This window comes from Polyangium sp. 15x6 (genome assembly GCF_029960785.1).
In the GTDB taxonomy this organism is placed as follows: Bacteria; Myxococcota_A; Polyangia; order Polyangiales; family Polyangiaceae; genus Polyangium.
In genome coordinates, this window is sequence record NZ_JASBQE010000079.1 from 1 (window position 1) to 55,594 (window position 55,594).

The 55,594-nt window shown below is 68.1% G+C and carries 51 protein-coding genes and 2 pseudogenes; 23 read left to right on the forward strand and 30 right to left on the reverse strand.

Annotation, left to right across the window (positions count from 1 at the left end; genetic code table 11):
- Window positions 1-345 (reverse strand): annotated as a pseudogene (locus tag QHF83_RS38630) (hypothetical protein); the annotation flags it as partial.
- Window positions 346-682: 337 nt separating this feature from the next.
- On the opposite strand from QHF83_RS38630, the gene QHF83_RS38635 reads away from it, so the two are divergent.
- The 4 genes from QHF83_RS38635 (at window position 683) to metG (ending at window position 5,518) form a co-directional block, all read left to right on the forward strand.
- The gene (locus QHF83_RS38635; RefSeq protein WP_282423079.1) at window positions 683-1,255 is read left to right on the forward strand and encodes a hypothetical protein; all 573 of its coding nucleotides are present in this window, start codon (window positions 683-685) and stop codon (window positions 1,253-1,255) included.
- Window positions 1,256-1,292: 37 nt separating this feature from the next.
- On the forward strand, window positions 1,293-2,504 hold the full coding sequence (locus QHF83_RS38640; RefSeq protein WP_282423080.1) for a heparan-alpha-glucosaminide N-acetyltransferase domain-containing protein: 1,212 nt from the start codon (window positions 1,293-1,295) through the stop codon (window positions 2,502-2,504).
- Between the two features lie 21 nt (window positions 2,505-2,525).
- The gene (locus QHF83_RS38645) at window positions 2,526-3,362 is read left to right on the forward strand and encodes a lysophospholipid acyltransferase family protein (RefSeq protein WP_282423081.1); all 837 of its coding nucleotides are present in this window, start codon (window positions 2,526-2,528) and stop codon (window positions 3,360-3,362) included.
- Between the two features lie 86 nt (window positions 3,363-3,448).
- Complete coding sequence (gene metG / locus QHF83_RS38650) at window positions 3,449-5,518, forward strand: methionine--tRNA ligase (protein ID WP_282423082.1); 2,070 nt, start codon at window positions 3,449-3,451, stop codon at window positions 5,516-5,518.
- A gap of 36 nt (window positions 5,519-5,554) precedes the next feature.
- Here metG and QHF83_RS38655 read toward each other — a convergent pair whose 3' ends face one another.
- From QHF83_RS38655 to QHF83_RS38675, 5 genes are all read right to left on the reverse strand, one after another.
- The gene (locus tag QHF83_RS38655; RefSeq protein ID WP_282423083.1) at window positions 5,555-6,073 is read right to left on the reverse strand and encodes an HIT family protein; all 519 of its coding nucleotides are present in this window, start codon (window positions 6,071-6,073) and stop codon (window positions 5,555-5,557) included.
- A gap of 8 nt (window positions 6,074-6,081) precedes the next feature.
- Window positions 6,082-7,227, reverse strand: coding sequence for a hypothetical protein (locus tag QHF83_RS38660; RefSeq protein ID WP_282423084.1), 1,146 nt, complete (start codon window positions 7,225-7,227; stop codon window positions 6,082-6,084).
- Between the two features lie 46 nt (window positions 7,228-7,273).
- Window positions 7,274-9,088, reverse strand: coding sequence for an IgGFc-binding protein (locus QHF83_RS38665; RefSeq protein WP_282423085.1), 1,815 nt, complete (start codon window positions 9,086-9,088; stop codon window positions 7,274-7,276).
- Between the two features lie 100 nt (window positions 9,089-9,188).
- Complete coding sequence (locus tag QHF83_RS38670; protein ID WP_282423086.1) at window positions 9,189-9,824, reverse strand: YkgJ family cysteine cluster protein; 636 nt, start codon at window positions 9,822-9,824, stop codon at window positions 9,189-9,191.
- Window positions 9,825-9,991: 167 nt separating this feature from the next.
- Window positions 9,992-10,396: a zinc ribbon domain-containing protein gene (locus QHF83_RS38675; RefSeq protein ID WP_282423087.1), complete on the reverse strand. Its 405-nt coding sequence runs from the start codon at window positions 10,394-10,396 to the stop codon at window positions 9,992-9,994.
- 78 nt (window positions 10,397-10,474) lie between these two features.
- On the opposite strand from QHF83_RS38675, the gene QHF83_RS38680 reads away from it, so the two are divergent.
- From QHF83_RS38680 to QHF83_RS38700, 5 genes are all read left to right on the forward strand, one after another.
- Window positions 10,475-10,882 (forward strand): MerR family transcriptional regulator, encoded by a 408-nt coding sequence (locus QHF83_RS38680; RefSeq protein ID WP_282423088.1) that lies wholly within the window; start codon window positions 10,475-10,477, stop codon window positions 10,880-10,882.
- A 99-nt stretch (window positions 10,883-10,981) separates the two neighbouring features.
- Window positions 10,982-11,272 (forward strand): hypothetical protein, encoded by a 291-nt coding sequence (locus QHF83_RS38685; RefSeq protein WP_282423089.1) that lies wholly within the window; start codon window positions 10,982-10,984, stop codon window positions 11,270-11,272.
- On the forward strand, window positions 11,269-12,213 hold the full coding sequence (locus tag QHF83_RS38690) for a phytochelatin synthase family protein (RefSeq protein WP_282423090.1): 945 nt from the start codon (window positions 11,269-11,271) through the stop codon (window positions 12,211-12,213). The genes QHF83_RS38685 and QHF83_RS38690 overlap by 4 nt, the downstream gene beginning before the upstream one ends.
- Window positions 12,214-12,325: 112 nt before the next feature.
- The gene (locus tag QHF83_RS38695) at window positions 12,326-12,544 is read left to right on the forward strand and encodes a heavy-metal-associated domain-containing protein (RefSeq protein ID WP_282423091.1); all 219 of its coding nucleotides are present in this window, start codon (window positions 12,326-12,328) and stop codon (window positions 12,542-12,544) included.
- A gap of 217 nt (window positions 12,545-12,761) precedes the next feature.
- Complete coding sequence (locus tag QHF83_RS38700; RefSeq protein ID WP_282423092.1) at window positions 12,762-13,592, forward strand: class I SAM-dependent methyltransferase; 831 nt, start codon at window positions 12,762-12,764, stop codon at window positions 13,590-13,592.
- Between the two features lie 173 nt (window positions 13,593-13,765).
- Here QHF83_RS38700 and QHF83_RS38705 read toward each other — a convergent pair whose 3' ends face one another.
- The 6 genes from QHF83_RS38705 to QHF83_RS38730 all read right to left on the reverse strand — a co-directional run bounded on the left by QHF83_RS38705 (window position 13,766) and on the right by QHF83_RS38730 (window position 20,284).
- The gene (locus QHF83_RS38705; RefSeq protein ID WP_282423093.1) at window positions 13,766-15,214 is read right to left on the reverse strand and encodes a multicopper oxidase family protein; all 1,449 of its coding nucleotides are present in this window, start codon (window positions 15,212-15,214) and stop codon (window positions 13,766-13,768) included.
- Window positions 15,211-15,636: a hypothetical protein gene (locus QHF83_RS38710; protein WP_282423094.1), complete on the reverse strand. Its 426-nt coding sequence runs from the start codon at window positions 15,634-15,636 to the stop codon at window positions 15,211-15,213. Before QHF83_RS38710 ends, QHF83_RS38705 begins: the two co-directional genes overlap by 4 nt.
- 96 nt (window positions 15,637-15,732) lie before the next feature.
- Window positions 15,733-16,644, reverse strand: coding sequence for a multicopper oxidase domain-containing protein (locus QHF83_RS38715; RefSeq protein ID WP_282423095.1), 912 nt, complete (start codon window positions 16,642-16,644; stop codon window positions 15,733-15,735).
- Entirely contained in the window at window positions 16,641-17,111 is a 471-nt protein-coding gene (locus QHF83_RS38720) for a hypothetical protein (protein WP_282423096.1), read from the reverse strand. The genes QHF83_RS38715 and QHF83_RS38720 overlap by 4 nt, the downstream gene beginning before the upstream one ends.
- Window positions 17,112-17,290: 179 nt before the next feature.
- Window positions 17,291-17,530: a hypothetical protein gene (locus QHF83_RS38725; RefSeq protein WP_282423097.1), complete on the reverse strand. Its 240-nt coding sequence runs from the start codon at window positions 17,528-17,530 to the stop codon at window positions 17,291-17,293.
- A gap of 579 nt (window positions 17,531-18,109) precedes the next feature.
- Entirely contained in the window at window positions 18,110-20,284 is a 2,175-nt protein-coding gene (locus tag QHF83_RS38730; protein ID WP_282423098.1) for a M4 family metallopeptidase, read from the reverse strand.
- A 271-nt stretch (window positions 20,285-20,555) separates the two neighbouring features.
- Here QHF83_RS38730 and QHF83_RS38735 point away from each other — a divergent pair, with 271 nt between their 5' ends.
- From QHF83_RS38735 to QHF83_RS38750, 4 genes are read left to right on the forward strand one after another with little or no spacing between them, the layout of a single operon-like run.
- Window positions 20,556-21,653 (forward strand): hypothetical protein, encoded by a 1,098-nt coding sequence (locus tag QHF83_RS38735; RefSeq protein ID WP_282423099.1) that lies wholly within the window; start codon window positions 20,556-20,558, stop codon window positions 21,651-21,653.
- 48 nt (window positions 21,654-21,701) lie between these two features.
- A complete protein-coding gene (locus tag QHF83_RS38740) occupies window positions 21,702-24,071 on the forward strand; it encodes a VCBS repeat-containing protein (RefSeq protein ID WP_282423100.1) in 2,370 nt (789 codons plus the stop codon).
- Between the two features lie 49 nt (window positions 24,072-24,120).
- A complete protein-coding gene (locus QHF83_RS38745; RefSeq protein WP_282423101.1) occupies window positions 24,121-24,885 on the forward strand; it encodes a DUF6065 family protein in 765 nt (254 codons plus the stop codon).
- The gene (locus tag QHF83_RS38750; RefSeq protein WP_282423102.1) at window positions 24,882-25,157 is read left to right on the forward strand and encodes a hypothetical protein; all 276 of its coding nucleotides are present in this window, start codon (window positions 24,882-24,884) and stop codon (window positions 25,155-25,157) included. The genes QHF83_RS38745 and QHF83_RS38750 overlap by 4 nt, the downstream gene beginning before the upstream one ends.
- Before the next feature lie 395 nt (window positions 25,158-25,552).
- Here QHF83_RS38750 and QHF83_RS38755 read toward each other — a convergent pair whose 3' ends face one another.
- Together QHF83_RS38755 and QHF83_RS38760 are read right to left on the reverse strand one after the other, a co-directional pair.
- Window positions 25,553-26,563 carry a hypothetical protein gene (locus tag QHF83_RS38755; RefSeq protein ID WP_282423103.1) on the reverse strand — a complete coding sequence of 337 codons (1,011 nt, stop codon included), beginning with the start codon at window positions 26,561-26,563 and terminating at the stop codon, window positions 25,553-25,555.
- Window positions 26,560-27,012 carry a hypothetical protein gene (locus QHF83_RS38760; RefSeq protein ID WP_282423104.1) on the reverse strand — a complete coding sequence of 151 codons (453 nt, stop codon included), beginning with the start codon at window positions 27,010-27,012 and terminating at the stop codon, window positions 26,560-26,562. Before QHF83_RS38760 ends, QHF83_RS38755 begins: the two co-directional genes overlap by 4 nt.
- A 187-nt stretch (window positions 27,013-27,199) precedes the next feature.
- Here QHF83_RS38760 and QHF83_RS38765 point away from each other — a divergent pair, with 187 nt between their 5' ends.
- The gene (locus tag QHF83_RS38765) at window positions 27,200-30,184 is read left to right on the forward strand and encodes a hypothetical protein (protein WP_282423105.1); all 2,985 of its coding nucleotides are present in this window, start codon (window positions 27,200-27,202) and stop codon (window positions 30,182-30,184) included.
- Between the two features lie 71 nt (window positions 30,185-30,255).
- Window positions 30,256-31,359 carry a sterol desaturase family protein gene (locus tag QHF83_RS38770; protein ID WP_282423106.1) on the forward strand — a complete coding sequence of 368 codons (1,104 nt, stop codon included), beginning with the start codon at window positions 30,256-30,258 and terminating at the stop codon, window positions 31,357-31,359.
- Between the two features lie 100 nt (window positions 31,360-31,459).
- On the opposite strand, the gene QHF83_RS38775 is transcribed toward QHF83_RS38770, so the two are convergent.
- Window positions 31,460-31,801, reverse strand: coding sequence for a hypothetical protein (locus QHF83_RS38775; RefSeq protein WP_282423107.1), 342 nt, complete (start codon window positions 31,799-31,801; stop codon window positions 31,460-31,462).
- A 312-nt stretch (window positions 31,802-32,113) separates the two neighbouring features.
- On the opposite strand from QHF83_RS38775, the gene QHF83_RS38780 reads away from it, so the two are divergent.
- The 3 genes from QHF83_RS38780 to QHF83_RS38790 all read left to right on the forward strand — a co-directional run bounded on the left by QHF83_RS38780 (window position 32,114) and on the right by QHF83_RS38790 (window position 36,963).
- The gene (locus QHF83_RS38780; protein ID WP_282423108.1) at window positions 32,114-33,799 is read left to right on the forward strand and encodes a serine/threonine-protein kinase; all 1,686 of its coding nucleotides are present in this window, start codon (window positions 32,114-32,116) and stop codon (window positions 33,797-33,799) included.
- Window positions 33,800-34,168: 369 nt separating this feature from the next.
- Window positions 34,169-36,637 (forward strand): sodium-translocating pyrophosphatase, encoded by a 2,469-nt coding sequence (locus QHF83_RS38785; RefSeq protein WP_282423109.1) that lies wholly within the window; start codon window positions 34,169-34,171, stop codon window positions 36,635-36,637.
- A gap of 119 nt (window positions 36,638-36,756) precedes the next feature.
- Window positions 36,757-36,963, forward strand: coding sequence for a hypothetical protein (locus QHF83_RS38790; protein WP_282423110.1), 207 nt, complete (start codon window positions 36,757-36,759; stop codon window positions 36,961-36,963).
- 116 nt (window positions 36,964-37,079) lie between these two features.
- Here the strand turns inward: QHF83_RS38790 and QHF83_RS38795 are convergent, their stop codons facing one another.
- Both QHF83_RS38795 and QHF83_RS38800 read right to left on the reverse strand, forming a co-directional pair.
- A complete protein-coding gene (locus QHF83_RS38795; protein ID WP_282423111.1) occupies window positions 37,080-37,868 on the reverse strand; it encodes an AgmX/PglI C-terminal domain-containing protein in 789 nt (262 codons plus the stop codon).
- Between the two features lie 58 nt (window positions 37,869-37,926).
- The gene (locus QHF83_RS38800; RefSeq protein ID WP_282423112.1) at window positions 37,927-39,747 is read right to left on the reverse strand and encodes a long-chain fatty acid--CoA ligase; all 1,821 of its coding nucleotides are present in this window, start codon (window positions 39,745-39,747) and stop codon (window positions 37,927-37,929) included.
- A 214-nt stretch (window positions 39,748-39,961) separates the two neighbouring features.
- On the opposite strand from QHF83_RS38800, the gene miaB reads away from it, so the two are divergent.
- The 3 genes from miaB (at window position 39,962) to QHF83_RS38815 (ending at window position 43,652) form a co-directional block, all read left to right on the forward strand.
- Window positions 39,962-41,494: a tRNA (N6-isopentenyl adenosine(37)-C2)-methylthiotransferase MiaB gene (gene miaB, locus QHF83_RS38805; RefSeq protein ID WP_282423113.1), complete on the forward strand. Its 1,533-nt coding sequence runs from the start codon at window positions 39,962-39,964 to the stop codon at window positions 41,492-41,494.
- Between the two features lie 4 nt (window positions 41,495-41,498).
- Entirely contained in the window at window positions 41,499-42,053 is a 555-nt protein-coding gene (locus QHF83_RS38810) for a gamma carbonic anhydrase family protein (RefSeq protein WP_282423114.1), read from the forward strand.
- 144 nt (window positions 42,054-42,197) lie between these two features.
- Window positions 42,198-43,652, forward strand: a complete 1,455-nt coding sequence (locus QHF83_RS38815; protein WP_282423115.1) for a VanW family protein — start codon at window positions 42,198-42,200, stop codon at window positions 43,650-43,652.
- Here the strand turns inward: QHF83_RS38815 and QHF83_RS38820 are convergent.
- The gene (locus QHF83_RS38820) at window positions 43,585-44,403 is read right to left on the reverse strand and encodes an SUMF1/EgtB/PvdO family nonheme iron enzyme (RefSeq protein WP_282423116.1); all 819 of its coding nucleotides are present in this window, start codon (window positions 44,401-44,403) and stop codon (window positions 43,585-43,587) included. The two genes, QHF83_RS38815 and QHF83_RS38820, sit on opposite strands and share 68 nt — an antisense overlap.
- 125 nt (window positions 44,404-44,528) lie before the next feature.
- Here QHF83_RS38820 and QHF83_RS38825 point away from each other — a divergent pair, with 125 nt between their 5' ends.
- Window positions 44,529-45,146, forward strand: coding sequence for a hypothetical protein (locus QHF83_RS38825; RefSeq protein WP_282423117.1), 618 nt, complete (start codon window positions 44,529-44,531; stop codon window positions 45,144-45,146).
- On the opposite strand, the gene QHF83_RS38830 is transcribed toward QHF83_RS38825, so the two are convergent.
- The 10 genes from QHF83_RS38830 to QHF83_RS38875 form a co-directional block, all read right to left on the reverse strand.
- Entirely contained in the window at window positions 45,140-46,126 is a 987-nt protein-coding gene (locus tag QHF83_RS38830) for a hypothetical protein (RefSeq protein ID WP_282423118.1), read from the reverse strand. The genes QHF83_RS38825 and QHF83_RS38830 overlap by 7 nt on opposite strands.
- Window positions 46,127-46,132: 6 nt before the next feature.
- The gene (locus tag QHF83_RS38835) at window positions 46,133-46,411 is read right to left on the reverse strand and encodes a PqqD family protein (RefSeq protein ID WP_282423119.1); all 279 of its coding nucleotides are present in this window, start codon (window positions 46,409-46,411) and stop codon (window positions 46,133-46,135) included.
- Window positions 46,408-46,926: a lasso peptide biosynthesis B2 protein gene (locus QHF83_RS38840; protein WP_282423120.1), complete on the reverse strand. Its 519-nt coding sequence runs from the start codon at window positions 46,924-46,926 to the stop codon at window positions 46,408-46,410. The genes QHF83_RS38835 and QHF83_RS38840 overlap by 4 nt, the downstream gene beginning before the upstream one ends.
- Window positions 46,927-46,946: 20 nt before the next feature.
- Entirely contained in the window at window positions 46,947-48,002 is a 1,056-nt protein-coding gene (locus tag QHF83_RS38845) for a radical SAM protein (protein WP_282423121.1), read from the reverse strand.
- Window positions 48,003-48,040: 38 nt separating this feature from the next.
- Window positions 48,041-48,220, reverse strand: coding sequence for a hypothetical protein (locus QHF83_RS38850; RefSeq protein WP_282423122.1), 180 nt, complete (start codon window positions 48,218-48,220; stop codon window positions 48,041-48,043).
- Window positions 48,221-48,350: 130 nt separating this feature from the next.
- The gene (locus QHF83_RS38855; RefSeq protein WP_282423123.1) at window positions 48,351-49,205 is read right to left on the reverse strand and encodes a class I SAM-dependent methyltransferase; all 855 of its coding nucleotides are present in this window, start codon (window positions 49,203-49,205) and stop codon (window positions 48,351-48,353) included.
- A 507-nt stretch (window positions 49,206-49,712) separates the two neighbouring features.
- Entirely contained in the window at window positions 49,713-50,414 is a 702-nt protein-coding gene (locus QHF83_RS38860; RefSeq protein WP_282423124.1) for a hypothetical protein, read from the reverse strand.
- A 192-nt stretch (window positions 50,415-50,606) separates the two neighbouring features.
- Window positions 50,607-52,193, reverse strand: a complete 1,587-nt coding sequence (locus QHF83_RS38865) for a hypothetical protein (protein WP_282423125.1) — start codon at window positions 52,191-52,193, stop codon at window positions 50,607-50,609.
- 62 nt (window positions 52,194-52,255) lie between these two features.
- Entirely contained in the window at window positions 52,256-53,053 is a 798-nt protein-coding gene (locus QHF83_RS38870; RefSeq protein ID WP_282423126.1) for a hypothetical protein, read from the reverse strand.
- Between the two features lie 270 nt (window positions 53,054-53,323).
- Window positions 53,324-53,500 carry a hypothetical protein gene (locus QHF83_RS38875; RefSeq protein ID WP_282423127.1) on the reverse strand — a complete coding sequence of 59 codons (177 nt, stop codon included), beginning with the start codon at window positions 53,498-53,500 and terminating at the stop codon, window positions 53,324-53,326.
- A gap of 188 nt (window positions 53,501-53,688) precedes the next feature.
- Between QHF83_RS38875 and QHF83_RS38880 the strand changes: the two genes are divergently transcribed.
- On the forward strand, window positions 53,689-54,012 hold the full coding sequence (locus tag QHF83_RS38880; RefSeq protein WP_282423128.1) for a four helix bundle protein: 324 nt from the start codon (window positions 53,689-53,691) through the stop codon (window positions 54,010-54,012).
- Window positions 54,013-54,074: 62 nt separating this feature from the next.
- On the opposite strand, the gene QHF83_RS38885 is transcribed toward QHF83_RS38880, so the two are convergent.
- Entirely contained in the window at window positions 54,075-54,614 is a 540-nt protein-coding gene (locus QHF83_RS38885; protein ID WP_282423129.1) for an RNA polymerase sigma factor, read from the reverse strand.
- A 556-nt stretch (window positions 54,615-55,170) separates the two neighbouring features.
- A pseudogene (locus QHF83_RS38890) lies at window positions 55,171-55,594 on the reverse strand (hypothetical protein); the annotation flags it as partial.

Here is a 55,594-nt window from a genome sequence, read left to right on the forward strand (position 1 = left end):
GATGGCGCCGCCGCCCGGGCCGACGAAGGCGCCGCCGCCGCCCGGGCCGACGATGGCGGCCCCACCGCGCGGGCCGACGAAGGCGCCGCCGCCGTAGGGGCCGACGATGGCGCCGCCGCCGCAGCCGCCGCCCCAGCCGCAGCCGGGACCCCCCGCCGAGAGCGCGTCTTCACTCTCGGCCGTGGTCTCGTCCGCGCTCACGGCGAGCTCCGCGCTGTTGTTCGCCTCGTCCGCGAGGGCCAGCTCGGACGCGGGATCCTCGACCTCGGCCGCGCAGCCGGCGCCCACGAGCGCCACGGACGCGGACAGACCGAGCAGCGCGAAAAACTTCGAGAACTGATTCATTGTTGGCCTCCCAAAATGTTCCGTTCGTCGATGGTCGTCTCCGCAACGGCAATCACGGCGAGCCGCGCTCACCGGAGCACATCTGACCACCGCGCTTTTTCTTTGGCCTGGGCGAGCCCTCGTCGAGCGGGGCGGCCACGCGCTCGCCGATAAACATTGGAAGTTCTGCCAAGGACGGGCAGAAAGCGACTGGGCCGCGAACATCCGTGCCGGGCGGCGCTTCCGCTCCCGCGCGGGCGGTCTCATGGGAAGGGGGCGACGAAGCGGGCGCGGGCCTGCCTTCGTCCGTCGAGACGGGCCGCGCGGGAGCCGCGCGTGCAAGAAGGAGGAATGCGCCATGGGACGAACGATTCGAATCGTCATGCTCGCCGCGCTCGCGGCCGCGCCGCTCCTCGCGGCGTCACCTGCGGATGCGCAGCGCCGCGATCAAAACCCCGTGTTCCGGAACGTCACGGTCGACATCAATCGCAAGGGCGAACTCGACGTCGATTTTCGTGAGTTTGGCCTGGCACGAAGGGAGTCCGTCGAGGTTCGCCTCCGGGCCGAGGCCCGCGCCGTGTATCGCTGCGCGACCCGGGCCGGCGTCGTCACGGGGGGCCAGGGCGATAGAAGGATCGTTCGCCAGTACGTCGCCCAGCGGATCGCGCTCCGCGCGGATCGCGAGGGCCGCATCGTCGGCTCGATCGGCCTCGAGGCCCCGGATGGGGTCGCGTTTTGCGGCCGCGAGCGTTTCCCGGTGCTCGTCCGCGTCACCTACGACGACGTCACGCTGAGGGACGCGACGAACGGCGTGGTGGTGCGGCTCGAGGGCCGCTACAGCGAGCGCATCGGCAATCGGTTCAACCCGTTCACCGTGTTCGACCGGCGCGACGACGACGGCCGCCACGGCGATCGGTTCCGCATCCAGTGATCCGCCTTCGCGCCTGATCCCTGGTAGGCTCGCGCCCGTGACGTCCCTGTCTCTCGAAGAAGGCGGCGCGATCGCGGCCGAAATCCCCACGAAACCCGCGGCACATGCGCGTCTCGACGCGGTCGACGTGCTCCGGGGCCTCGTCATGATCTTGATGGCGATCGACCACGCGCGGGACTTCGTGGGCCCGCCCGTCGACTTTCGCATCGACCTCACGAAGACCAGCGCCGCGCTCTTCTTCACGCGGTGGATCACGCACTTTTGCGCCCCCGTCTTCGTCCTGCTCGCGGGCACGAGCGCGTACTTGCAGGCCGCGCGTGGCAAGAGCCGGGGCGAGCTCTCCCGGTTTCTCCTCACGCGGGGCGCCTGGCTCGTTCTCCTGGAAATCACGGTGATCCGGCTCGGCTGGACCTTCGACCTCGGCTACCACGTCACGCCGCTCCAGGTGATCTGGGCGATCGGCTGGAGCATGATCGCGCTCGCGGGGCTCGTGCATCTGCCCGTGCGTGTCGTCGCGGCGATCGGCGTCGCCATGATCGCCGGGCACAACCTCCTCGACGGCGTCTCCTTCGCCAGAGGCAGCGCGCTCGACGTCGTCTGGTCGATCCTCCACACGTCCAGACCTTTCGAGCCCGTGCCGGGTCACTACGTGTTCATCGCGTACCCGCTCGTGCCGTGGATCGGCGTCATGGCCGCGGGATATGGCCTCGGCGTGCTCTTCGAGGCGACGCCGGGCGAACGCCGCGCGTGGCTCTACAAGCTCGGCGCGACGCTCACGCTTTCGTTCGTGGTCGTCCGGGGGCTCAACGTCTACGGCGATCCGTTGCCTTGGACCTCGCAGGAGAGCGCGCTCGCGACGACGCTCTCGTTCCTCAATTGCCGCAAGTACCCGCCGTCGCTCTCGTACCTGCTCATGACGCTCGGGCCCGCGCTCCTCGCGCTCGGCGCGCTCGAGGGGCGAAAGCTCCCGGGCCAGAGCATCCTGCTCGCGTTCGGCCGGGCGCCGCTCTTTTATTACATCCTCCACCTCTTCCTGATCCATGCCTCCGCCGGGATCGTGCACTACGCGATCCACGGCGACGAGGTCTTCACCTGGCAGCACATGGGTTTGCCCGCGAAGGCCCAGCATGGTTTGCCCTTCGTCTACGGATACACGCTCGCCGTGGTGGCGGCGCTCTACCCGCTCTGCCGCAGGTTCGCGGAGCTCAAGCGCAGGCGGCGGGATCTCGCATTTCTCAGTTATCTTTGACGTCGGAAGGGGAAACGCACGATGACCGCGCTGGATGGCCTGTTCGAGGAGCTGGATCGACGGATACCCCGGGAGCTTTCGGAGATCGTGGACACGGTCTCGCCCGCCGTGAACGCGCTCGGGTACGACAAATGGGGCTTCTCCACGGCGGCGGCGAAGCGCACGCTCTACGTGGCGGCCTGGTTTTACCGGCATTATTTCCGGGTCGAGGTCCACGGAATCGATCGCGTGCCGGAGGGGCGGGGCCTGCTCATCGGCAACCACTCGTCGCAGCTCGCCTACGACGGCATGATGGTGGCGACCGCGATGATGCTCGACGCGCGCCCGCCGCGGGCGGTGAAGGCGATGATCGAGAAGGTCTTCCAGCGCCTGCCGCTCGTGAACGTGTGGCTGACGCGGGCCGGCCAGGTCACGGGCCTGCCCGAGAACTGCGAGCGCCTGCTCGCGGACGACGAGCTCATCATGGTCTTCCCGGAAGGCGCGCGTGGCAGCGGCAAGCTCTGGAAGGACAGGTACAAGCTCGTCGACTTCGGCACGGGCTTCGTGCGCCTCGCGATGAAGACGCGCTCGCCGATCACGCCGTTCGCGTTCGTCGGCGGCGAGGAGGCGTGCCCGGCGTTCTTCGACATCAAGCCGCTCGCCCGCGCCTTCAACATCCCGTACTTCCCGATCACGCCGACGGTCCTGCCCTTGCCCTTGCCGGCGCGCTGCTCGATCTGGTTCGGCGAGCCGATGTGGTTCGAGGGCACGGGCAACGAGGAGGACGCCGAGGTGATCCCCAAGGTGGAGGCCGTGAAGGCGCGGATCGCGGAGCTGCTCGACGAAGGACGAGCGGCGCGTACGAGCCTCTACCTCTGACCTCTGACGCGGACGGACGGACGAACGGCACGTTTGCAGGTCGGGGCTTGGCATTTGTCCGCGTGATGGTGCACATTGCGCCCGCCATGAAGCCTCTCCTGGTCACTAGCGCGCTTCCCTACGCCAACGGCCACATTCACCTCGGCCACATGCTCGAGTACACGCAGACGGACATCTTCGTGCGGTACCAGCGCATGACCGGGCGCCGCGCCATCTACATCTGCGCGGACGACACGCACGGCACGTCGATCATGATCCGCGCGCGCAAGGAGGGGCGCTCGGAGGAGGCGGTGATCGCGGACATGAGCGCCGCGCATCAGCGCGACTTCGCCGAGTTCATGATCCAGTTCGATCACTACGGCAGCACGAACTCGGCCGCGACGCGCGAGGTCTGCAACGAGATCTGGGCCTCGCTGCAGAAGAACGGGCGGGTCGCGAAGCGCGACGTGACGCAGCTCTTCGATCCGCAGGCGGGCACGTTCCTCGCCGACCGGTTCGTCAAGGGCACGTGCCCGCGCTGCGGCGCGTCCGATCAGTACGGCGACAACTGCGACAAGTGCGGCTCGACGTACAGCGCCACCGAGCTCGTGGACCCGAAGAGTACGCTCTCCGGCGCGCGGCCGGAGCTCAAGAGCGCCGAGCACCTGTTCGTCTCGATCGAGCCCGACCACGCGTTCTTCACCGAATGGACGGCGGCCGAGGGCCGCATGCCGAAGGAGATCGCGAACTACCTCGCGGGCCATTTCCTCGCCGAGCCCTTGCGCGACTGGGACGTCTCGCGCCCCGCGCCGTACTTCGGCTTCGAGATCCCCGAAGCGCCGGGGCAATACTGGTACGTCTGGTTCGACGCGCCGATCGGATACATCGGCTCGACGCGCGAGTGGTGCGACAAGCACGGCGAGCGCATGGACGACTGGTGGCGCTCGGACAAGACCGACATCGTGCACGTCATCGGCAAGGACATCGTTTATTTCCACACGCTGTTCTGGCCCTCGATGCTGAAGAGCGCGGGGTATTCGCTGCCCTCCCGGGTGCAGGTGCACGGCTTCTTGACGGTGAACGGCGAGAAGATGTCGAAGACGAAGGGCACGTTCGTCATGGCGCGGACGTACCTCGACCACCTCGATCCCTCGTACCTCCGTTATTACTACGCGAGCAAGCTCGGCGCGCGCGTCGAGGATTTCGATCTCAACGTCGACGAGTTCGTGCAGAAGGTGAACGCGGAGCTCGTGAACAAGATCGTGAACCTCGCGAGCCGCTCGTCGCGCTTCGTGGCGAAGACGGGCCTTTCGGCGAGCTATCCGGACGACGGCGGGCTCTTCGAGGCGGCGGCGAAGGCGGGCGCGGAGATCGGCGAGGCGTACGCGGCGTTCGATTTCGCGCGGGCGATCCGGATCATCGTGGGTCTCGCGGACCGGGCGAACGAATACGTGGATCGCGTGGCCCCGTGGGCGCTCAACAAGCAGCCGGGCAAGGAGCAGGAGGTGCAGAATGCGTGCACGGTCGCGCTGAACCTGTTCCGGCAGATCGTGCTTTACCTGGCCCCCGTCTTGCCGAAGCTCGCGGCGGAGTCGGGCGTGCTCCTGAATTGCCCGATGGATCGATTCGAGCTCGCGCAGAAGCCGCTCGTGGGCACACCCGTCGCGCCGTACCAGCATTTGATGAAGCGAATGGAGATCGAAGCCGTGCAGAAGATGATCGAAGCGAGCCGCGCGGGCGAGCCGGGCGAGGCGCCGAAGGCCGCGGCGGCCCCGGAGACGGGCGCGGGGGAAGCGACCCCGGCGACGTGGGAGGATGCGGGCGACGCGCTCGCCAAGGAGCCGCTCGCGCCGCAGTGTACGATCGACGATTTCACGAAGGTCGACATGCGCGTCGCGCGGATCGTCGCGGCCGAGGGCGTGCCGGGGGCGAAAAAGCTCCTCAAGCTCACGGTCTCGCTCGGCGGCGACACGACGCGGCAGGTGTTCGCGGGGATCAAGGCGTATTACGATCCGAAGGATCTCCTCGGCCGGCTGGTGATCGTGTGCGCGAACCTGGCGCCGCGGCAGATGAAGTTCGGGATGAGCGAAGGCATGGTGCTCGCGGCGGGCGACGGGGAGAGCGTGTTCGTCCTGTCGGCCGATAGCGGGGCGAAACCCGGGATGCGGGTGCATTGATGGGGTTCTTGGGGGTGGTCTCGAACGACCGCCCCTTCATTCCCTCGCCGGCCAGCTCGCCCTGAGCGCATCTCCGAGCGCCTTCGCTTCTCCCTCCTCGTACACGTGGACGCCGAGCTCCCAGGTGAGCACCTGCGCGGGTCTGTCCTGCGTGTCCGCCGCGTCGATCGGGATCACGTGCACGTGGTGATGCGGGAACGAATTGACCCGCGCCGTCGCCGCGCCGAGCGCCGCCACGAAGGTTCGGCGCGGCGAAAGGACACGCTCCAGCGCGCGCGTCGTTTCCCACGCGAGCCGTTGCACCTCGGCGTATTCGTCCCACGACAGCGCCGCGATCGACTCCACGTGACGCCGCAGCACGACGAGCACGTGGCCTCGCCGCGCCGCGAATCGATCCAGTACGGCCACGGCGCGCGGACTCTCGGCAAGCTGCACCGCGTCCGCCGGAAAACCCCGGGCGAGCGCGCACATCGTGCACCCCTCGTACGACGCGGGTAAACGCGCCCGCTCCGCCTCCACGAGCGCGAGCGCCTCGGTTTTTCCGATCCGGGGCATGGCCCGCGTCAATGCCTCTCGTACCACGGGACGACCCGCGGCGGCGGCGACGGCTTCCTTTCGGACGGGGGCGGGAACTTCGCCGTTGGCGTGTGCGTGAGCGGCGAGCCTTTTTGTTGCTCCTCGTATTCCTCGATCCGGGCGGCCACGATGTTCAGGCGATTGGATTCCGGCTCGTACACGCCGGAGGGAAATGCGAGCGACGCTTCGTACATACCGAAGAGCGTCGGCACCGGCTCGGCGAGGGGAAACGTCTCTTTCACTACCTGCACGTTCCACCGGACGCCCGTGAATCTCCGCTCCGGCGGGTGCAAGAACAAGAATCGGGCGAGCGCGCGGAGCGCCGCCGCGCCGTCGAGGAGCTCCTTCCGGATCTCGGGCGTCCGGATCGACCACGATTCGATCATCGACTCGTTGCAGAGCACGTACTCGCGATAACCGACGCGCTCCTCCGGTCCGGCCATCGACGCGGCATACCCCGTCACGGGCGTGTCGTGCGCGAAATACACCGCCGCGATGCGCTCCGGGTGGGCGAGCGCGTCGGCGATCGGCACCGGTTTGCCCGCGAGATCCCTGACTTCGAGGTTCTTCTTCGAGGTCATGAGCACGGCAACCCACGCGTCTTGCTTCAGCGTGACCCGAAGGAGCCGATCGCCGTAGGATTCGCCGCCGAGGCCAAACGTCGTCGCCCAGGGTGCGGTCCAGGCATATCGCGCGCGGGCAAACGGCGTTGTGCGGAGCACCTCCGCGAGCGGATCCTTGGCGACGGCGCGAGCGTGGAGCATTTGATCGAAATACGACGCGCCATGCTCGGGCGATTCGGTGCGCGTGAGGAGCACGCGGTCTTTTTCGAGCGCCGCGATCTGCTCGCGCGTGGTCCACGTGTAGAGCACGCGGCGCGCGATCGAGCCGTCCGTGACCGCATAGGGCGCGAATTTCTGCAGGATCTCCTCTTCGCCCTGGTTCGGGCTGGTCCACACGGGCGCGGACGCGGATGGCGCGGGCGCGGCGGCGTGGGTGGGGGCGGAGGAAGCGGGCGCGGCGGGCGCGGGGTTGCAGGCGATCTCGGAGAGCGCGATCGAGAGCCATGCACCCTTTTCCAGCGTGGCCTTGGCCCGTCGTCGATACCCCGCGCGGCCGTCGTCTCGTCCCATGGAGCGCGAGGATATCAGCTTCCTCGCGGGCGTGCTGGGATTCCTCTCACTTGAGCGGAGGCGGCTCGTACACGCGCTTCACGTCCGCGCCACCCGCGAACGCATACGATCCCGCGCTCCCGTAGCCGTACCCGATGATCCCGAAAGGTTTGTCCCCGGTGAGTTTGTGCACGCCGGGCTCCAGCGGGCATTTGCGGGAATGGTACGCCTTGCCCTCGACCATGCCCGCGGGCTCGATCTGGCAGAGGTTCGTCGTGAAGCCGTCGAGCATGACCTCCGAGCCGACTTCGGCCGCGACCACGACCCAGTTCTGCGTCCACGAGGGCGGCGTCGGAATGACGTATTCGGTGCGGAACTGCTCGATCGGCGGGAAGACGGTGAGCGAAGGGTCGCCGATCGCGGGGCCGTCGACGTACCCGTTCGAGACCTGGAGCTGCCCCACCATGACCGGCTTCGTCGCGCCGACCACGAAATTGTCCTGCGCCCACGTGGTCTTCACCTCGCCTGCTTTGAGCACGAACGAATCGAAGGGCGCGGGCAGGTTCGTCGTGACGGTCGCGTCCTCGGCGACGCCGAGGAATCGAATGATGTCGGGCTCGCGGTAGCCCGACGTGGAGCGCACGGGGCTGCGCGTGATCACATAACGCGAGCCGACCGATTCCACGGGGAACATCTGCTCTTCGAGGTGATCGAGGCAGCAGGTGCTGTCGCTCGTCCAGCCCCCGTACGTCGGGATCTCGAGGACGCCGCCGGGCGCGCTCGTGGTCTCGACGCCCGAGAAGACCGCGACCGGGAGCGTCGACGTGACGATCGTGGACGAGAGATCGGCCACCGTCTTCGGGTCGTCCTGGAACGTGGCGTCGTCGGTCTCCAGGTTCAAGACGTCGAAGGGATTGAGCGTGACCTTGATTTCGCCGCCGGGCAGCGTCGCGGCAATGGGCGGGTTACCCTTGATGCGCCAGCTCGGCTTGACCGTGACGACGGTGTTCGGCTTCGTGCCGATGACGGTCACGTACGAGCGATCGATGATCTTGCCGATGCCCGGGAAATCGAGCGGGACCGGGTGCCCGGCCGGCCAGTTGATGATGCGGTAGATCTTGCCGAGGCCGGTCGTGGGCAGGAGGAGCGACGCGTCGTTCGAGTACGCATTCTCGAAGACGTTGAACTGATACACGACGATCGGCGCGGACGAGGTGATGCGGAACGCGTTCGAGGACAAACACGTGCCGGGGGAGAGGTAATCGTTCGGCTTGACGCCGCAATCGAGCTCGCGCGTCGGGAGCTTCGCCGTGAAGAGCTCGCCGGGCTGCACGTCGACCGCGAGCACGAGCTTCGGCGTCGCGGGCATTCCGAGCGGCGCGTCGTTCTGCTCGATCACGACCTTCGCCACGGCCTCTCCGGTATTCGAGAGGACGACGCCCCAGGGCGCGCTCGCCGGATCGTTCAAGCCGTCCTGTTGATCGAGATCGACGGCCCAGAACTCGCAACCGACGTTGGAAGGCTGATCGGCGGCGACGTCACAAGCGCCGGTGCATTTGCCATTGGAGCAGCCGAACCCCGCGGCCGCGTCGCAGACTTCGACGACCTCGCTCGCGTCCTTGCCGTCCTCGGAGCAGCGGCGAACCTCGTTCCCCACGCAGGTGAGGGAGCCGGGCTGGCATTCGACGCAGCCCACGTTCGGCGCGCACACGCCGCTCGGACACGTGATCGGCGCGCCGGGCGTGCCGTCGGGATTGCAGGGCGTGTAGACGGCCCCGAAGCATTGGCCGCAGCCGTTGCCGTCGCTGCCGCCGCCGGTCCCGCCGGCGCCGGCGCTCGTGGCGGTGTGATCGCCGCTGGCCGAGCAAGCGAAGGGGAGCACGAAACATGGGAGGAGAAAGAGAGCTAGCAGAGTGCGCATGCGCCGGAGAATGCCACGGTTTTGCGCGTTTGAGATCGCCGGATCTCGGGCCTCTCCAGAATTACGGCGCCGTACGTTCGAGCACGCGGAGCAGCGCGCTCTCCAGCCGATGACCCGAAGCGTCAATCCCCGCGGCGAGGAGCGCGCGATCGTAGCCCGCCTCGACGGCGTCCGCGGCGCGCGCGAGGAGCGCCGCGCGGGGAGGCAGCGCGTCGGTGCGGCCCTCGAAGGCGTCCCGACAATCGTCGGCCGAGCAGGAATGAAAGGCCCGGCAGCGCAGCGGCCGCGCCTCGTGCACCGAGCAGTAGCCGCGTTCGTCGAGCAGCGCGCAAGGGATCCGCGCGGCCCAGCGCTCCTCGTCGGAGAGCGGCTCGACGTCCGCCACGTGCCGCGCGAGCCGCTCCTTCAGCGCGAAGAGCGCCTCCGGGGCGAGCGAGCGGCGGAGCCACGCGGCGACGGCGAGGATCTCGGGGAGGGTCGCGTGCGCGTGCACGTGACAGCAATACGAGCAGCCGGCCGAGCAGGCCGGGGCGCGCGCGCCCGTGCCTCGAGCGCGCGTGGTCTCCCGCTCCATCGCCGCGTGGGCCGCGAGGGCGAGCGATTCGAGGTTGCCCTCGCCGAGGCGGTCTTCGACGTCCCGCGCGACGCGCGCGCGGATGGCTTCGTCTCTTTGCTGCAGGACGCGGAGGGCACGCACGGCCCGAAAATTACGCCCTGGGCCGCGCCGGTCAACCGCAGGCTGCCGATAAACTTGCGGCTCGCCCTGGATCGTCGGTCGTCGTCCTCGGAATACTGGAGTATTCCTGCGTCCTCCTGCCTGGCTCCAGGGAGCCCGTGAACACGGACCCCTCGTGCGGACCCTTGCTACCTCACGAAGGCCGGCGACGACAGCACTTCGTGCAGCCAGTCCCAGACGGCCTTCTGCAACTCGTTCGCGGCGATGCTCGGGAACGAACAGATGTCGCTCCCGCCGAGGTGGCGACGTGCGCACATGTAGTACCGGCGCTCCGAGCTACCCGAAATCTTCCCCAGGATCCGATCGCCACGCTGAGGGCAGCGAAGAATACCCGTCAACGAAAACGGTTCAGTTGGCTTTAATCGCACGAAGATCGCCGCGTCTTTACGATAGCGAAACGACGACCCATCCTCCCCCTCCGTGGTCTCCTCGATCGCGCGGGCCAGCTCCTCGCGCAACTCCCTGGAACGAGCCCTCTCCTCGACGGTCAACGCGCTGGGGACGCAGGCGATCGGCAGACTGCCCTCTTGCATATGATCGGTCCTCCTCTGCGGCCATGAGTCTAGACCCTTGACCTGGCTCCAGAGTCACGGCCAGAATCCTCGCCCATCATGACTGCGCTGAAGATCGGCGAGGTGGCCAGGCAAGCAGGAGTCGGTGTGGACACCGTTCGTTACTATGAGCGCCGTGGGGTGTTGCCGGCCGCGCCGCGCCGCGCTTCGGGCTACCGCGCCTTCACTCCCGCGACGGTCGAACGGATTCGGTTTGCGAAAGAGCTGCAAGAGCTCGGCTTCACCCTCGACGAAGTGATGGAGCCCCTGCACGCGGCGGATACGGGCACGGCGAGCTGCGCAAGCGAACAACCGCGGTTCGAGGCCGTGCTCGCTCGTGTGGCCCAGAAGATCGTGGCCCTGCGCGCGGTCCGCAGACGCCAGATGCAGACGCTCCGACGCTGCCGGGCTCACGAGTGCACCCTGCTCGACGAACCGTTGAGAGCCATCTCCGCGGTGCGTTCATGAAGGCGTGGCTCGCCGTGCTCGGGCTGTTCCGCGTTGTCTGCAATCGACGTCCGAGCTGAGAACAATGCGGTCCCTGCGGTCCCTTCCAATGCACCCTCCGTGACCAATCTCTCAGCCGTGGCAAGACCGGAGACCGGCAAGGTCTCGGCCACTGACATCCACGAGAGCGACAACATGGTCGCGCGGATGATGCGCCTTGGCCCCGGCGCTTCGAGCAAGGAACATCATCATCCGTTTTTCGACGAGACCATCTTCGTGCATTCCGGCACTCCAGCAGAGCGAAGCATTTGGCGTAGCAGAAGTGACGGAGGCTCGTTCTACATGCGTTTCGAGGTGAAATGGCTCGTTGACCCACGAACGGAAATATGCCATTCGAGCGCAGGCTCATGAAAACCGTGCCCAAGGCCCAGCCGTCGTTCTACAAGCGCCCCCTGCCCGAGGGCTGCATATCGTTCTCCTCCGCGGATGGGCGCGCGATCTTTCGCGAAGCTCTCTCCGGAGGGACGATGGAGGGCTTCTTTTCGCTCATCGAGCAGTTCCACACCCAGGCCGAGCCTGCGTTTTGCGGACTTGGTACGCTCGTCATGGTGTTGAACGCGCTGGCGATCGATCCTGGCCGCGCGTGGAAGGGGCCATGGCGCTGGTACGCGGAAGAGCACCTGGACTGCTGTCGCCCCCTCGATGCGGTCGCTCGGGACGGGATTACGCTGACGCAATTCGCATGCCTCGCCCGGTGCAACGGCACCCGGACCAACGCGCACTTCGCGGAGTCCTCATCCGTCGAGGTGTTTCGCAAGGCTATTCGGGATGCCACGTCTCGCCCAGGCGAGACCCATTTCGTCGTCGCCTACGACCGCGCGACGCTGGGCCAGACCGGGAGCGGCCACTTCTCGCCGATCGGCGGTATGCACGCGGACCGGGATCTCGCGCTCCTGCTCGACGTGGCACGCTTCAAATACCCGCCGCATTGGGTCCCGATCGAGACGCTCTTTCGCGCCATGCTCCCGATCGACCAAGTCTCGGGGCGGTCCCGCGGGTTCATGACCATCGAGCGCGAGCACCCGGTGGCACCCGTGACGGCCCTCCGCGACGACGCCGACTGGACCGAAATCGAGCATTTCCTTCGTGATCTCGACGGCACGGACGTCCTCGTCCTGGCCGGTTGTCTCCAGGCAGGCGTCTCGCCCGCGCCGCGCTTGCTCGAGATCCTGCGCGGTTCGGGCGACGTGCCCGCGAGCCTCCAGGCGCAGGTGGAGCGACTCCGCGCGCAGGTCTCCGCCCTCCAGGATGCCTCTCGCCCCCCATCGGGCGTCACTGCCAGAGACGATTGATCGCCGCCGGGTCGGCTCGTCCGGCGGAAGCCACGAGCAGGTGTAATGAAGCCTGGCGGCTGCGTCTTCGAGGCATGGGCGGCGAGAAGGCCGCTCCCGAAAGGAAGACGCCATGAAGGAAACCCTGCTGCAGGTCGACGGGATGAGCTGCCCGTCCTGCATCCGCCACATCGACAGCGCGCTCGGCCAGCTCGCGGGGGTCGAGAAGGTCGAGGTCAAGTTGCGCGAGGGCACCGTCCTCGTGCGCCACGATGCGTCCTCCGCACCGCTCTCGGCCCTCGTCGATGCGTTGCATGACGCCGGCTACGAGTCGCGCCCCCACGCCGCCTGAAGCGGTCCCTCGCGCCGTGAGCTCCGGTGCCCTGCTTTTTGGAGGTCGTCATGATCGTGCTCGTTCATCGAGGCGGCGGCGCCGCTCGACCAGGACGCGTTGTTGCGTGGTCCGTACGTGGCCGCGGCCTGAAACGACGAGGGAGTGTAATGGCGGACCGCGGTCTGCGTCGGCTCGGCCGTACGATCTTGTGCACCCATTTTCCCGGTGAAAGGCCATGAACCAACTCGCCCCCGCCAAAGCCCTCATCGCTGCTACATACTCCGCCGCGGCAGGACATTTCGATGATCCGCCCCTCGCGTTCTGGTCGCGTATCGGCAAAGGCACGGTCGCGCGTGTCCCTCTCCGGCCCGGCGACCGTGTCCTCGACGTCTGTTCCGGCAGTGGCGCGTCCGCGATCCCCGCGGCTCAGGCCGTCGGGTCGCGGGGCTCCGTGCTCGCCGTGGACATCGCCGACGCCCTGCTCGACCGAGGCCGCGCCAAAGCCCGAACGCTCGGGCTCCCGAACATCGACTTCCGCTGCGCCGACTTCGAGGTCATGGACATCCCTGCCGAGCACTTCGACGCCGTCGTCTGCGTCTTCGGGATCTTCTTCGTCGCCGATATGCCGGCCGCCGTGCGGCGGCTCTGGCGGTCGGTCAAACCGGGCGGCACCCTCGCCATCACGACCTGGGGCCCCGACGTCCTCGAACCGGGCAATACCGCATTCTGGGAGGCCATCCGCGACCATCGCCCGGACCTCTATCGGTCGTTCAGGCCCTGGGAGCGCATCAACACGTCCGATAGCCTGCGGGAGATGCTCGCGCAGTCCGGCGTGACTGCCCCTTCGGTGGACGCGGAGCATTCGTATCAGACGCTCGATTCCCCGGACGATTGGTGGATCATCGCCCTCGGCTCGGGCTACCGCGGTACGATCGACCAGCTCGCTCCTGGCACGCTCCAGGCCGTCAAACGCGACACCCTCGGCTCGCTCCGTGCTCGCAATGCCCTCACCGCGCAGACGCATGCGCTCTATGCGGTCGCGACGAAGCCCTCGACCCAAAGGTGAAAGAAACCAGACGGGTCACTCCATTGTGACTTGAAGGATCACTGTCCCTTCCCGCCGCCGCAGTTCGTCACACTCCTGCCAGGCCGAGAGCTGCAAGAGCCGGTCGTAGAGCGGCAGGTTGGGCAACGGATCGACCGGAAAAAGCAACATTCACCCGCCTGGATCGAGCGCAATCAATGCTTCGTGTGTCCGGGTGTCGCTCCGTTGGCGGACCCCACCTCGAGCATTGTCATCATGCCCGCCTCGGCGTGCTCCAGGATGTGGCAGTGGAGCATCCAGCTCCCTTCGTCCACAGGAACGACACCGACATCCACCGTCTCGCGCGGGTGAACCAGGACGGTATCGCGGAAGAACGGCTCCTCCACCGCACGACCGTTCCGGGTGAGCACACGGAAAAACATCCCGTGCAGGTGGATCGGGTGCAGTCGAGCCGAGTGGTTGGCGAACCGGAGATGATTGAATTGGCCCTGCACGAGCGGAATGCCGGTGTGGCCCGTGGCGCTCTCGTGGCCCTGGAACGCCACGCCGTTGATGGTCCATTCGATCCCGAAGGGCCCGCCTCGCCGCGCATCGAGCGCGAGCTCGGCATGCACGGGCACCTCGCTACCCGCCGTCCACGCGGGGACGGTCCTGCGCGTCGGCGGCTCGAAACGGGGGGTCTCTACGGGATCGCCAGCGACACGAATCTCGGCGAGGCGTCGCGGGCGGGACCGCAGGAACCGATCCTCGATGGATACCGCGGCGCCCGCAGAACCGGCCATCAAATCCACGTCAATCCGGTTGCCGGGCGCGAGCTCGAAGCCACTCGCGTCGAACGATGTCCGCACGTACAGGCCGTCCACGGCGACGATCTTCGCCGCGAGCCCGCCAAAATCGGGGGCGAACACGCGCCCGTTCGCCACGTTCACGATCCGCAGACGGATCCGTTCTCCAGGCCGGAGGGCGAGCACCTCGTTCGTCCGGCCATTGACCGTGACGTGATTCCCCCAGCGCCCGTCGTGCGCGAGGTCGTGGCGCGTATTGAAGGCCGGCACGATTTGCCCATCCTGCCCGAGGAGCCAGTCGTCGACGACCCAGACGACATCGCGGCTGTAGGCGGGGGGCGCCGGGTCCTCCACGATGAGCACACCAAAAAGCCCTCGCTCGACCTGCTCGCTGCTGCGGATGTGCGGGTGGAACCAGAACGTCCCCGCGTCCTTGGGGGTGAATTCGTAGACGAACGATTCCCCGGGTTTGATGGCGGGGCGGCTCTGCGTCGGGACGCCATCCATGTCGTTGGGCACGCGCACGCCGTGCCAGTGGATCGTCGTGGGCTGTGGCAGGCGATTCGTGAATCGGACACGCACCGTCTCGCCGAGACGGACGCGCAGCTCCGGGCCGGGCACCTGACCATTATAGGTCCACACGCGCAGGGGTTTGCCGTCGAGGAGGGGCAATTCGACCTCCGCGGCGGTGATGTCGAAGCTGCGGACGATACCGTTCGGGTTCGATGCCGTCGGATACGCCTCGGCAAACTCCGCGAGGAGCCGCTGCTCGAGCAGCGGCTCTTGCTTCGTCGCGCACGAAGGCAGGAGCGAGAGAAGCACGGCAAGGGCTGCCCGCGTGATTGCCTCGTGCTTCATCCGCAGGACCCTTCGCCGCAGCTCATCTGCGCGCCGTGCTTGTGCGCGGCCGTCGCGGTTGCCGTGGGGGTGGGCGCGGGCTTCTCGGCGGGCGGAGGCGGGGTCGCGGTCACCGGCGAGGGGGCGGGGGGCGCGGGGGCTTCCTTCGCGGCGGGCGGCGCCGTGGTCGCGCGAGGCGGGACTACCGCGGTGGCCTTCGGCGGAGCCTCGGGGGGCGGGGCTGCCGCGCTCGTGGCGACCGGGAGGGGTTCGCCCGTGGGCGCGGTCGGCGCAGCCTTGACCGGGCTCGGGCTCGCGGCGGGAACCTCGGCGACAGGCTTCACCTCCGATTCGCCCGTCGGCGCGGGAGACGTCGTGCAGCCTGCGATCATCATTCCCGCCCCGAGGGCGGCCAGCGTCTCGTAGATACTCTTCGCGTTCATGCAACGCTCCTTGAATCAGCCGAACTTCGCGTCCGGTGCAGGGGCTTACGCCGCCGCTCCCCCGAGGGCGGCCGCGCGGGCACGTCCGAGTCAGCCTCAAGGCGTGACGACATAGTCAGCGATCATCCCGCCTTCCATGTGCTCGCCAACGTGGCAATGCACGAGCCAGGTGCCGGGGTTGTCTTCCATGAATTCGAACGTCGTGTACATCCCCGGGCCGAGCTGCACGTTGTCCGTTAGCTGGCCGCTCGCATCGAGCCAGCGGTGGCCGTGGATGTGCCAGGTGTGGAACTCGTTGCCGATGCTCACGACCCGAAAGCGTTGGAGCTCGCCGACCTTGCCTTTGAAAGCCGGGATCGCGTCCTCATAGCCCTTGCCGTTGATCGTGTGCATGTACTGGTGACCGCCGTGATAGACGCCCGCGTCTGGGAATTCGCCCGTCTCGGGATCGGCGACGCCGGGAAGCGAGTCGTATTCGCTTTGATCGAAGTCGGCGAGCACGACGACGTGCTCGTTCGCTTTGGCCTCCCCCGGCGGGTGCACGATGAGGGCGCCGAAGAGACCGCGCTTCGTCCCTTCGGCCTCGTCGCCGTGATCGTGGTACGGGAAGGTCCCTGCATACACGGCGTCCCATTCGATGGTCTTCGTCTCGCCAGGCGCGACGACCGAATTGTGCGTCCCGTCGTTGGTGTAGGTGAACTTCACGACATGGGTATGGACCGAGTGCGGTTTTGCGGCGTTGTTGGTTACGCGGAGGACGACGTGATCCCCCGCGTCGACCTCGATCGGCGGGCCCGGGATCACGCCATTGTAGGCGATCGCGTTGTAAATTGCCCCCGGCCCGACCTCCCACTGGGTCTCGTCGATCGTGAGCTCGAATTCGCGGGTGACGCCCGTCGGCGGATAAGGCGCGAGGGGGTCACGCGCGGCTGTTTTCTGGCCTTCCTCGCTGGAGCAACCGGCCATGACGAGGAAGGCCCCGAAGAGCACGAATCGATTGTTTTTCATGGCGTACCGCACTTCTCGTTGGAGTCGGACGACGTCTCGGCGCCCTTGATGCAGCGCGCTTTGTAGCAGTACGTTCCCGGCGGGATCGCCGACGTGTCGTGTTGCGACGTCGCCGCGCCGACGAGCGTGTACGCCTTGGCATACGCGCCGCCGTCCTTGTTCCAGTCGAGCTCGATCTTCTCGCAATCCGGCGTCACGTTTTCCCACTCCACGTGCAAGGCACCCTGCATCGGGGCCACGGACTTCATGATCGGGGCCTGCGGCGGGCCCGAAGAGCCGCCGCCTGCGCCGCCCCAACCGCCTGCGCCACCTGCGCCTCCAGTCCCGCCCGCGCCGCCCGTGCCGCCTCCCGCGCCGCCGTGGCCTCCGTCGTGACCGGCGGCGCCCGAGCCGTCTCCCTCGTGGCCCCCGCAGCCGACCCAGACCAACGAAAGACCAAGCAAAAGGACAAGCGAACGCACTGTCATGATGGACCGACCTCCTCGAAAACGTTTCCTCAGGGACGCAGCACCGCAGCACGGTTCGTGCCAGGCGTATGCTTCTCGTTTTCCCCAGCGATCGTGCGCTCTTGGGGGAAGCAAGTGACCGAACCGGTCACAGGTTCGTGACCCGTACGGACACGTGCCATCCCTCCGTCGATAGGGGGTCACCCCAGCCGGATCGGCCGCACGTGAATGGGGGCATCCACATCCCCGCGCCCGTACGGCTCGACGTAGATCAAACGTCGCAACGAAAACCCAGGACCATGCGGCTGCATCTTCCAGTGCCCCGCGACGAGCGTCTGCACGCTCGGGTTGCGCTGTCGTCCTTCGAGATAATCACGTACCGCCGGCCGGAAGTCCTTCTCGAGCGGCTTGCCCACCCGAAAGAGCATCGTTCGCGGCACCTCACCTCCTCGCCGCGCATGTGCCTTCCTTCTCGGGCCTCGCGGGCGGATGATGCTGCTGGTGCGCGCACGCGTGCGGGATCGCTCATCGCGTTCGGTCATCGTCATCGGGAAGATCGACACGCGAGCTTGCGCCGGCGAGCTGCGACGAGGCGCGCAAGCTGGGCGGCTACGGCGATGATGTGGAGTTTTTCGAGAAGTACCGACGCTTCGCGTACCTCGACGCGCCATCCGCGGCGTGCGAGTGCACGTGCCCGGCCTCGGAGGGGTCGTGCACCAACCTCCCCGAGGCGGGGAGCCGACGGGCGCGGCCTCGGAAGACCCCACGGACGCCGTCACGTTCTGCTGCCTCGCGCCGTTCGAGTCTCCCGAATAAAACCCGGTTACCGTTCGCCGGGTCCGGGCAAGAACGCAGGTGAGGGGGCGATGTGACACGTCGCTCTCGAATACGGTTCTTCCGATAAACGACCCGCAGCAGAGGGCGATGGGGGCCCTTCGGCCCGTAGATCATCGACCCGCGTCGAGGGGTCCGTGTTCACGGGCTGGAGGGCGCTCGCGGCGTTTCTCGACAGCCTGCTGTCACTTCAGTTCGGCGGTGTCGACCCGGAACGTCGTGATGGCCGAGCTGTCGTTCGTCGTGCGGAACTGGATCCGGACGGTCTGGCCGCCGTATCCCGCGAGCGAGAGGCTCTTCTGCACGTAGGCCCCGGCCGTCCCCTTGTTCAGGTTGCTGTAGGTCGCGAGCGTCTTCAGCAGGGTGCCAGCCGTGCTCCGGAGCTCGACGAAGAGCTGGTCGTATTGCGTCGTCGTCGTGGACTCGGCCGAGGTCACGTTGAGCTGGAACGTGAGCGTCGGCGAGGCGCCCGCGGGGATCGTGATCTGCTGGTACATCGAGCCCGAGACGCTGACGGTGTTGCCGAAATATGGATACCCGGTGCCCGAATGCGGGTAATTGCCGTTGTTCGTGTAGAGCGCGCCCGTGCCGCTCAGCACCCAGGGGCTCACGCTGCCCTCGAACGTGCCGTTCGTGAGCAGGTTCGTCCCGCTGCCGCCGCCGCCGCCCGCGGGGCATTCGCCGACGCCGACGGCGCACCAGGCAGCTTGCGTCGAGGTGTATTGCGCGCTCGACGCGCCGAAGATCGCGCTCGCCGCGCTCAGCGTGGCCTGGCGGGCGCCCGCGAAGTTCGTGCTCGCGGTCATGTAATCGGCGAGGGCCTTGTACCAGATCTTGCCTGCGTCGTCGGCGCCGATGCCCGTGACCCTGACGCCGCTCAGGTGGTGCGTGCCGCCCTTCGCGAGCAGGTAGAACGCGTGGTTCGGGATGCCCGAGTTGATGTGGACGCCGCCGTTGTCCTCGGTGCCCGTGTACCGCTCGCTGTAATGGTCGGGATCGTCGTTCGACGTGAAACCGTTGTCGTTCGCATTGTGGGGGTTGTCCATGTAGCGGAGCGCGTCGCCCGTGGTGCCCGGGGTGTAGCAGTCCTCGCCGATCTTCCAGGTATCGGCGCTCTCGCCGTAGACGTATCGCTCGACGAGCGCGCCGAACACGTCCGACCACGACTCGTTCAGCGCGCCGGATTCGTTTTCGTACGTGAGGTTTGCCTCGTACTCGGTCACGCCGTGGGTCATTTCGTGCGCGGCGATGTCGAGCGAGACGAGCGGCGAGAACATCGTGCCGTCGCCGTCGCCGTACGTCATCTGGCTGCCGTCCCAGAACGCGTTGTTGTAGAATGTGCTGTACCGGACGATGGAGCTGATGAGCCCCGCGCCGCCGTTCGCCGCCGCGTACGCCACGGGGCCGCCCGCGCCGTCGATGCCATTGCGGCCGTGAACGGTCTTGTAATAGTCGTACACCATCGACGCGCCGAAATGGGCGTCGACCACGATCCGCTGATCGGTGCCGTTCCAGACGTCGTCCGTGTCCGAGATGCGATAGACGGTGCTCGTGCCATTGGCGTAGCTGAACGTGCCGACCTTGCGGGTGAGATCCTCGGGGTAATACTTGCCGCTCGAGCTGCTCGTGCCGATGGTCACCGTGCCGTTGTAGAGGGACGTGCCCTGCGCGGTCTGGAGATTGTCGTAGCGGTGGATCTCCTCGCCGCTGTGCGCGTCGATGAAGAGGACGGGCATCGCGGTGTCGTGCGTGCTGTCGATGCGGCGGAGCGCCACGCGATAGGCGAGATGATCCTCGCCCCCGTGGCGCATCACGAGCAGATTGACCGCGGGAGCCGCGGTCAGGCACGATTCGCAGACGTATCGAGCGAGTGCGGCGCGGATCGCCTGCTTTTCGGTGAGCGTGGGCGAAACCGAGAGGTCGCGGCGAATGCGTTTCACGAATCCATCCGTGACGTCGCGTAGATGGCCATTGCGATCGAGGTGCACGATCGCCTCGCCCTCGAAGACGGGCAACCCCTTGAACTTCTGCTGAATTCGCGTGTGGGCGAGCGACAGCTCGTCGATGCGCACGCGCTTCACCTCGATGTCGTCCTCGCCATCGAGGCCGAGCGTCTCGAGGTTCACCGCGATGTGCGCGCGGCTGATCGTCTCGGCCAGCGTGCGTTGATCGGCGTCGCCGGCCGGCGTGAAGATCGGCCTCGATCCCTGCGCCGCGGCCTCCTCCATGCCCCCTTCGGGGAGGTTCTCCTCCGGCATCTCGGACGCCGCGCAACCAGCGGCCAGCACGAGCGAGAGGCCTCCCAAGGTTTTTCCAAAACGACGCGCGCCAAGCATGGAGTTCGGGTGCTTCTTCGACATGACCTTCTTCCGCGAACAGGTGCAGGTTGTCCGTAAGCCGAAAGTATGGAGAAGCGATGCAATGGGAATTCCAGCCACTCTCCCTGTCATGCGCCGAGCGGCTGGCGATTCCGCGCCAGGGGAGCCTCGCTTCCAGTGAACGAAGAAACTTTCAGCAGTTTGCGAACGTAGGATGCACGAAGGCGATGACGCGTGGCGGCATCAACAACGAGTGCTTTCCACGTTGTCGCGGGTCGTTGTAAGATTTTCGATCGGACATCCGGAGCGTACCGTGAACCAACGATCCATCACCTGTCTGCTCTTGCTTCTCACCTCTCTCGCGGCATGCGGGGGCGAACCGAATCCTTCTCCCGGCGCCGGGGGCACGGGGGGGACCGGCGGGGCCGGCGGAATGGGCGCCGCCGGGGGCACCGGCGGAATGGGCGGCGAGGGCGGAACGGGCGGTGCCGGCGCCGGCGGAATGGGCGGCGCCGGGGGCGCGGGCGGAATGGGCGGCGCCGGCGGCATGGGCGGCGGCGGGGGAATGGGCGGCGGCGGAAACGAGGCGCGCGTGGTCGTCGGCGTGATCAATGCGCCGAACGAGCTTTTCCTGCAGGCGGCCTCGATCCACGTGGTGGCGAAGGTGGACGGCGCGGTGGTCCACGACGCGCTGTGGGGCACGGGCGTTCCGGCGCCGATTCAGCTTCCCCAGGAGATCCCGATCGAGGGGCTCGCGGACGACGCGCTCGTGGAGGTCTCGCTGGAGACCGACGTCGACGGCAAAGGAGACGTGAGGCAGCGCCTCGCCAGCACCCGCGCCCGCGCGGGCAAGGCGCCCCTGCTTCGCGTCACGTTGAGCGGCGATGGTTGCGGCGGGGGGTGTGGCCCGGGGCTCACGTGCAACTGGGGGCGCTGCCTCGATCCCTATCTCGCGCCCGAGGTGCTCGAAACGTACACGTCCGACTGGGCGAAATACAGCTGGTGCAAGCCGAAGGAGCCCGGCGCGCCGACCGTGACGCTCGGGCAGGGCGACGTGATCTGGAGCCCGCTCTCGGATCAGGACACGCTCCAGGTCTGGGCCGGCGATCAAGGGGGGCACCACATCTTCGCGTCGCTCCGCACGCGCGGATTGAAGCAGACCGCGGTCGTGAAACTCACGGCGACGTTGCTCGACTCGGGCGAGGTCATCGGGCCGTCGCAATCGGTGCGCGTGTTTCCGGACAGGCCGGCGCAGGGGTTCTGTGAGGCGAAGGGGATCCTCTTCCGGATCGACGCGCAGCTCGACATGGGGGCGCTGGTGAACCGGCAGGTGAACCTGAAAGCCGAGATCTCCGACGCCGATGGAGCGGCCATCACGGAGCAAAGAACGGTGGTGATTGGTTCGCCCTGACGAACGGACGGGGATGGCCATTCCAGCGGAGGATCGGAGGAACTGGGGATGAAGCGTAGCAAGCTTGCGATTTGGGCGGCCGTCGGGCTCGTGCTCTCGGCGTGCGGCGATGGAGGCACGGGGACCCCGTCGGGAACGGGCGGATCCGCCGGGACGGGCGGAATGGGCGGCGCCGGAGGGACGGGCGGCGTCGGAGGGACGGGCGGCGTCGGAGGGACGGGTGGCACCGGCGGTCAAGGCGGCGGCGGAGGAATGGGCGGCGCCGGTGGAATGGGCGGCGCCGGTGGAATGGGCGGCGAAGGCGGTCAAGGCGGCGCCGGTGGAATGGGCGGCGGGGGCTCGATGGGCCTGCATTTCGTCGTCGACGGCTCGTATCCCGCGGCGGTCGGCGCGGGCAACACCGCCATTCGTACGGCCGACATGGACGGCGACGGCAAGCTCGATCTCGTCGTGACGAACACGAGCGGCGGCTTCATCGGCGTTTTGCGGGGCAACGGGGACGGGACGTTCCAGGAGATCCATCGAGCCCAGTTCGAATCGATCACCGTGAACGTCGCGATCGCCGACATGAACGGCGACGGCAAGCCGGACGTCGTCGCGACGAACGGCTACTTCGGGACCCCGGTCGGCGTCTTCGTCGCCCTGAACCAGGGAGACGGCTCGCTCATGGCGCCGCAGCAATACGCGACGGGCAGCACCACGCCCGGCGCATTGGCTCCCACCGACATCGACGCGGACGGCGACGTCGATATCGTGGTCTCCCGCGGGTCGGGCGGCATCGACGTGCTCACGAACGCCGGCGACGGCGCGCTCACGCTCGCGGCGACGTACAACACCTCGGGCGGCACCCACAACATCTTCGCTGTCGCCGCGGGCGACGTGGACGGTGATGGATTCGTCGACGTCGTGGCGACGAGCTCGTCGACCTCGAATGTGTCGTGGCTCTGGAAGGGGACGGGCGGCGGCGCGCTCGCGGCGGGCGTGACGCTGCCGTCGCAGCGCTCCGAGTCGATCGCGCTCGTCGACCTCACCGGCGACGGAAAGCTCGACCTCGTCGTCGGCCCGCGGCAAGCGTTCACCACCGGTTATGGCGTCCTCGTGAACAACGGCAATGGCACGTTCGCGCCGATGGTGAAATACGCGAACGAAGCGGACGCCGAGATGAAGGAGATCAAGGACGTCGACGGCGACGGCCTGCCCGACGTGCTGCTCGCGCATCGCTTCGGCGCGGCCTACGTCCTGAAAAACACCGGCGGCGGGGCGCTCTCCGATCCGATCGCGCTCGACGCGGGGCGAAACCCGAAGGCGCTCGCCGCGGGGGACGTCGACGGCGACGGGGACACGGACGTCGTCGCCGGCAACGACGGCCCCGGGATCTCGGTCCTCCCGGGCGACGGAATGGGCAGCTTCCTCGCGCCGCTCGGCGTGCCGTACGGCGTCGGCGCCCGTCAATCGGTGGCCGCCGATTTCGACGGCGACGGGCAAAAGGACATCGTATTCAGCCATGTCGCGGCGGTGAATACGATACTACGAGGAAAGGTCGGCGGCGGGTTCGAACCGGCGAGCTCGCACGATGTCCTCGAGGCGCCGATCGGGCTCTTCGCGTTCGCGGCAGACGCGAATTCGGGCCTGGACCTCGTCGCCGCGCTGCCGGGCGGGAACGACGAGGGCTACGTGGTACAGACATTCCCGAACACGGGCGGCCTTTCTTTCGGCCCGTCGATTCCTTCTTATCCCGGGTTCTTCGGCGCCGGGAGCACGGACGTCGGCGACACGGACGGCGACGGCGATCTCGATATCCTCGTGGTGGCCGATACGAACAACGGCGGCATCTCGCTCCTGAACAACGGCGATGGCACGTTCTCGGACGCGGAATACCTTTTTACCGACGCCGTGGCGATCGCCGATTTCAACGAAGATGGGAAGCTCGACTTTGCTGGCGCCGGCGAATTCGTGGTCTTCTTCCAGCCCGGCAACGGGGACGGGACGTTCGCGAATGCTCCGGAATACCTGCTCGTCGACGACATCATCGCCGACATGGCGGCGGGCGACGTGAACGGCGACGGGCACGCGGACTTCGTGGCGACGCATAGACAGGGGGACGGAATCGTGCTGATGCTCGGCCTCGGCGACGGCACGTTCATCGGGACGACGTTCATGCTGGGCCTCGGGATCGCGCATAGCCCGGTGCTCGAGGATCTCGACGGGGACGGGGACGAGGATCTCGTCGTCCTCGCGGGCGGACGGGTGAACGTGCTCCTCTGGAACGGCGAGTTCTTCACGGCCGGGCCGACGCTCGGCGAGATTTCGCGCCCGACGTCCGTCTCGGTGTCGGACGTGACGGGGGACGGCCGGGCCGACCTGCTCGTCACGTCGAATGCCACGAACTCGCTCGTGGTCCTTCGGAACACGAACTGAATTTTCGTCCCCACCGGGCCGGGGAGCTTTGCTAGGATCGTCCCGGCCGATGTCCGAGAAGTCCGAAAAGCTCCCCTTCCTCGCCTACCACACCAGCACCGGACAGCCGCCCGAGCTCGTCCCCGGGCCCATCCAGCGCGAATGGATGAACGATACACGGGACGCGTTCGCGAACCGGTGCTTGCCGCTGCTCATCGCGAACCAGGCCGGCTGGCTCGTCCTGTCGCCGCACACGGTGCGGGCCATCTGGGACGGGACAGGCTCCTTGAAGAGCGTGTGCATCGAGAACCTCGAGGGCCCGGAGCCGTACCTGGCCATGAGCCATTTCGGGCACGGCATCCTCACGTTCACCATTCCGTTCCTGTTCCGCACGCCGCCCGGGTACAACCTGCTCGTCCGGGGCCCGGCGAACATGCCGAAGGACGGCGCGTATCCGCTCGACGGGATCGTCGAGACGGACTGGACCACGGCGACGTTCACGATGAACTGGCAGCTCACGCGGCCGCAGCACCCGGTGACGTGGAAGCGGGGCGAGCCGATCGCGATGATCGTGCCGATGCGGCGCGGCGAGCTCGAATCGTTCGAGCCGGAGCTGCGCGGGCTCTACGACGATCCCGAGGTGGCGAAGGCGTACCTCGAATGGCGGAACAGTCGGTCGCAATTCATCAAGGAGCTGCCGATCGAGGGGTCGAGCGCGAACCAGGCGGCGTGGCAAAAAGACTACGTGCACGGCCGCGCGCCGGACGGGACGGTGGCGAAGGAGCATCAGCGCAAGCTCGCGCTGAAGCAGTGGAAGAAGGGGAAGAAGCCGTGATCAAGCGGCTCGCCGACGCGATCGTGCACGGCTTCGGGTTCAGCGCGGGCAAGGCGCTGTTCGACGAGGCCGTGGAGAAGGTCGAGGAAGCGACGCGGGAGCCGACGGCAAAGGAGCGCGAGGCGGCGGCGAAGGAGGCGCAAAAGCGCGCCGCCGCCGAGGAGAAGGCGCGTGTGGCCGCGGCGAAGCAGGCCGAGAAGGATCGGAAGAAGGCCGAGGCGGAGATCGACGCGGAGCTCGCGGCGCTGAAGAAGAAGGTCGGGAAGAAGTAGGGGGCGGGCAGGGGCGGGGAGCCAATGCGGCGGGCGTCCGTCGGTCGAAGGCCGGTGATGCCGTCTGCGGTCGTCGCTCGCATTGCGGTGCCGGTCGTACGGCAATGTCCAGGTGCTCCGCAAAAGGAGACCATCGAGGTGCTCGTGCCCCTGACGCCGGCCAGGGGGAGGAGTTGCGCTGACGGGCGATCGCCGCGGTGGTGTGTGAATCCGGGGGACGGCACGGAGCGATGTCGAATCACCTGGCGGAGGTTGGTGGACCTCCTGGAGGAGGTCGGTGGACCTCCTGGAGGAGGTCGGTGGACCTCGTGGACGAGGTCTCGGACCTCGTGGACGAGGTCACGGACCTTGCGGACGACGCCGAGGCTGCCTCGCCGGCCGGCGGGACAGCGGGCTCAGGCTGCTGGCGGAGGCGCGGAAGCGATCGACGAGGCGCGTTTTTCGAGCAGACGCCTCAGCCGCCTGCCGAACAACGGCAACGTATAGAGCATGTCCCGCACGGACCATGGCCTCGATGCTGCGAACGGCGAGGCGAACATGAGCAGGCCGACGATGAGCACGTTCTCGGGGAAAAGGATGCCCATCATCACGCTCGTTCCGATGTGAAAGCCGACGAGCCCGATGCCCCATGCCTTGTGCAGGGCCGGGCGAAATGCAGCCCAGAAAGCGAAGAGCTGCAGGTACATCATCCCCGCCATGAGCGGGAGGCCGAGGTACGAGTGATCGATGATCCACGCGCCGATCAGCGGCGTCTTGTGCGTCAGGATGATGACCTCGGCGACGTGAATGGCCAGCGCGTCCGGCGAGAGCGCGTGGTATTCCCCGACAGCCGCCTGATAGACGAAAAAGACGGTTTTTCCGATCCCCGCCATCGTATACGTGAGGAGCGCGAGCGCCTGCGTTCCCCCGAGGACCATCAGGTACGCGTGCCGCTCTGCGCGCGGAGCGGCGCTTTTCACCGATCGCTCGACATCCGGCAGGAAGATCAGCACGAACGCGGTCATCACGGTGAGGTGCATGCCGTGATTGATCTTCCCGAACGAGTTGAGGATCGCCGCGTGTTCGAACACGCCGAGCCACGCGAGCGCTCGCGCCGCGCGGAGGTTCGGAAAAACGGCCGCGAACAACGTACCGCCGAGGTATGCGATCAGGATGATCGTCCAGGCCGCGGGCTCGCCCACGAGCCGCGCCCATGCGACGGGCCAGAGCAGATCGAGGTTACGCCTCTCGAGCAGCGCGCCCCATTCCGGGAGCGTCGAGAAAGCGAGGAAGAGCAGGGCCGCGTAATAGGCCCGGACGAGCGACTGCGCGGCGACGAACGTGCGCGTATGGCGCTCGAAGACGCGAGGGCCGGGCGAGAGCTTCGGCCCTCGCAAAACCGCGACCGCCCGACGCAGCCCGATCATCGCGTCGTGACCTCGAACGTCGCGATTTCTTTGCGCTCGTGCGCCCGCGTCCTCCAGTACTCGAGGGGGCGATAGGAGAGCTTCACGATCGCGTATCGCTTCACCCGCGGCAGGTAGTTCGTCTCCAGCGTCTGGCGCAGGGTCGTGGCCTCGGCATCCTTCGATTCGAGGGCCTTGCCGAGCCGGTCGAGCAGCACCGCCGCGGTGGGGCTGTTCGGCGAGGGGATGATGTCCTTCCCGTCCTGATAAAGCATGGGCTCCGACAGATTCGCGCCCTCCACCTCGAGGAGCAACGCGGAGTAATGCGTTTGTCGCTGCGGGACTGCGGCAAACAGAAACCACGACCACACCGGGAAGATCTCTCCGGTCGCTCTCGTGGCGATCCCTATCAGGAAATAACCACTGAGAAGCAGCGCCAGGAAGAAACGCGTCCTCTGCAGGGCCTTCATGCGGCCGCATGAGCTCATGGGTTTGCACGGAAGTCAATCAGCAACGTGGGGAAGCCCCCCGCGCTCGCCCCCCGGGACAGCGTGAAGATAGGGATGGCGGCGGTGGACCTCGTGAACCGGTGCGGCAGGTTTACACGACATAGGTCCGAAGCTAACGTCCGCCGCCGTGTCGCCTCCCCGGACCTCCGTGCTTACCGCGTTCCTCGTGCTGGCGGCGTCCTGCGCGCCGACCGCGCGGCCCAAGCCCACGGCATCGTCCACGCCGCCCGAGGACACGCCGGACGTCACGCGCGCGAAGGCCCCCGAGGAGCCGGAAGCGCGCTGGGTACGCACGGGCAGGGCGACACGCGTGATCCTCCCCTTGCCGGAAGGGACGCTGGTGCTGATGGGGGGTCGGCGCGCGCTCGTCCGTGCCGATGGCTCGATCCTCGACGAAAAGGTCCTCACGCCCGAGCCGCTCGACGGCATGCTCGCCGTACCCACGCCGCGAGGGCTTCGCCTCGTCGGGTACAATCGCCAGGCGCTTTATCGCTTCGACGATCCTTTGGGCGAGCCCCGTGTGCTCGTGGAGGGGTTCCATGTCGGGGTGGCGAATCCGATCTCGAAGGTCGGCGCCGGCCCTGGCTTCGTTGCCGTGTGGGATTCGTATGGCACCGCCCTGCTGCTCGACGTGGAGACCGGCGCGAAGAAGACCCTCGCGGGGTGGCCCGACGTGCCGCCGACCGACATGCTGTTTCGATCGATGGACGAAGGGGCCGTCGTGTTCGAATCGATTGGCCTCGCCCTCACGCGCGACGGCGGCAAGACATTTCACGTGCCCGACGCCGACAAACCGGAGGAGCGGGTGTACGACTTCGACCTCGGGCGGCGCGGCGATCGGATCGAGGCCGTCCGCGGCGACTTCCGCGCCCCCATCGATTTCGCGGACAATCGCGTCGGCGCATTCGCGCGCCGGGTCGTCGACGTTGCTCGGATGAATCCCACGCTCGCGTGGATCGAAGCGACGGAGACCGATCCGATCGAGCTCGCCATCATCGATGGGAGCCCCGACCCGCGCGGGGGCGTCCTCGTCGCGGTGAACAACATGGCCGCCCGCGTGGATCCGAGGACGGGCGTTGCCCTGGAGGTCGCGTGGAATCCGGCGAATGTCCAGAAAGACACGCTGGAGGATCCTCGCTGGAACAACGTCGTGGCTTGCCGCGCCGCGCATTTGCCGAATCGAGGGCTCCTCTTCTGCCCCGTGGATATCGGCCGCGTCGAGACGGCCACGTTCAGCGTGAAGGGCCCGCTCCTCCTGCAGCGCGCCGAGAGGCCGAAGCTCTCCGGGCAGCACTCTCGCGACGTTGCCCAGAGGCCCCGCGGCGCCCTCGTTTTCTACGGACATTGTGCGTCCCCGCGGGCGAAGGATGCGTCCGTCGAGGGGGAGGAGCCCATCGTGCTCTGCGCGTCCGGGCCCGCGGGTGAGGTCAAGCCGGTTCGTCCTGCGCCGCACCTTTACTATCAAGGTTCCGGCGGCCTGGAGGGCGTCGGCGCGCTGGAGGATGGAACCATCGTCCACCTGAAGGGCATCACCGGCAATTACGTGGATCTGGAATGGAATCCCGGGGCGCCGATTCCCGAGACGCGATTCGAGCTGTTTTCCCGATTGACGAAGCCAGAGGCGCTCCCGCCGCTCCCGTTTCCCGAGGGTGCCGAGGGACCGACGGAGGTGCTCGGATCCATCGAGCAGGACGAAGGCGGGGCCTTGCATGCCATGGTGTCCCTGCGTGGAGAGATCGTGCATGTCCGTCAGCCGCTCTCCGGGCCGGCGACGGTGACGCCATTGCCCGCGTACAGCGCCCGATTTCGGCGGGGTCGCGGGGTGATCCTCGGAGCCGATCTGCTCCTCTCGCCCGATGCGGGTGTGTCGTGGTTCAACGCCGGCCCGCTACCCAAAGATCCAGCGTACAAAGATGCAACGCTCGGCGCCCTGCCGAGCGAATCCGGGATTGCCATGCTGCGCTGGCTCCGTGTGGGATGGGGACCGGCAGCCCCCTATCCATCGGATCCACCGCCGCCCGCAGGCCCACCGCTCGCCGTTCTTGCCGAACCGAGCGAGAAGGAGCCGACGGTTCGGACGCTCTCGTGCGCGCGCCGGGGCCGCATCGGCGCGGCGCCGCCGCTCTGGGATTTCAGCGCGCGCCACGCCATGTACGACGTCGCGAGCGGAGCGGTCCCGACCGTCGATCGCCGGTTCATCGAGGAGGTCGGGGTCACGCAAGGCGCCGACGTCATTGCCGGACGGCTGGAGGCGTTCGCGTCCTCCGACGGGAAAACGGCAGAGCGATGGACGCTCCAGGTGATCGATCCGCGCGAGACCACGGGGAACGTTCTTACGTGGACCGTGCCGGCGCCCCCCGATGTCCCGTTGCTCCCCGACCTGGATGCTGTCGTCCGCCGAGGGAACCGCACGCTCTTCGTCCTGTTTCACAACCACGGCGATCGCCTCGTGTATGACCTGGTCCTCGCGACGCCGGGGAAACCACCTCGCACGACGCGGCTCCGCAAGCACCCCGATGGGAGCTTCGTGACGGCGACCTTGGGGCCGAACGCTGACGAGCCAGTCGTGGTAAATACCGGACAATACCTGGTCGCGTGGATGGCAGACGGCTCGCTGCGGAACGTCGCCGCGTTGCATGGACCGCGTAACGTCGCCGAGGCGGGGATTCCCGGGAGAAAAGAGCTGCCGGTCCTCCTCGACGGCAACGGTTGGGCCGCTGCGCAGACGCTGCCGCTTGGCCCGGGAGCGAATGCGGCTCCGCCGCTTCCGTTGCACGGATGGACCCTGCATCGACCTCCGACGTCCGGTGGGTTCTGGGCGATGCCGACCTGTCGTCCGGGCGCATCGGGGATGCTGTTTCGTCTCATGGAGCGAAACAGAGGCATCGTCCTCGAAGTGGACGGCGTGAAGTCGACGGACCCGAGCATCCACGCGCTGTATTACGAGGTCCGCGTCGACAAGGGGTCGGCGTGCATCGAGAGCGTCGACGTCAGCCTGGAAGAAGAGGAGGCGCTGCCGGACCGCCCGCGTCCGTTCGGCTTCGTGACCGCCCACTTCGTGAAGAAAACCGCGCACGGGATGGAATGGGGCGACGGCGGCTCGTTCGTCCGGATGGCGTGCACGCTGCATTGAAGGCGCATGGAGGGGGCTCCCCGGCCGCCCCGCGTGACGGACCCCGCCCGCCTCGCTAAGATGTCCCCGCCGTGGACGTCATCACCCTATCGATCCCGGGATTCTTCCTTCTCATGGGCCTCGAATGGCTCGGGGGGCGCGTGAAGAAGCGGCGCGTCTACCGCGGCCCGGACGTGCTCGCCGATCTGCTCCTCGGCTCTGCGCAGACGCTCTTCGGCGTCGTCGCGGCGGGCGTGCTCCTCGGCGGCTACCTCTTGCTCTACGAGCGGCGCTTCTTCGACGTCTCGCCACGCTCGGCGCTCGCCTGGGTCGTTTTGTTCGTCGGCCTCGATTTTCTTTATTACTGGTTTCACCGCGCCTCGCACCGCATGAACCTCGCCTGGGCTGCGCATGCGCCGCATCACCAGAGCGAGGATTACAACCTCGCCGTCGCGCTCCGGCAGGGGCCCGTTCAGCCGCTCGTGTCGCGCGTGTTTTACCTGCCGCTCGCGCTGCTCGGATTCCCGCCCGCCATGTTCGCGACGGCGCTCGGTATCAACACCGTCTACCAGTTCTGGATTCACACCGAGCTCGTCGGCAAGCTCGGCCCGCTCGAATGGGTGCTCAACACGCCCTCGCACCACCGCGTGCATCACGGTTGCAATGGCCGGTATCTCGATCGCAACCACGGCGGCATCCTGATCATCTGGGATCGGCTCTTCGGGACCTTCGAGCCCGAGGCCGACAAACCCGTGTACGGCACCGTGAAGCCCGTCGCCTCGTGGAACCCGCTCGTCTGCGCCTGGGCTCCGTTCCGCGACATCCTGGACACCGCCGCCCGCGCGCCGCGCTTCGTCGACAAGATTCTCGTCTGGATCATGCCGCCCGAGTGGCGGCCCCGCGGGATGACGCCCGCCGATCTCGCCGTCGCGCCGGATCGGCCGAAGTACGACGTGCGGCCGACGCGCGGCGCGGGCATCTACGCGGCCGTGATGCTCGTCTTCACGCTCGCGGCGACGGTGTATTTCCTCTTGAAAGGCGCATCGGCGCCGATCGGGACGCAGCTCGTGTTCTCGGCCTGGTTCGTCGCGGCGCTCGGCGGGCTCGGGGGCGTGCTCGAAGGGCGCGCGTGGGCGAAACCGCTCGAAGCCGCGCGGATCGTCGCGACGCCGTTCGTGCTCGGCATGCTTCTCTGAGGATCACGCGGCGTGCGGCCGTTCGTCCAGGAACAACCGTACTCGTTCGCCGAACCCGCGCTCGGCGTCGTGTTCGTGCTCGGTTCGTTCGGGGCGCAGGTCAGCCGACGCGGATCTTCGCGTCCCCACGCTGACGGCCGGTGAGGGAGCGGATCTCGATGCGGTAGACGCCGGGAGCCGACACCACGAACTCGATCGGAGGAGGGCTCTGCGGGGCGCCTGTGGGCGGATCCCGCACGAGTGTGTCGAGGATGTTCGCGCCCGACGGCGAAAAGACCTTGAGGGAGAAGGGCGGGACCGACGTCTCGCTGGGGACGAAGACGAGCGAGAGCCGTTCCCCCGGCTGGATCTGCTCGAAAAACGGCACGGTGCCGCGGGTCGAAGATCGGGCCGGGTGGCAGTAGATCTCGATGTCGCCTGAGCTCTCGATCGGTCCTGACATTGTTGGCGGTGTCGCCCCCAGCGGCGTTTGTGAGGGCATGGGGCGACGAGAGGACGCTAGCAGCCTTGGGGCCGCGCCATCAAGCCCCGTCGACGCGGCGCGCGCTCCCCTGGTAGTATCCGCGATGATGCCGCAAGGCCTCGCCTCCGCGAGCGCACGACCGAAGGTCGGACGCACCCGCGGGAGATCGAGCGGGCGGCGCGTGGATCGTCACGCGAGCCAGCCCCGTACCCGAGGAGAACACGAAGGAACATGGATCAGCGCGCTCTCCAGCGATCATCGTTAGGCCCGAAGACCGCGAGCGCGGACCCGATGATCGGTAAGGTCGTCGCAGGTCGTTACCGCCTCGAGACCCGGATCGGCGAGGGCGGTATGGGCGTGGTCTACCGCGCCCGCCACGTGCTCATCGATCGGGTGGTCGCGCTCAAGCTCATCCGGCCGGATCTGCGCGGCGAGACCCACCTCCGCGCATGGATGCTCCGCGAGGCCCGCGCCGCCAACCGCGTGGATCACGCGCACATCATCGACATCCACGACATCGGCGAGACCGAGGAAGGCGAGCTCTATCTGGTGATGGAGTACCTCGTCGGCACGCCGCTCTCCGCGGAGCTCGCGCGAGGGCCCATGCCGATCGCGCGCGGCGTCGACATCCTCGAGCAGATGTGCGCCGCCCTCGCCCGCGCCCACGACCTCGGCGTCGTGCACCGCGATCTGAAGAGCGACAACATCCTCCTCACGCAACGCGGCGGCCGGAAGGACTTCGTCAAGATCCTCGACTTCGGCCTCGCCGCGATCGCGCGCGACCCGCGCCTCGCCCCGAAGGGCGCGGTCTTCGGGACCCCCGAGTACATGTCGCCCGAGCAGGCGCGCGGCGAGGAGGCCACGCCCCACGCGGATCTCTACGCGCTCGGCGTGCTCTTCTACGAGATGCTCACGGGGCAACTTCCTTTCCGTGCAAACGATCGCGAGACCCTGCTCGAGATGCAGCGGACGGCGATCCCGCGGCGCCCGCGCACGGTGCGCCCCGACGCGCATCCGCAAGGCGAGACGATCGCGATGCGGCTGCTCGAGAAGGACATCCGCAAGCGCTACCGCGACGCCCACCATCTCCAGGAAGAGCTCAAGGCGCTGCAGCGCAGCCTGCCGAGCACGCCCTGGGAGATGGAGACGGGCGAGGCCGTGCCCGCGCCGCCGCCGCCCCCGCCGCCGCAGTCGGCCGGCGTGACGGAGTGGGCGAACCGGACGGCGCTCTTCGCACGCATGGTGGCCCGCGCGCATCCGGCCGGGAACGCGCCGCCCGACATCCAGGCAGCGCTCGCGCAGCTCTGGGACCTCGCGGCGAAGGCGAACCGGCTGGAAGGCGAGGTCGCGAGCCACACGCGCAAGGTCGAGGCCCTCGAGCGGCGCGGTCGCGCGCTCCGCGCAGAGATCGGCCGCAAGGTCGAGGAGCTCGCGCACGAGGAGTCGCGCGTGATGCGCGAGGCCGCGGCCGACGGCGAGGACGTGGACAAGGTGCGCGGCGAGCTCGCGCAGTCGGAGAAGCTCGCGATGGAGGCGAAGCAGCTCGCCGACACCGCCGCGCGGCAAGGCGCGTTCGATCGGACGGTGTTCGAACGCGCGGGCGCGACGGCCGCGACGGTGCAAGCGAAGCGCGAGCAGCTCGCGCGGTACGAGGCGAAGAAGAACATGCGCGAGACGACGGCGCGTGATCTGCGACGTCAGATCGACGAGCTCCGCGGGCAACTGACGCGGTACGCGGAGGCGCTCGAGGAGGATCTCGGGCAAGGCCGCGAGAAGGTCACCCAGCGGACGCGCGAGGGCCTCGCCTTCGAGAAGGCCTTCAGCGACGCGTCGAACCTCCTGCTCGCGCACCTGCGCAACAAGCCGGAGTGCCGGGATCTCGTGGCGGAGCTGCTCACGACGAACAAGGACGCGAACCCCGCGTCGAGCGAGAGCGGTGAGCCCAAGGTCACGCTCGAAAAACGTCCGGGCAATTGAGTGGATGACGATGGGGGCTCTGCTCGGACGAGCCGAGCTGCGCCCCCAAACCCCCTCCCGTTCGCACCTGCCGAGGGGCCGGCCTCGACCGGCCCCCACCTCCAACAAAAGAAGGATGACGGGGAAGGCGCGTTGTGGTAGTCAGCGCGCGCCTCGGCGGGGAAAACCGTCGAGGGCGAGGCTGTGCTGAAGCGTCGGCGTCAGGGCTAGCGGGTCGATTTCGACGGAGCCTGCGCCGCGGGGACGAACCCCGTCGGTGCCCGCTCATCCGCGACTCACGCAGGCGGCCAACCCCTCGGAACCTGGGAGATCGCCACGACGGCGGGAGCCATCGTCGGCGGACTCCTCGTTTGAAGGAGGCACACCGTCATGAACGTAGAGGGTTCTTCGCGCCCGAGCTGGGCGCGAGCGTGGCCCGCGCGCGCCTTGGCCGTCGTAGGCGCGCTGTTCGCTATTGCCCTGGCTCGTCCCGCACAGGCGGACGAGGCTTCGCTGAAGCTTCCCGATCTGGGCTCTGTTTCCTTCATGGGGAACATGGACGGACGCACCCTGCTCCTCGCGGGCATGGGCGTCTGTGCGCTCGGCTTGATCTTCGGGATGACGATCTACATGCAGCTCAAGAAGATGGCCGTGCATCGCTCGATGCTGGAGATCTCGGAGCTCATCTACGCGACCTGCAAGACGTACCTGATCACGCAGATCAAGTTCATCGTGCTCCTCGAGGTCCTCATCGGCCTCGTGATCGCGGTGTATTACGGTTATTTCAAGCACTTCGACGTGGGCCGTGTCGCGCTCATCCTGTTCTGCAGCCTCGTCGGCATCGCGGGCAGCACGGGCGTCGCCTGGTTCGGCATCCGCATCAACACGTTCGCGAACTCCCGCACGGCGTTCGCGTCGCTCCGCGGCAAGCCCTTCCCGACCTACGCGATCCCGCTCAAGGCAGGCATGAGCATCGGCACGGTGCTGATCAGCGTCGAGCTGCTCGTCATGCTGATCATCCTGCTCTTCGTGCCCGGCGAGTACGCGGGTCCGTGCTTCATCGGCTTCGCGATCGGCGAGTCGCTCGGCGCCTCGGCGCTCCGCATCGCGGGCGGCATCTTCACGAAGATCGCCGACATCGGCTCCGATCTCATGAAGATCGTCTTCAACATCAAGGAAGACGACGCGCGTAACCCGGGCGTCATCGCCGACTGCACGGGCGACAACGCGGGTGACTCGGTCGGCCCGAGCGCCGACGGCTTCGAGACGTACGGCGTCACCGGCGTCGCGCTCATCTCGTTCATCCTGCTCGCGGTCGCGGACGTCAAGACGCAGGTCCAGCTCCTCGTCTGGATCTTCGTGATGCGCATCATGATGGTCGTGGCGAGCGTCGTCAGCTACCTCGTCAACGAGGCGATCGCGAAGGCCCGCTACGGCACCGTCGACAAGATGAACTTCGAGGCGCCGCTCACCTGGCTCGTGTGGCTCACCTCGTTCGTGTCGCTCGGCCTCACGTTCGTCGTGTCGTACTTGCTGATCCCGAACCTCGGCGACGGCACGCTCTGGTGGAAGCTCTCGCTCATCATCAGCTGCGGCACGCTGGCCGGCGCGATCATCCCCGAGGCGGTCAAGATCTTCACCTCGACCGAGAGCAGCCACGTGCGCGAGGTCGTGACCTCGTCGCGCGAGGGTGGCCCTTCGCTGAACGTCCTCTCCGGCATGGTGGCCGGTAACTTCAGCGCCTACTGGCTCGGCATGGTCATCGCGGGCCTCATGGGCGCCGCGTACCTGGTCGCGCTCCAGGGCCTCGCGACGGTCTTCACGTCGACGATGGCCGCGCCCGTCTTCGCCTTCGGCCTCGTGGCCTTCGGCTTCCTCGGCATGGGCCCGGTGACCATCGCGGTCGACTCCTACGGCCCGGTGACCGACAACGCGCAGAGCGTCTTCGAGCTCAGCGTGATCGAGTCGATCCCCGGCATCAAGGACGAGATCAAGAAGGAACACGGCTTCGACGTCGACTTCGAGAAGGCCAAGCACTACCTCGAGGAGAACGACGGCGCGGGCAACACGTTCAAGGCGACGGCGAAGCCGGTGCTCATCGGCACCGCAGTCGTCGGCGCGACGACCCTGATCTTCTCGATCATCCTCGAGCTGCAGGCGGAGTTCGGCGTGGTGGAGGCCATCCAGCGCCTCTCGCTCATCAACGCGCCCTTCCTCCTCGGTCTCATCGTGGGCGGCGCGGTGATCTACTGGTTCAGCGGCGCCTCCTGCCAGGCCGTCGTGACCGGCGCCTACCGCGCAGTCGAGTTCATCAAGGCGAACATCAAGCTCGAGGGCGCCGAGAAGGCGAGCATCGAGGACAGCAAGAAGGTCGTCGAGATCTGCACGCAGTACGCGCAGCGCGGGATGATCAACATCTTCCTCGCGGTCTTCCTCGGCACGCTCGCCTTCGCGTTCCTCGATCCGTTCTTCTTCATCGGCTACCTCATCTCGATCGCGCTCTTCGGCCTGTATCAGGCGCTCTTCATGGCGAACGCCGGCGGCGCCTGGGACAACGCGAAGAAGCTCGTCGAGGTCGAGCTGAAGGAGAAGGGCACCCCGCTCCACGCAGCGACCGTCGTCGGCGACACCGTCGGTGATCCCTTCAAGGACACCTCGTCGGTCGCCATGAACCCGATCATCAAGTTCACCACGCTCTTCGGCCTCCTCGCCGTCGAGCTCGCGATCAAGATCCCGCACCAGACGAGCATCGTGCTCGCGGGCATCTTCTTCGTCGCGTCGACGATCTTCGTGTACCGGTCGTTCTACGGCATGCGCATCAAGACGGACGTGAAGTCGGCGGCGCCCGCGGCGCACTGATCATCACGTTCCGAGCGGCGGACCAAAGCGGTCCCCATCGAGCGCCCTCGCTCCTCCACGGAGCGGGGGCGTTCGCTTTTTCGAAGCGAGCGTTACGGCTTCGAACTATAAATCAGGCCATGCGAGCTCTCTGCCCGTCGTGCGGTTTCCACCACGAGGTCGTCCGCGTGCTCGAAGACGGGCACGGCGAAAGCCGCAAGGATGTCTACCAGGTCGCGCCGCTCGCCGAGTGCGAGCGCACGTGGATCAGCGACCAGGAGCTGCTCGAAGCACGCGCGCGTTTCGGCGTCGAAGCGATCGTTCAGGACGACGAGTACGACGTTTGAGGGCGTAGCGCCGGGGTTTCACCCGGGCCCGACCAGGGGCTGTCCGCCCCTGGACCCGGACCAGGCACGGCCTGGACCGAAGGTGCATCGACCGCGATGCGGTCGATGCAGAGGGATCAGAAGACGACGGGGACGAGGACCTTTACCTGCGCGCCCTGCGGGGGCGCAGGGAAGCGGAAGGTGCCCACGACCTGCGCGACGCAGCTCGTGAGCTCGCGCGTCCAGAAGCTCGACTCGGGGACCCACACCTCGTCCACGCGGCCCGCGCCGTCGATCGTGAAGGAGAGCATCATGCGGCCTCGGACATGGCTGCCGCGCTTGGATTCGAGCAGGTAGCAGTCCTGCACGTCGTCGCGGTGATCCACGAGGATGCGCTGCACGACCTCGTCGGTGAGCGGACCCGTGATCGTGGCAGCCTCGATGCGGGCCTTCACGCGCTCGTGGGGGCGGCTCGAGCCATAGCCGAAGCCGCTGCCGTGGCCGGAGCCGGAGCCGTGCCCGATGGTGCCGAGCGAGCCGATGCCGATGCCCTCGCCCGTCCCGCCGCCGCCGATGCCGACTCCGCTCAAGCCGAGGCCGCCGTACACACCGACCGGGCCTCCGAGGACGCCTCCGACGACCCCGCCGAAGACCCCGCCTTCCACGCCGCCTTCCTCGCCGCCAGGGGGGAGGTTTTCCCCCGGGCGTTGGAGCAGCCCGATCATCCCGTACTCGGCGGCGTCCTCGGGGTCCTTGACGAGGGTCGCGCTCCGGTCGTTCGTGGGTTTGTCCGCGGTCTTGGCCTTGACCCCGTCGCCGACCATCACGACGGGCTCGGGGCCCGTGGAGCGCGCGGCGCTGCTCGCGCAGCCGCCCACGAGCCACGCCGCCGCTGCGAGTGCCGCCACGCGAGCCTGATTGTGCATGAAAGCGAGGGTAGAAGGGGGGACGTGAGGCGTCAACGAGCGACGCCTGCGGGAGGTGTCACGCGGCCGTCGCCGCGTCCTGCCCCTTGGTCTTGCCCTCGGCGTAGAGGGCCTCGATCTGCTGGCCGTAGCGCTGCCACACCACGCGGCGCTTCACCTTGAGCGAGGGCGTGAGCAGGCCGTTCTGCGTGGTGAAGTCCTCGCTCGTGAGCGTGACCTTCTGGATCTTCTCGAAGCCCTTCCACTCGGCCGAGTACTTCTGGATCTCGTCCATGACGAGCTCCTTCACGCGCGCGCTCTCGCACATCGTGGCGTCGCTCTCGAACGAGAGGCCGTGCCCTTGCGCCCACGTCTTCACGGCCTCGACGTCGATGGCGACGAGCGCGACGTTGTAGAGGCGGTTGTCGCCGTAGACCATCGCGTTGAGGATGTACGGCGAGAGCTTGAGCTGCTCCTCGAGCGGCGCGGGCGAGACGTACTTGCCGTTCTCGAGCTTGTACTGCTCCTTGATGCGGCCCGTGATGTAGAGGTAGCCCTCGTCGTCGAGGTAGCCGAGGTCGCCCGTGCGGAAGCCGCGATCCTCGGTGAAGACCGCTTGGTTCTCCTCGTCGCGGTTGTGGTAGCCCTGCATGATGTTCGGCCCGTGGATCACGATCTCGCCGTGCTTCGGGTCGCCCGAGGCTTCCTTGTCGATGACGATCTTCACGTGCGGGATCGCCTTGCCGACGCTGCCGATGCGGTGCGAGCCGGGGCGGTTCGCGGTGGCGATCGGGCTCGTCTCCGTGAGGCCGTAGCCCTCGTAGACCGTGATGCCGAGCGCGTCGATGAACTCGGCGACCTCGCGCGAGAGGGCCGCGCCGCCGCTGAAGGCGTACTTCATGCGGCCGCCGAATTTGGCGCGGATCTTCGAGAAGACGAGCTTGTCGGCGAGCGCGAGCTGGATCTTCTCGCCGATCGAGAGCGAGCCCGCGCCCTCCTTGCGCTTCTTCGTGGCCGCGCGGATGCCGGCCTTGAAGAGGGCCTGGATGGGCTTCGGCTTGCCGGCCATCTGCTTGTTCACGCCGTCGTAGATGCGGTTGAAGATGCGCGGGACGCTGCAGAGCATCGTCGGGTGCACCTCGGCGAGGTTGCCGATGATCTTGTCGACGCCCTCGGCGAGGGCCATCGCGCCGCCGAGCGAGAGGAGCGCGTGGAGCTCGCAGGTGTGGCCGAACGAGTGCGCCCACGGCAGGAACGAGAGGCTCCGGTCGTCGGTGACGAGCGGCAAGATCTCGTGCACGGCGTTGATGTTCGAGGCGATGTTGCCGTGCGACAGGATCACGCCCTTGGGGTTGCCCGTCGTGCCCGAGGTGTAGATGAGACACGCCGTGTCGGCGGGCGTGGGCTTGATGGCCGGGACCGGGCTCTTCGCGCCGGCCTCGAGCAGCGCGGCGTAGGACGTGGCCTCGCTCTTCGGGCGGCCGAGGCCGATGATGTGCTTGAGCGAGGGCGCCTTCTCCGGGATCTCCTGGGCCTTCTGGTAGATCTCCTCGGTCGCGGCGATGAGCGCGACGGCCGAGCAGTCGTTGACGATGAAGGCCCACTCCTTGGGGAGCTGCGCCTCGTACATCGGCACGAGCGCCGCGCCGAGCCCGTAACACGCGTAGGCCGCGACGGCCCACTCGATGCGGTTGTTCGAGATGATGGCGACGTTGTCGCCGCGCTTCACCCCGAGCGACGCGAGGCCCGCGCGGAAGTCGTCGACGAGCTTGCCGACCTCGCCGTAGGTGGTCCACACCCACGCGCCGTCCTTCTTCACGCCGAACAGGTCCTTGTTCTTGAACTGCTGGACGGAGCGCTCGAACAGGTCCACGAGTGTCTCGAATTTCGCCGACGACATGTCCTCTCCTTGGTCGGTCCCTGATGTCCGTCTTGTCGGGCACGTCCGCCGTGCTCGCAAGGGCTCTCGCGCGGCTCGGACGACGGAAGAGCGCCTTTTCCCCGCGACGGCCGCCATCATCGCGGCTCCTCTCGTCCACTGCAACAGCCACGGAAGCAAGAAGCGCGTCCGCGCGCTGGCCGCCCCTCCGCCGTTTTGTTACATGAGCGGCGCCATGCCTCGCTACGCCATCACGACGTTCGGTTGCCAGATGAACGTCCACGACTCCGAGCGGATGCACGAGGTCCTCCGGCGCGCCGGTTATACGGAATCGGACGATCCGCGGGCCGCGGACGTGGTCGTGCTGAACACCTGCAGCGTCCGAGAGAAGGCCGAACAGAAGCTGCTCAGCGAGGTCGGCCGCCTCGCCAAGTGGAAACAGACGCATCCCGAGATGGTCCTCGTGGTGGCCGGGTGCGTGGCCCAGCAGGAGGGCGAGAAGCTGCTCACGCGCAGCAGCGGCATCGACCTCGTCCTCGGGCCCGACAACATCCCGGAGCTGCCGCGCCTGCTCGACGACATCGGCCTCGGCGCGCCGCCGCTCGTGCGGACGGTCTTCGACCTCGAAGCCCCGCGCTTCTTGACGGCGCTTTTCGACGATGGGGGCTCCGCTCCGACGAGCGGAGATGCGCCCCCGAGCCCCCCGGTGGCCGTGCGTGCGCCCACGGCATACGTGACCACGATGAAGGGCTGCAACGAGCGTTGCTCCTTCTGCATCGTCCCGTACACGCGGGGGCCCGAGCGGTACCGGCCGAGCGCGGAGATCATTGCGGAGATCGCGGGGCTCGTTTCGGCGGGGGTCCGCGAGGTGACCCTGCTCGGGCAGACGGTGAACAGCTATCGCGATCCGAGCAGCGAGCTTGCGCGCGCGCCCGGCGCCTCGCCCGACGATCCGGACGAGAGCGAGTTCGCCGCGCTCTTGCGCCGCATCGCGGCCGAGGTCCCCGGGCTCGCGCGGCTCCGGTACACGAGCCCGCACCCGCGGCACCTGACGCCCTCGCTCATCGAGGCGCACGCGGATCTTTCGGTCCTCGCCCGCCACGTGCACATGCCCGTGCAATCGGGGAGCGATCGCGTCTTGAAGCGCATGATCCGGCGCTACACGCGGGCCGAGTACGTCGCGCGGGTGGGTTCGCTCGTCGCGCGGCTGCCCGATCTGTCGCTCTCGACCGACATCATCGTCGGCTTCCCGGGCGAGACCGAGGACGACTTCGCCGCCACGCTCTCGCTCGTGCGGGAGGTGGGATTCCGCGGACTGTTTGGGTTCAAATATTCACAGCGGCCGTACACGCCGGCCCGCAAGCTCGCGGACGACGTGCCCGAGGCCGAGAAGAGCGAGCGGCTCGCGCGACTGTTCGAGGTGAGCGAGGAGCTGCTGGGCGCGCATCTGCAGGGGCTCGTGGGCAGCCGGCAGCGCGTGCTCGTGGAAGGCGCGGGCAAGGAGGGCACGAACGCCTGGTCGGGCCGCACCGAGCGCAACGAGATCGTGCACGTCGCCGGCGCCGAGGGGCTCGATCTGCGCGGAACGATCGTCGAGGTCGTGATCACGCGGGCGAACAAGCACTCGCTGCAGGCCGAGCTCTCGGAGGAGGCGCGCGCGGCGGCGAAGCCGCTCCCCGTGGTGCCCGCGGTGCCCGTGGACACGCCGAAGCCCCGCGCGGCGGGGGAGCGGCGCTCGCTCCCGATCGTGGTTGCGGGGGGAGGGTAGGCGCTTGGCGCTCGTACTTCCTTATGGGGAACACTCGCCGCGGCTCGGCCGGGGCGTCTTCCTCGCGCCGAACGCGACGCTCGTGGGCGATGTCGAGCTCGGCGACGAGGCGAGCGTGTGGTTCGGCGCCGTCCTGCGCGGCGACATCGGCCCGATCCGCATCGGCCCGCGCACGAACGTGCAGGACCTCGCTTGTTTGCACCTCACGGACGGCATCTCGAAGACGACGATCGGCGCGGACGTCACGATCGGCCACGGGGCGATCCTGCACGGGTGCACGGTCGAGGATGGCTGCCTCATCGGCATGGGCAGCATCGTCCTCGACAACGCGGTGATCGGCGCGGGCTCGGTCATCGCGGCCGGCGCGCTCGTGCCGCCGCGCATGGTGATCCCGCCGCGATCCATGGTGAAAGGCAGCCCCGCGAAGGTCGTCCGCGAGGTGACCGACGAGGAGGCGAAGCTCGGCATCGCCGGCGCCGTCCATTACGTGGTGAATGCGCAGAGGTACCGCGGGATCTGCGAGGAGACACAGGTCCTCGGGGGCGGAGAGCGCGAATAACGCGCCTCGCGGGCCCGAGCTGCCCGCGGAACGTCGCTCCCGGGCGCGGGCGTTCCTGGTCACGCCATGCGTGATCTTCCTCCATCGCTTGCCGATAAACTTCCAAAGACGGAAAGGTCTCCGCTACGATCGCGGCGATCTTCCGTGCGAAAGTCCTCTCTCCTCCTCGTCCTGGGCATCGGCACCTCGGTCGCCGCGGGGCTCGGGCTCGGCGCCTATCGGTACGGGCCACGTTCTCCGGTCGTCGAGGGCTTGTTCCTCGGCGAGCAACGCGTACCCGATGAAGGCTCGCCCGCCTCGTGGCTCGCCCGCCGTCAGCTCGACGCGCTCGGCTGGGAGGTGCGCTTCCATCACGACAGCGAGATCGTGGAGACCACGCTCGGCGCGGTGGGCGTCGAGATCGACGTGCAGGCCTCGCTCGATCGCGCGGGCGAGGTGGGGCATACGGGCTCGCTCGTCAGGCGCATGCGGGAGGCGCGCCTCGCGCGGCGGGGCCAGGTCTTCGTGCCGCTCTCCTTCTGGATCGACGAGGCGAAGGCGCGGCGGTTCCTCGAGTCGATCGCGTCGCGTTTCGCCGTCGCGCCCGTCGACGCGGTGCTCGACCTCGAGAACAAGCGCAGGATCGAGGACGTCCCCGGCCGCGAGCTCGACATCGACGCAACGCTTGCGGAGATGCGCGCGGCGAGCTTCGAGGACGGCGTCGTGATCCCGCTCGTCACGCGCCGCGTGCCTGCGAAGGTGACCGCGCTCGATCTCGCGCAGGTCGACGTGACGAAGGTCGTCTCCTCGTTCGAAACCTCGTTCTCGCTCTTCGGCTCGGGCGCGGGGCGCGCGGTCAACATCCGCAACGCCGCGCGCAAGATCGACGGCATCGTCTTGCCGCCGGGCGTGGGTTTTTCCTTCAACGATCGCGTCGGAGCGCGCACGCGGGAGAACGGTTTCACCTTGGCGCCCGAGATCCAGGGCGACGAACTCACGGACGGCATCGGCGGCGGCACCTGCCAGCTCTCCTCCACGCTGCACGGCGCGGCCGTCTATGGCGGGCTCGAGGTCCTGCATCGGCAGGGGCACTCGCGCGCCTCGAGCTACACGAAGCTCGGCCTCGACGCGACGGTGAGCTTTCCCATCGTCGACCTCAAGCTCAAGAATCCTTATCCGTTCCCCGTCATGATCCACGCGTATTTCCCGCAGCCGAACAAGGTGCGCGTGGAGGTCCTCGGCGGCGAGCCGGTCGCGAAGGTCGAGTATGGTTATGGCGTCGGGCAGTCGTACGATTTCGTCCGTCGCATCACGGTGAAATCGCACCTGCCGCCGGGGAAGCGCATTCATCGGCAGAAGGGCGTGCGTGGGTACGACGTCACCTCGACGTTGCGCATTTCGTACGTCGACGGCCGCGTCGAGGAGCGACGCTGGTTCAGCGGGTATCGCCCTTCGCCCGAGGTCTACTGGGTCGCGCCCGGGTACGACGAGGCGAATCTGCCGCCCTTGCCCGACCACGCGAAGGGCATCGAAGGTCGGCTCTCCGAGGACGCTACGGGGACGGCGACGGCGTCATTTCCGGTGGCGTCGCCGGCGCCGGCGCAGGCTCCGGCGCCGTGACGGGCTCCTCGGGATCCTTGCAGCAGCGGAAGCCGATCTCGTAATACCGAAACATCGGCCCGTGCGAATCGTTCGTCCCGCGGCAATGGGCCCAGGGTTTGGCCCAGAATCCCCCCTTGAGCGACGACCGATATTGCCACTCTTTGCGTGACGTCCGGACCCATTCCTCCACGTTGCCCACGAGATCCTTCACGCCGAAGCTCGACGCGCAGCGCGGGCGGGAGCCGCTCGGCTCGCCCTGGTAGAGGCGCCACGTCTCGACCTCGCGCACGCGCCGCTCGTCGGCGTTCAGCTTCCCCTCGTCGTACGGGATGAAATCCTTCGACGAGTTGCAGGCGTTCGGATCGAAGGTGTGGCCGTAGGGCCAGGGCGTGGTCTCGGGGCCCTCGCAGGCGAGCTCCCATTCGAATTCGGTGCAGAGGCGCTTGCCCACCGAGGCGCATTTCTTTTCGGCCTCGACGAACCGCATCATCACGTCCGGCCGCTTGCCCTCGCGGTTCGGCCACTCGTGCTCGTCCATGCACACGTGCACGGGCGTCGCGACCGGTTCGAGCGCCAGCATTCCCGGGAGGAACGAATAACAATGGCCCTTCTGCCGCGTCGTGCAGAGCCGCTGCACGTTCTCGTAATGGATGCCCGAAACGAGCCGCGTGCCCGAGGGACAAACGGCGGCGGGCGGCGCGGCCTGTGACGTGGCAGGCGCGGCTTGCGGCGCGGCGAAGAGCTGGGCGAGGAGCGTCGGAAGGAGCACCGATGCGGGGCATCCTAGCGCAGAAACGGGCCCTGCGTGGCAACGCTCGGACGTGACGAACCCCCGGGCGGGGCATGACCTCCGTCCACTCGCGGGGCTCGTCCGTCCGGGCTAGGATGCGCGCCATGCGACGGACGATGGTTGGCTTCCTGGGGATCGTGGCGCTCGCGTTCGCCGGACTCGGGGCGTGCGGCGGCAAGGTGGTGATCGACGCCGACGGCAGCGGCGGCGCGGGCAGTAGCAGTACCGGGACGAACACGGGCGGGATGGGGGGCGGTAGCCCGCAGAGCCTTTGCGAAGCCGCGTGCGCGAAGTTGAGCACGGTCCCGGCGTGCGAGATGCAGGAGGACTGCGTCGAGGATTGCCTCTCGTCGTTCGAGCAAGCCGGCCCCTGCAAGAAGGAGTTCATCGCCGCGACCGAGTGCATCCTCGAGAACGCGGGTGCCTCCGGCGAGTGCGTCAGCTCGATCTGCGACCCGCTCGTCGGGGCGTTCGAGACCTGCCTGAATCCGTTCGGGAGCTGTCAAAGCTCGGTTTGCTCGCAGGGCGAGGACGGGTCGTGCAACTGCGAGGGCACGTGCAACGGCGACGCCGTGGCCACGGAGTGTTTCCCGCAGCCGGGCACGACGCAGGTCTGCGTTTGCTCCATCGACGGGATTCAGGTCGGCAAGTGCGAGGCCACGCTCGGCACCTTCGCCTGCGGCGTCACCGAGGGCTGCTGCGCGCAGTTTTTCCTTCAGTAGTCGAGGCCGTCGATCCCGCTCGGCAGGATCGAGGGGTCGGCGAGCAGATCACGGCCCATGCGCAGATCGTAGTGGCGCGCGCCGTTCGTGATGCGGGTGAGCAGGGCGAGGTGCTCGGTCTTTCCGGGGACGTCGTCGATCACGAGTCCGCCGCTCGACGCGATCAGGTTGCCGAGGGCCTCGGCCTTCGCGAGGGGCGCGAGCATGGTCGGTCGATCAGGCTCGATGGACGGGTGAAGCACGAGGGTCGGCGCGAGGCAGGTGGGTCGGGCTTGGCCTGGGAAGGCGCGCTTCGGGTCGACGTCGCGTTTGTCGCCATGGCTCTTCGTGGGGCCTGCGAAGGGCGCGAGGCGCGGGAAGGCCGAGAGCGCGGCCGGGCCGACGTGAAAGGGGCGCGGGAAGGCGCAGAGGCGCGGCCGCCCGAGGGGGTCGTCTTCGAGGAGGAGCGCGTCGTCGCCGAGGAAGTCGTAGCCGGCGGACGCGAGCGTGAGCGTGGTGGTCGTCTTGCCCGCGCCCGCGCCGCCGACGACGAGGACGGCCTCGCCGTGCGCGCGGTGGACGAGGGCCGCGGCGTGGAGGTGAAAGAGGCCACGCGCGCGGAGGGCGAGCGAGAGCGCGATCTCGAGCGAGCCGCGGGCCGAGCCGGGGACGAGCTCTTCGTCGGAGAGGAAGGCTTCGATGCGCGAGGCTCCCTCGGGGACGAGGATGCGGCTCTTGCGATCCCAGAGCAGGAAGGCCGGAGGCGCGCCCGCGGGCTCGCGGTAAGCCTGCACGATGCCGTGGAAAAACGAGGGGCGATATCCCTCGGCGGACGGATCCGCGTCGAGCGAAGCGCCTCCGCGGCGGAGGACGAGCTCGATGCGGCCGCGGCCGTCCGCCTGGCCGATGCCTTCGTCGAGGCCGAGCTCGCGCACGAGATCGGGCGCGCCGTCCTCGGTGGTCCAGGCGAGCGTCACGCCGTGCAGCGCCGCGGATTGCATGACGCGTCAGGCCGGCAGCACGAGGCCGTCTTCGAGCATCTCGCGCAGCACGCTGTCGACGTCGCGCGCGGCGGTCTCGCGATCGACGCGGAAGAGCGAGGTGATCCGCTCGGCGATCACGCCCGGATCGGCGATCGATTCGGCGAGGGATTTCCACACGATCACGGCGGCCGCGTTCAGCGTGAAATAGAACTTCGTGTCGAGGTGGAGCAGGACGCCCGTGCCGTCGTCGAGCTCGGTGAAGAGCACCTGGGGGTTCGGCCTGGGAAGGCGCGGCTCGGTCACGCGGCGGGCTCCTTGGGTGGACAGGGGTTCGGGGCGTAGCTCGGCTCGTCCGAGCGCAGCCCCGAGCGTGGACAGGGGTTCGGGGCGTAGCTCGGCTCGTCCGAGCGCAGCCCCGAGCGTGGACAGGGGTAGGCGTACGTCACGACGAGGTCAGAGGAAAGCTCTTCGCCATACGGCGCGCCGTCGAGCTCCACCCACGCGTGCCCCTCGATTTCCCCGGGCCGCGAGAGGCCCATGACGAAACGCGCGGCATGTCCGGCGCGGCGGAGCAGCGAGAAGCGCGCGAGCGAGCGGTAGAAGCAAGTGTCGGGCACGAAGCGCAAGCGATGGGTGATCGCGTCCGCGCGCGCGAGGGCCTCGTCGATGACGTCGAGCGGCGCGGGTTCGATCGCGCCCCGCGAGAGCGCGTCGAGCAGCGCGGGCAGGCTCGACTGCGCGACCCGCAAGGGGAGCGACAGGCGCAAGCCGAGCGCGGTCGCGGAGAGGCGGAGGTGCTGCGGCAACGGCGAAGGCATTTCGCGCTCCCCCGAGCCGCCTAGCGCACGATGGGCAAGGTGACCTTCTTCGCCCACGCGCCGCGCCATCGCTCCCGCTGCGCCGGAGGACCGCCCGTGCCCGCGTTCGTCCAGTGGGGTTTGTCGAAGTGCTTCATGCACCAGTTGCAGGGGAAGTGGTCCCACGCGCCGAGCGAGCCTTCGGCCATGGCGGCGAGCTTCGCGGCCTGGGCCTCGTGGATGATGCCGAGCAGGCGGCCGTGGGCTTCGAGCAGGCTCGTCGTGGCGAGGTCGCCGGCGACGTCGCGGGGCGGGCCCGCGCTCGGGACGCCGGCGTGCTGGCAGCAGAGGTTGAGCCGGCCCTCGACGTCGACATGGAGGGCCTCGCTTTTCATGGCCTCGCAGACGTGGAAGGCCTGCTCGCGGTAGAACCCCTCGGGCATCGTGACGGGCATGGTGAGCGCGGCGGCGAGGCGCTCGATGCGGTGCTGCGCGTCCTGCCAGGCGCGGGGCGGCAGGTACAGGGCCTCGTCGTGGTGCGTGCCGGTCGCCTGGAGCATGGAGAGCGAGGCGCGCGCCGCGCCGAGCTGCGCGGCCATGAGGCCAAACGCCTCGATCTGATGCACGTTGCGCGCGTGCAGCACCATCTGGAGCACGAACGGGATGCCGTGCGCGGTGCAGAGGGTGACGGCCTTCATGACGTCGCGGAAGCTGCCCGCGCCGCGGATCGCGTCGTGCGTCGCCTCGTCGGCGCCGTCGAGGCTGAGGTTCACGGCCGTCAGGCGCTCGCGCCGCGCAGGATCGTCGCGCACGAGCGAGAGGAGCTGCTCGAAGCGTCGGCCGTTCGTGACGATGTGCCACGTGCAGTCGTGCTCGACGATCGCGTCGAGGACACCTTCGAATTCGGGGTGGAGCGTGGGCTCGCCGCCCGTGAGCGCGACCTGGCGCGTGTGGTAGCGCCGCCGGGCCTCGGCGAGGACCTTGCGGATCGTGGCGAGCGAGAGATCCTTCGGCTTCTGTCCGGGATCACGCAGGCAGTGCTGGCAGTCGAGCTGGCAGCGATCCGTGAGGTGCAGGGCGATCCACGTGACGGCCATGGCGAATGGGAGCTCCGGGAAGGCGCGCGGCGGGCCGCTCAGCCCATGACGACCATGCCCGTGGCCGGGCCCATGGGCGTGAAGAGCGTCGCGCGGGCCACAGAGCGCTTCTTCGTGAGGCGCGGCGGCTCGTAGGGCTTGCGGGGGTCGTCGGCCTCTTCGCCCTCTGCCTGCGGAGGGGCTTCGAGCTCGGCGCTTCTGTCTTCGATGTCGGCCATGCGCGTCGTTCTCCTTCTACCGCCGCCGCAGAGGCGCGCGCCTCAGATGACGCTTCGGCCAGCGTACCACCCGGGTGCGGAGGCCACAACGACGGCCACCGGACTTCGTTGCGCGCGCGCAGCGGCGCATTCAGGCCACGCCCGTGAGCGGGGCGAGCAGCGCGTGCGGGTAGGGGCCTTCCTCGAAGAGGACGACCTCGTAGCCGGCTTCGAAGGCTGCGCGTGGGATCTCGTCGGGCGAGAGGTACGAGAAGAAACCGCCATCCGGGTAGAACTGATCGCCAGGCTCGCTGCGGCCGGGAGCGCCCATGGTGGTGAAGGCGCGGCGGAGCGCGTCGCGCAGGCGACCCTTGGTCTCGGTCTTTGCCTCGCTGTCGTGGCGGAGCTGGAAGCTCGTGAGCACGACGGCGCGTGGCGCGAGCGCGCGGACGGCGCGAAGGAGGCCGAGCCGCGCCGAGGCGGGCAGGACGTGCGAGAGGCTGCCCCAGCCGAGGATCACGGCGTCGAAGGAGAGCGGATCGCCGAGCGAGGCGAGCGGGCCGCCGCGGCCCTCGGAGGCGGCGACGAGGTCGTCGTAGGAGCCGAGGAGGATCTCGGCGGAGCGGCCCCGGACGAGCGCGCGGGCGCCCTCGACGAAGTCCTCGCAGGGGTCGAAGGCCATCACTTCGTAGCCGCGATCGAGCAGCGCGACGACCTCGCGCCCGGCGCCGGCCGCGCCGACGAGCACGCGGCCGCGGCGGGGGAAGCTCGGCGCGTCGAGGACACGTTTTTCCCAGGTGAAGAGGCCGCTCTCGAAGCGATGGCCGCCGGGGAGGTAGGTCTTCTGGCGCGCGTAGAGCGCGGCGGTGAGGGCGGCGCGATCGGCCTCGGGGATCCAGGCGAGGAGCAGCTCGTCGCGCAGGCCTTCGCGCGCGGTGGCGATGCGAGTCGCGAGCCTGTCCGCCGCGAGCAGGGCACGAATCCAGGGAGGGATCCTGTACGTCACGGCGCGCATCCTAGCTGGTGGATGCGGCAGCGGAAGCGGAGGCGGAAGCGGAAGCGGCAGCGGCAGCGGAAGCGGCAGCGGCAGCGGAAGCGGAAGCGGAGGCGGGGACGGGGACGTTATGCTCGACACGACGAAGCATCGGCAGCCCCCTGGGTGAGCACGCGCCCTGAGAAGAGCGCGCCAGTCGCAATCCCGGTCGCGAGCGCGAAAAGCCTGATCCGCCACCGGACCCCTACACGGCGACGCCCGATATCCCCGCCCTCGCGAAGCGCCCCGGGCCCGCCGCGACGCATGCCGCCTCCCGATCGCGAGCCCCCCGCGCTCCTCGGCCAGCGGCGCGCCTCCCCCTCGAACCGCCCCCGCCGACCTTCCTCCGCCAAGGCCGCCCCGCCGCAAGGGCCCCGCCCCCCGAGCAAAGGAGCCCGCCGACCGACCCAAGGACCCCGCGCACCGGTTTCCGGACCCCGCGCACCGGTTTCCGGAGGGCCCCCCCGATCGCCCGGCAGCCTACCTACCCGTCGGAAGCGCCGCGCCCTCGGCCGCGGGCGTGACGGGCGCCGGTGGCGAGGGCGCCGCCGCGTCGTCGTCGTCGTCCTTCTGGGAGGCCCGCTCGACGCGCAACTTCTGAAAATCCTTGTCGTTTCGACCCACGGCATGCGCGAGGCTCCGGCGGAACGTCTGGAGCTCCTTGTCGAACACGACGGCCGTGGCGCGGCTCTCCTTCAGGAGCTTCTGGTACGTCGTGTCCGCGGCTTCCGCCTCCGACCATTCCTTGTTCGCCGCTTCGAGAGAAGGGATCAGCTCTTCGAGCGCGGTGACCTTGTAGTCGAGCGGCTTGCCGCCTGCCGTGGTCGATTCCTCCAATACCTCGGCGAGCCGGCCTCCGTCCTCGATCACGTCATCGGGCACGTCGGGCTTGTCGCCGAAGGTCGAAGCATCGAACTCCGGGACGTCGCGCACGAGCAGGGGCAACCAGCTCTGAATGCGCCGGAGCAGGGCGGCGACCGCCCCTTTGCCCTCGCTCATTTCACGTCGCCAGGTGTTTTCGTATTTCGCGGCGGCATCGTATGCAGCGATGAATGCGGTGGCCTTGCCGGGCAAGGTGGTTGCATACGCGGCAATGACGGGCGACTCGGAAGCCCTGCGCGCCTGCACGCGCTTGGCGCGGGTCGCGAGGCGGCGGAGCTTCCATGCGGGGGTGGTTGCCATCGAGAGGATCCTTTCCAGAAAGGTGCGGCTCGAAGGAAAACCGGAGCGGGCGGGAAAGGTCAAGGGGCTTTCACGGCGGGCGCCGCTTTCGCTGCCGCTTTGCGTCGAGGTAGGTTGATCGGTGGGAGCTTGCGCCTTCATTTGGGGAGACGATTCGCCGCCAGAAAGGCGGTTGGCACCCGTTGGCCGCGGCTAATCGGGGATCTCGGGCGAGCCGGGCCAGGTGATGCCCACCTTCTGAAGCATGCGCTGAGCGGCGAGCAGGAGCGAAGGGTCGGGCGGGGTGGGAAGGAGCATCTCGAGCTCGTCCGGTGTCAGCTCGGTGGGGCCAGCGAGGGCGCGGGTGGTCACCGCATCCACGAGCGCCTGGATGGGTGCGGCTTTCGTGAGGCCGAGGTCCGCCACGTACCCACCTTGAAACCACCGCCGAAGCCGCCCCCCTTTGAGGGAGTGCCACGCGCGCAGCCGGCCCGCGCCCTTCATGATGTAGGAGTCATAGAACGAGCCGCCGACCTGCTCACCGTGGAGCCAGAAGCCGACGCTCGCCAGCTTCTCTCCATGCGCTCCTACCTCGAGCAGGCCGACGGCCAGCTCGAGCGTGGGCAAAAGCTCGGCGGGGAGCTCCGCCACAGCCACGCGCACGTCGTCCGGGCCGCCCTTCACCGCGTCGATCGGGAGCTCGATGTGCTCGATCGGACCATACCCGAGCTCGTACGCGAGGCCGACGACGCCCGCCTCGCTCCATGCCATGACCTCGTAGCTCCCGCCTCCGTCGCCATTACGGAAGGCGCCCCGCCTGAGGTCGCCCGTCCAATGCGGGACGAAGGAGGCCGCGAAGGGGTGGCGATCGAGCGGGTCGAGCCGAGCGAGGATGTTTTCGACGTAGGCGCGCAGCGCGGCGCGCACGATGGTGTCTTGGTCGGCGCCGCGACGGGGGCGCACCGTCGTCGTCAAGGGCTCGGGCAAAAAGGGGTTGCGACGTCTTTGCCGCGGCAGCTCGGGGATCTCGGGCGAACCGGGCCAGGTGATGCCGACCTGCTGAAGCATGCGCTGGGCACCAACGAATTGTTTCGGGTCAGGTGGGGAGTGAAAGAGCATCTCGAACTCCTCGGCCGTGAACTCCGTGGGGCCTTTCAGCCTCCGATCGACCACCGCGTCGATGAGCGCGTGGATGGGGGCATCTTTGCGGTCGCACTCCGCCACGGCCGCCCTGGTGCTTGGATCACGAAGAAAAGAAGATGACGACCGGAGCCGACCGCCTTGGAGCAAGCCCCACCTGGCCAGCCCGCGGGCGCCCGGCGATGTCGGGTCACTGAACAGCGTGCCGCCGACGCGAGCACCGTACAGCCAGAAGCCCACGCCCGCATCCCTCTGCCCATGCTCGGGTCCCACTCCGAGCATGCCGGTGGCCATCACGAGCGCGGGCTCCAGCTCCTCAGGAAGGTCCGGCAACGCCCCGCGCACGTCGTCCGGGCCACCGGTCACCGCAGAGGCCGAAAGGCCGAGCTGCTCGATCGGACCCCACCCGAGTTCGTACGCGAGAGCGACGACGCTCGCCTCGGTCCACGCCACAACTTCGTAGTTTCCGCATCCGTCGCCGTTGTAGAAGGCGCCCCGCTCGAGGTCGCCCGTCCAACGCGGATCGGCGCAGGCCGGGAACGAAAGGCGTTTGAGCGCGCCGCTCCCGAAGATCGCCTCGAAGTAGGCGCGCAACGCGGCGCGCACGATGGCGTTTCGGTCGAAGACGAGGTTTCCGTACCGATGCTTCCGCTCGATCATCTTGCCCCCTTACGCCAGGTCGGTCTCTGCGTCACGGGCTCGCAGCATGCGTGCACCAGCCATCACGGCGCGTACGCCGCCGCGTTGTTGAGCCTCTTCACCTCCTCCTCCAGCGGGTCGTTGTTCGTGAAGAACCTGTTGAGCTTCGCCGAGATGACGGCCGCGTTCTGGTACGAATTCGTGCCCCAGGGGCAGCAGCGCTTGTCCTTCATGGGCACGACATGGTGCACCTGTGCGACCGTGTCCGCAAAAAAAGGCGACTTTTCTTCACTGTCTGGAGCTTCGAGGAAATCCGGCTCGGTGCATATCGCAGGCTCGCCCTTCTTACAAGGAAACTTGAAGCCCGCGAGATCGGAGCGAATCATGCCGCCGTTCTTCTTGCGGTTGACCGCGAGGACCCATTCCCTCTGCTCAAGGAAACCGCCGTCGGCGTTGACCATGCCGCTGTTGCGGTCGAACTTGTACCCCGGTGCGACATCTGCCGGATCGCTCAAGTCCCGATACGGACCGCTCACCTCCGTCGGCATGCCGTCGACCACGACGAGCGGCGTCTGCCGAGGCGCATCCTGGTAGTTGATGAAGATCTCGTTCGCGACATCCGAACCGACCTGGAGCCTGTAGTTCTCGGTGCCGGCGACGAGCTCGCACGCGTGATTCTTGTCATACGGCGCCGCTCCAAAGACCTCGGCGATCCTCTTGGCATCGTCGCAGGCTTTCCCCTTCACCTCCTTCTCCTGGTAGAAGCAGTCGAACGTAGGGAGCACGGACAGGTAGCAAGGCGAGCCAAACGCGGCGATGTACTTGTCCCGCAGCACGACGTCCATATGCGGATTCCCCAGGAGAGGGATCCTGTAACGCATGCACGGATCCTCGAGGGTGTCCGGGCATTCCTCCGGCGTCTCGGTCGATATGTCGGGTGGCTTCAGGTCCAAAGGGGGAAAGCGCCCGCTCGCCCCGTCGCACGCACCCATCATCCATACCGCACCAAAACCCAACACCAGCACACCCCGCATCGCCGAGCGGCGTGTCCCCATGGCTTGCATGGAGTATCGAATCGCACATTGATCGGCCGAGCAACAAGGGAAAACGAGGCAGGGAGCTCACGCTGCGCCCCGGAACCGAGCGTCCCATCACGGTGACCGGCGCGGCGGGATCCGGCGGGAGCCGCTGCCGCTTCCGCTGCCGCTGCCGCTGCCGCTTCCGCTGCTGCTGCCGCTGCTGCTGCCGCTGCCGCTGCCGCTTCCGCTGCCGCTGCCGCTTCCGCTTCCGCTTCCGCTGCCGCTGCCGCTTCCGGGGCGCGCATTCAAGGGCGCTCTCGTCCGGGGTCGGCCAGCATGCCCGCGGGCTCGGGTGGCGCAAGGCCAAGCCGTGCTCGCCGTACTCGCGCTTCGCGCTCCGTGCGGCTGCGCGCGGTGCGAGGCTTCGCCTCGCAGCCTTGCACCACCCTCCGCGCGCGGGCCCGGGGAATGGGCCCCGGTCGGGGCAGGAGGAAGCAATGGCTCTCAGAATCTACGGCGTCACGATCGAATTGCTGCGGCGGCTGCGGCCGGTCATCGAGAAGATCGGCAGGAAGGATGCGAACCTGGCGGATCAGCTACGGCGCGCCGCCACGAGCGTGCCGCTCAATCTGCACGAGGGCGCGTATTCGCAGGGGCGGAACGAAAGGGCGCGGTGGTACACGGCCATGGGATCCGCCGCCGAGGTGCGCGCGTGCTTGGATGTGGCGGAGGCGCTCGGGTACGTGGAACCGGTCGATGATGGGCTGCGCGATGCGCTCGACCATATCATCGCCACCTTGCACCGGCTGGCGCGGCGCTGATGCGTAAAGCGGGCCGTCCTTCGCCGGACGGCCCGCCACTTTCACGGGAGCGGAAGCAGATGTCACGCGGGCGCGAGCATCTCCAAACGCTTCCGAGCGAGACGCAGGCGACCCTCGACGGCCTTCGCCTTGATGTCGAGCGACGTTGCAATCTCGGTGATCGATTGCCCCTCCAGGAAGGGGATGACCGCAGCGCGCAGGCGGGGGCCAATCTTCTCCAGGAATCGCTTGAGCCGGAACATGCCGTACATCGCGTGCAGATGCATCTCCGGCGAGCTCCCGTCCTCCTGCTCAGGAAGCTCTTCCGCGCAGCCAACCAGCACCTCACGCTCGCATCGCACGAGCCGGCGGTGATTGCGCGCATGGTTGAGCCCGATCAGCGCGAGCCACGGGCGAGCCTGCTCCGGCGTGACCAGGCACGAGAGGCGACGCCATACCGTGATGAAGACCTCTTGCAGGACATCCTCCACGTCGCCGAGAGGGACGGCCTGGACAAGAAGAAGGCGGCGCAGGAAAGCGCGGTGTTCCAGGTAAAGGCGGCCGAGCAAGGCGTGCGATGCCGAGAAGTTTGCCGGCGGCGGATGGACGAGTAGCGTTGTCATAGCTCATGACTCCGTAGCTCCGGGGTTGTGGGTCAGACGCCGGTCGGTGTTGGCTGCACCGGCTGGCGTCGCTTGTTTTGTCCCACAAGGGAGGGCAAAACTCAACGGCAAAAGTGGAGATTGGTTCGTCGCAGGAGAACCCACGATCGGCCGTGAATGGCTCCAGGGACGTCGCAATGGGCGCGGCGATCCAGGCCGCGCAGGCGGGCCGCCCGGGGAAGGACGGCCCGCCTTGCGGGGGTCACGACGCGCGGCGGTAGACGAGGCGGCCCAGGGTGGCGATGACGTGGTCCATTCGGTCGAGCGTCCGCGCCGGCTCGGCAACGGAGCGTCTGGGTCAGGATTCCGGCCCCGACACGCGGCGAGTGCATGGACGAGACGTGCGACCAGTAGCGACTGAAGCATGGAGGGGCCACGCCCACGGCTCGAGCAAGCCATGGGCCATAGCCCTGATCGGGCCCCATGCTGGGAACGTTCCGAGGATGCCAAGCCGGCAAGGAAGTCATCGTCCGGGGCGGTCGCGCCGCGCGCGCCTGCGACCCGCGATATGGTTGCGCTACATGGGCTTCTCGCACATCCCCGCGACGCAGACGTACCCGAGGCAGGGCTGGCCGCAATCCGCATCGACCGTGCAGTTCGGCGGCAGGCCGCCGGCGGAGTGGCATTGGGTGTTGATGCAGACGCTGCCGCAGCCGCATTCCTCGTCGGTGTTGCACTGCTCCGGGATCGGGTCGAGCTGCAGACAGCAGCCGACGCCGATTCCCGCGTCGCACGGGTAGGTGTTGGCGTCGAGCCACGTGCCATTGGGGCAGGCGTTGGGCGCGACCCCGACGCAGAGGCCGCCGGCCTCCGTGCAGGCGTTGCCGCCGCCCGCGCCGCCGCTGCCGCCGAAGCCGCCTGCAGCGCCGCTGCCGCCGAAGCCGCCTGCAGCGCCGGCGCCGCCGAAGCCGCCAGCAGCGCCGCTGCCGCCGAAGCCGCCT

Excerpts from the sequence above, each read along its gene's own strand:
- QHF83_RS38635 (WP_282423079.1), top strand. The coding sequence starts at position 683 with ATGGGACGAACGATTCGAATCGTCATGCTCGCCGCGCTCGCGGCCGCG.
- QHF83_RS38645 (WP_282423081.1), top strand. The coding sequence starts at position 2,526 with ATGACCGCGCTGGATGGCCTGTTCGAGGAGCTGGATCGACGGATACCC.
- metG (WP_282423082.1), top strand. The coding sequence starts at position 3,449 with ATGAAGCCTCTCCTGGTCACTAGCGCGCTTCCCTACGCCAACGGCCAC.
- QHF83_RS38655 (WP_282423083.1), bottom strand. The coding sequence starts at position 6,073 with ATGCCCCGGATCGGAAAAACCGAGGCGCTCGCGCTCGTGGAGGCGGAG.
- QHF83_RS38660 (WP_282423084.1), bottom strand. The coding sequence starts at position 7,227 with ATGGGACGAGACGACGGCCGCGCGGGGTATCGACGACGGGCCAAGGCC.
- QHF83_RS38675 (WP_282423087.1), bottom strand. The coding sequence starts at position 10,396 with ATGCAAGAGGGCAGTCTGCCGATCGCCTGCGTCCCCAGCGCGTTGACC.
- QHF83_RS38680 (WP_282423088.1), top strand. The coding sequence starts at position 10,475 with ATGACTGCGCTGAAGATCGGCGAGGTGGCCAGGCAAGCAGGAGTCGGT.
- QHF83_RS38690 (WP_282423090.1), top strand. The coding sequence starts at position 11,269 with ATGAAAACCGTGCCCAAGGCCCAGCCGTCGTTCTACAAGCGCCCCCTG.
- QHF83_RS38695 (WP_282423091.1), top strand. The coding sequence starts at position 12,326 with ATGAAGGAAACCCTGCTGCAGGTCGACGGGATGAGCTGCCCGTCCTGC.
- QHF83_RS38700 (WP_282423092.1), top strand. The coding sequence starts at position 12,762 with ATGAACCAACTCGCCCCCGCCAAAGCCCTCATCGCTGCTACATACTCC.
- QHF83_RS38705 (WP_282423093.1), bottom strand. The coding sequence starts at position 15,214 with ATGAAGCACGAGGCAATCACGCGGGCAGCCCTTGCCGTGCTTCTCTCG.
- QHF83_RS38710 (WP_282423094.1), bottom strand. The coding sequence starts at position 15,636 with ATGAACGCGAAGAGTATCTACGAGACGCTGGCCGCCCTCGGGGCGGGA.
- QHF83_RS38715 (WP_282423095.1), bottom strand. The coding sequence starts at position 16,644 with ATGAAAAACAATCGATTCGTGCTCTTCGGGGCCTTCCTCGTCATGGCC.
- QHF83_RS38720 (WP_282423096.1), bottom strand. The coding sequence starts at position 17,111 with ATGACAGTGCGTTCGCTTGTCCTTTTGCTTGGTCTTTCGTTGGTCTGG.
- QHF83_RS38730 (WP_282423098.1), bottom strand. The coding sequence starts at position 20,284 with ATGTCGAAGAAGCACCCGAACTCCATGCTTGGCGCGCGTCGTTTTGGA.
- QHF83_RS38740 (WP_282423100.1), top strand. The coding sequence starts at position 21,702 with ATGAAGCGTAGCAAGCTTGCGATTTGGGCGGCCGTCGGGCTCGTGCTC.
- QHF83_RS38745 (WP_282423101.1), top strand. The coding sequence starts at position 24,121 with ATGTCCGAGAAGTCCGAAAAGCTCCCCTTCCTCGCCTACCACACCAGC.
- QHF83_RS38755 (WP_282423103.1), bottom strand. The coding sequence starts at position 26,563 with ATGATCGGGCTGCGTCGGGCGGTCGCGGTTTTGCGAGGGCCGAAGCTC.
- QHF83_RS38760 (WP_282423104.1), bottom strand. The coding sequence starts at position 27,012 with ATGAAGGCCCTGCAGAGGACGCGTTTCTTCCTGGCGCTGCTTCTCAGT.
- QHF83_RS38775 (WP_282423107.1), bottom strand. The coding sequence starts at position 31,801 with ATGTCAGGACCGATCGAGAGCTCAGGCGACATCGAGATCTACTGCCAC.
- QHF83_RS38780 (WP_282423108.1), top strand. The coding sequence starts at position 32,114 with ATGATCGGTAAGGTCGTCGCAGGTCGTTACCGCCTCGAGACCCGGATC.
- QHF83_RS38785 (WP_282423109.1), top strand. The coding sequence starts at position 34,169 with ATGAACGTAGAGGGTTCTTCGCGCCCGAGCTGGGCGCGAGCGTGGCCC.
- QHF83_RS38790 (WP_282423110.1), top strand. The coding sequence starts at position 36,757 with ATGCGAGCTCTCTGCCCGTCGTGCGGTTTCCACCACGAGGTCGTCCGC.
- QHF83_RS38795 (WP_282423111.1), bottom strand. The coding sequence starts at position 37,868 with ATGCACAATCAGGCTCGCGTGGCGGCACTCGCAGCGGCGGCGTGGCTC.
- QHF83_RS38800 (WP_282423112.1), bottom strand. The coding sequence starts at position 39,747 with ATGTCGTCGGCGAAATTCGAGACACTCGTGGACCTGTTCGAGCGCTCC.
- miaB (WP_282423113.1), top strand. The coding sequence starts at position 39,962 with ATGCCTCGCTACGCCATCACGACGTTCGGTTGCCAGATGAACGTCCAC.
- QHF83_RS38825 (WP_282423117.1), top strand. The coding sequence starts at position 44,529 with ATGCGACGGACGATGGTTGGCTTCCTGGGGATCGTGGCGCTCGCGTTC.
- QHF83_RS38830 (WP_282423118.1), bottom strand. The coding sequence starts at position 46,126 with ATGCAATCCGCGGCGCTGCACGGCGTGACGCTCGCCTGGACCACCGAG.
- QHF83_RS38840 (WP_282423120.1), bottom strand. The coding sequence starts at position 46,926 with ATGCCTTCGCCGTTGCCGCAGCACCTCCGCCTCTCCGCGACCGCGCTC.
- QHF83_RS38845 (WP_282423121.1), bottom strand. The coding sequence starts at position 48,002 with ATGGCCGTCACGTGGATCGCCCTGCACCTCACGGATCGCTGCCAGCTC.
- QHF83_RS38850 (WP_282423122.1), bottom strand. The coding sequence starts at position 48,220 with ATGGCCGACATCGAAGACAGAAGCGCCGAGCTCGAAGCCCCTCCGCAG.
- QHF83_RS38860 (WP_282423124.1), bottom strand. The coding sequence starts at position 50,414 with ATGGCAACCACCCCCGCATGGAAGCTCCGCCGCCTCGCGACCCGCGCC.
- QHF83_RS38865 (WP_282423125.1), bottom strand. The coding sequence starts at position 52,193 with ATGATCGAGCGGAAGCATCGGTACGGAAACCTCGTCTTCGACCGAAAC.
- QHF83_RS38870 (WP_282423126.1), bottom strand. The coding sequence starts at position 53,053 with ATGCGTTACAGGATCCCTCTCCTGGGGAATCCGCATATGGACGTCGTG.
- QHF83_RS38880 (WP_282423128.1), top strand. The coding sequence starts at position 53,689 with ATGGCTCTCAGAATCTACGGCGTCACGATCGAATTGCTGCGGCGGCTG.
- QHF83_RS38885 (WP_282423129.1), bottom strand. The coding sequence starts at position 54,614 with ATGACAACGCTACTCGTCCATCCGCCGCCGGCAAACTTCTCGGCATCG.